The 54,346-nt window shown below is 68.3% G+C and carries 57 protein-coding genes and 1 tRNA gene (2 of these 58 only partly in view); 23 read left to right on the top strand and 35 right to left on the bottom strand.

Translation table 11 applies throughout. The features are described from left to right. Positions 1-848, top strand: partial view of a LysR family transcriptional regulator gene (locus JC881_RS09945; protein ID WP_198785547.1) — the 3' portion only. Its footprint begins 64 nt before the window's first position; only the last 848 of its 912 coding nucleotides appear in the window; its start codon lies beyond the left edge, outside the window; the stop codon is at positions 846-848. Positions 849-952: 104 nt separating this feature from the next. Here the strand turns inward: JC881_RS09945 and JC881_RS09950 are convergent, their stop codons facing one another. The 9 genes from JC881_RS09950 to JC881_RS09990 form a co-directional block, all read right to left on the bottom strand. Further along, positions 953-1,654 carry an ABC transporter ATP-binding protein gene (locus JC881_RS09950; RefSeq protein WP_013538565.1) on the bottom strand — a complete coding sequence of 234 codons (702 nt, stop codon included), beginning with the start codon at positions 1,652-1,654 and terminating at the stop codon, positions 953-955. Position 1,655: 1 nt separating this feature from the next. Further along, positions 1,656-2,423 carry an ABC transporter ATP-binding protein gene (locus JC881_RS09955; protein WP_198785548.1) on the bottom strand — a complete coding sequence of 256 codons (768 nt, stop codon included), beginning with the start codon at positions 2,421-2,423 and terminating at the stop codon, positions 1,656-1,658. After that, positions 2,420-3,379: a branched-chain amino acid ABC transporter permease gene (locus JC881_RS09960; protein WP_198785549.1), complete on the bottom strand. Its 960-nt coding sequence runs from the start codon at positions 3,377-3,379 to the stop codon at positions 2,420-2,422. The genes JC881_RS09955 and JC881_RS09960 overlap by 4 nt, the downstream gene beginning before the upstream one ends. Then, positions 3,376-4,248 carry a branched-chain amino acid ABC transporter permease gene (locus JC881_RS09965; protein WP_198785550.1) on the bottom strand — a complete coding sequence of 291 codons (873 nt, stop codon included), beginning with the start codon at positions 4,246-4,248 and terminating at the stop codon, positions 3,376-3,378. Before JC881_RS09965 ends, JC881_RS09960 begins: the two co-directional genes overlap by 4 nt. Before the next feature lie 182 nt (positions 4,249-4,430). Beyond that, the gene (locus JC881_RS09970) at positions 4,431-5,615 is read right to left on the bottom strand and encodes an ABC transporter substrate-binding protein (RefSeq protein ID WP_198785551.1); all 1,185 of its coding nucleotides are present in this window, start codon (positions 5,613-5,615) and stop codon (positions 4,431-4,433) included. Continuing rightward, positions 5,612-6,421: an alpha/beta fold hydrolase gene (locus JC881_RS09975; RefSeq protein ID WP_198785633.1), complete on the bottom strand. Its 810-nt coding sequence runs from the start codon at positions 6,419-6,421 to the stop codon at positions 5,612-5,614. Before JC881_RS09975 ends, JC881_RS09970 begins: the two co-directional genes overlap by 4 nt. Before the next feature lie 8 nt (positions 6,422-6,429). Next, on the bottom strand, positions 6,430-7,977 hold the full coding sequence (locus tag JC881_RS09980; protein WP_198785552.1) for a benzoate-CoA ligase family protein: 1,548 nt from the start codon (positions 7,975-7,977) through the stop codon (positions 6,430-6,432). A 34-nt stretch (positions 7,978-8,011) separates the two neighbouring features. Continuing rightward, positions 8,012-9,562: a 3,4-dehydroadipyl-CoA semialdehyde dehydrogenase gene (locus JC881_RS09985; RefSeq protein ID WP_198785553.1), complete on the bottom strand. Its 1,551-nt coding sequence runs from the start codon at positions 9,560-9,562 to the stop codon at positions 8,012-8,014. Next, on the bottom strand, positions 9,559-10,053 hold the full coding sequence (locus JC881_RS09990) for a DUF4863 family protein (RefSeq protein ID WP_198785554.1): 495 nt from the start codon (positions 10,051-10,053) through the stop codon (positions 9,559-9,561). The genes JC881_RS09985 and JC881_RS09990 overlap by 4 nt, the downstream gene beginning before the upstream one ends. Positions 10,054-10,216: 163 nt before the next feature. On the opposite strand from JC881_RS09990, the gene JC881_RS09995 reads away from it, so the two are divergent. From JC881_RS09995 to JC881_RS10015, 5 genes are all read left to right on the top strand, one after another. After that, positions 10,217-11,155, top strand: coding sequence for a helix-turn-helix transcriptional regulator (locus JC881_RS09995; RefSeq protein WP_198785555.1), 939 nt, complete (start codon positions 10,217-10,219; stop codon positions 11,153-11,155). Between the two features lie 126 nt (positions 11,156-11,281). Next, positions 11,282-12,967: a 2,3-epoxybenzoyl-CoA dihydrolase gene (gene boxC / locus JC881_RS10000; RefSeq protein WP_198785556.1), complete on the top strand. Its 1,686-nt coding sequence runs from the start codon at positions 11,282-11,284 to the stop codon at positions 12,965-12,967. 32 nt (positions 12,968-12,999) lie between these two features. Beyond that, positions 13,000-14,427 carry a benzoyl-CoA 2,3-epoxidase subunit BoxB gene (gene boxB, locus JC881_RS10005; protein ID WP_198785557.1) on the top strand — a complete coding sequence of 476 codons (1,428 nt, stop codon included), beginning with the start codon at positions 13,000-13,002 and terminating at the stop codon, positions 14,425-14,427. Positions 14,428-14,477: 50 nt separating this feature from the next. Further along, on the top strand, positions 14,478-15,761 hold the full coding sequence (gene boxA, locus JC881_RS10010) for a benzoyl-CoA 2,3-epoxidase subunit BoxA (RefSeq protein WP_198785558.1): 1,284 nt from the start codon (positions 14,478-14,480) through the stop codon (positions 15,759-15,761). Positions 15,762-15,771: 10 nt separating this feature from the next. After that, the gene (locus JC881_RS10015; protein ID WP_198785559.1) at positions 15,772-16,215 is read left to right on the top strand and encodes a MaoC family dehydratase; all 444 of its coding nucleotides are present in this window, start codon (positions 15,772-15,774) and stop codon (positions 16,213-16,215) included. Positions 16,216-16,286: 71 nt separating this feature from the next. Here the strand turns inward: JC881_RS10015 and JC881_RS10020 are convergent, their stop codons facing one another. Next, positions 16,287-16,748, bottom strand: a complete 462-nt coding sequence (locus JC881_RS10020) for an adhesin (protein ID WP_198785560.1) — start codon at positions 16,746-16,748, stop codon at positions 16,287-16,289. A gap of 259 nt (positions 16,749-17,007) precedes the next feature. Here JC881_RS10020 and JC881_RS10025 point away from each other — a divergent pair, with 259 nt between their 5' ends. The 3 genes from JC881_RS10025 (at position 17,008) to JC881_RS10035 (ending at position 18,505) form a co-directional block, all read left to right on the top strand. Next, positions 17,008-17,469 (top strand): Rrf2 family transcriptional regulator, encoded by a 462-nt coding sequence (locus JC881_RS10025; protein WP_198785561.1) that lies wholly within the window; start codon positions 17,008-17,010, stop codon positions 17,467-17,469. Then, on the top strand, positions 17,459-18,364 hold the full coding sequence (locus JC881_RS10030) for an NAD(P)/FAD-dependent oxidoreductase (RefSeq protein WP_198785562.1): 906 nt from the start codon (positions 17,459-17,461) through the stop codon (positions 18,362-18,364). Before JC881_RS10025 ends, JC881_RS10030 begins: the two co-directional genes overlap by 11 nt. 65 nt (positions 18,365-18,429) lie before the next feature. After that, positions 18,430-18,505: transfer RNA gene (locus tag JC881_RS10035), tRNA-Gly, on the top strand. Between the two features lie 54 nt (positions 18,506-18,559). Here JC881_RS10035 and fahA read toward each other — a convergent pair. Genes fahA through JC881_RS10070 form a run of 7 tightly spaced genes read right to left on the bottom strand, consistent with a single transcriptional unit; the run spans position 18,560 to position 24,870 of the window. Continuing rightward, the gene (gene fahA, locus JC881_RS10040) at positions 18,560-19,882 is read right to left on the bottom strand and encodes a fumarylacetoacetase (protein ID WP_198785563.1); all 1,323 of its coding nucleotides are present in this window, start codon (positions 19,880-19,882) and stop codon (positions 18,560-18,562) included. A 19-nt stretch (positions 19,883-19,901) separates the two neighbouring features. After that, on the bottom strand, positions 19,902-20,708 hold the full coding sequence (locus JC881_RS10045) for a cyclase family protein (protein WP_198785564.1): 807 nt from the start codon (positions 20,706-20,708) through the stop codon (positions 19,902-19,904). Positions 20,709-20,756: 48 nt separating this feature from the next. Beyond that, positions 20,757-21,557, bottom strand: a complete 801-nt coding sequence (locus JC881_RS10050; protein ID WP_198785565.1) for an ABC transporter permease — start codon at positions 21,555-21,557, stop codon at positions 20,757-20,759. Further along, positions 21,554-22,324: an ABC transporter permease gene (locus JC881_RS10055; RefSeq protein WP_198785566.1), complete on the bottom strand. Its 771-nt coding sequence runs from the start codon at positions 22,322-22,324 to the stop codon at positions 21,554-21,556. The genes JC881_RS10050 and JC881_RS10055 overlap by 4 nt, the downstream gene beginning before the upstream one ends. Continuing rightward, a complete protein-coding gene (locus JC881_RS10060) occupies positions 22,317-23,174 on the bottom strand; it encodes an ABC transporter ATP-binding protein (RefSeq protein WP_198785567.1) in 858 nt (285 codons plus the stop codon). The genes JC881_RS10055 and JC881_RS10060 overlap by 8 nt, the downstream gene beginning before the upstream one ends. Continuing rightward, the gene (locus JC881_RS10065) at positions 23,171-24,118 is read right to left on the bottom strand and encodes an ABC transporter substrate-binding protein (RefSeq protein ID WP_198785568.1); all 948 of its coding nucleotides are present in this window, start codon (positions 24,116-24,118) and stop codon (positions 23,171-23,173) included. The genes JC881_RS10060 and JC881_RS10065 overlap by 4 nt, the downstream gene beginning before the upstream one ends. Continuing rightward, a complete protein-coding gene (locus tag JC881_RS10070) occupies positions 24,115-24,870 on the bottom strand; it encodes a TetR family transcriptional regulator (RefSeq protein ID WP_198785569.1) in 756 nt (251 codons plus the stop codon). The genes JC881_RS10065 and JC881_RS10070 overlap by 4 nt, the downstream gene beginning before the upstream one ends. Before the next feature lie 100 nt (positions 24,871-24,970). Here JC881_RS10070 and JC881_RS10075 point away from each other — a divergent pair, with 100 nt between their 5' ends. Both JC881_RS10075 and JC881_RS10080 read left to right on the top strand, forming a co-directional pair. After that, the gene (locus JC881_RS10075; RefSeq protein ID WP_198785570.1) at positions 24,971-26,974 is read left to right on the top strand and encodes an acetoacetate--CoA ligase; all 2,004 of its coding nucleotides are present in this window, start codon (positions 24,971-24,973) and stop codon (positions 26,972-26,974) included. Positions 26,975-26,981: 7 nt separating this feature from the next. After that, a complete protein-coding gene (locus tag JC881_RS10080; protein WP_233101673.1) occupies positions 26,982-27,428 on the top strand; it encodes a YbaY family lipoprotein in 447 nt (148 codons plus the stop codon). Between the two features lie 13 nt (positions 27,429-27,441). Here JC881_RS10080 and JC881_RS10085 read toward each other — a convergent pair whose 3' ends face one another. Both JC881_RS10085 and JC881_RS10090 read right to left on the bottom strand, forming a co-directional pair. After that, positions 27,442-29,397 carry an adenylate/guanylate cyclase domain-containing protein gene (locus JC881_RS10085; protein ID WP_198785571.1) on the bottom strand — a complete coding sequence of 652 codons (1,956 nt, stop codon included), beginning with the start codon at positions 29,395-29,397 and terminating at the stop codon, positions 27,442-27,444. A 184-nt stretch (positions 29,398-29,581) separates the two neighbouring features. Then, positions 29,582-30,295 (bottom strand): 2OG-Fe(II) oxygenase, encoded by a 714-nt coding sequence (locus tag JC881_RS10090; protein WP_198785572.1) that lies wholly within the window; start codon positions 30,293-30,295, stop codon positions 29,582-29,584. A gap of 134 nt (positions 30,296-30,429) precedes the next feature. On the opposite strand from JC881_RS10090, the gene JC881_RS10095 reads away from it, so the two are divergent. Genes JC881_RS10095 through JC881_RS10105 form a run of 3 tightly spaced genes read left to right on the top strand, consistent with a single transcriptional unit; the run spans position 30,430 to position 32,115 of the window. After that, positions 30,430-30,777 (top strand): hypothetical protein, encoded by a 348-nt coding sequence (locus JC881_RS10095; RefSeq protein WP_233101674.1) that lies wholly within the window; start codon positions 30,430-30,432, stop codon positions 30,775-30,777. Then, positions 30,774-31,607 carry a zeta toxin family protein gene (locus JC881_RS10100; protein ID WP_198785573.1) on the top strand — a complete coding sequence of 278 codons (834 nt, stop codon included), beginning with the start codon at positions 30,774-30,776 and terminating at the stop codon, positions 31,605-31,607. The genes JC881_RS10095 and JC881_RS10100 overlap by 4 nt, the downstream gene beginning before the upstream one ends. 4 nt (positions 31,608-31,611) lie before the next feature. Beyond that, positions 31,612-32,115 (top strand): GFA family protein, encoded by a 504-nt coding sequence (locus JC881_RS10105; protein WP_233101675.1) that lies wholly within the window; start codon positions 31,612-31,614, stop codon positions 32,113-32,115. Between the two features lie 14 nt (positions 32,116-32,129). Here the strand turns inward: JC881_RS10105 and JC881_RS10110 are convergent, their stop codons facing one another. Beyond that, positions 32,130-33,032, bottom strand: a complete 903-nt coding sequence (locus tag JC881_RS10110) for a LysR substrate-binding domain-containing protein (RefSeq protein ID WP_198785574.1) — start codon at positions 33,030-33,032, stop codon at positions 32,130-32,132. Positions 33,033-33,218: 186 nt separating this feature from the next. On the opposite strand from JC881_RS10110, the gene JC881_RS10115 reads away from it, so the two are divergent. The 5 genes from JC881_RS10115 to JC881_RS10135 all read left to right on the top strand — a co-directional run bounded on the left by JC881_RS10115 (position 33,219) and on the right by JC881_RS10135 (position 37,592). Continuing rightward, entirely contained in the window at positions 33,219-34,418 is a 1,200-nt protein-coding gene (locus JC881_RS10115; RefSeq protein ID WP_198785575.1) for an acyl-CoA dehydrogenase, read from the top strand. Between the two features lie 114 nt (positions 34,419-34,532). Next, on the top strand, positions 34,533-35,777 hold the full coding sequence (locus JC881_RS10120) for a CaiB/BaiF CoA transferase family protein (protein WP_198785576.1): 1,245 nt from the start codon (positions 34,533-34,535) through the stop codon (positions 35,775-35,777). Positions 35,778-35,802: 25 nt separating this feature from the next. Beyond that, on the top strand, positions 35,803-36,237 hold the full coding sequence (locus tag JC881_RS10125; RefSeq protein WP_198785577.1) for a VOC family protein: 435 nt from the start codon (positions 35,803-35,805) through the stop codon (positions 36,235-36,237). Positions 36,238-36,501: 264 nt separating this feature from the next. After that, on the top strand, positions 36,502-36,891 hold the full coding sequence (locus JC881_RS10130) for a helicase SNF2 (RefSeq protein WP_198785578.1): 390 nt from the start codon (positions 36,502-36,504) through the stop codon (positions 36,889-36,891). A gap of 77 nt (positions 36,892-36,968) precedes the next feature. Then, positions 36,969-37,592: a hypothetical protein gene (locus tag JC881_RS10135; RefSeq protein ID WP_198785579.1), complete on the top strand. Its 624-nt coding sequence runs from the start codon at positions 36,969-36,971 to the stop codon at positions 37,590-37,592. 6 nt (positions 37,593-37,598) lie between these two features. Here the strand turns inward: JC881_RS10135 and JC881_RS10140 are convergent, their stop codons facing one another. After that, the gene (locus JC881_RS10140; RefSeq protein ID WP_198785580.1) at positions 37,599-38,057 is read right to left on the bottom strand and encodes a CopD family protein; all 459 of its coding nucleotides are present in this window, start codon (positions 38,055-38,057) and stop codon (positions 37,599-37,601) included. A 97-nt stretch (positions 38,058-38,154) separates the two neighbouring features. On the opposite strand from JC881_RS10140, the gene JC881_RS10145 reads away from it, so the two are divergent. From JC881_RS10145 to JC881_RS10155, 3 genes are all read left to right on the top strand, one after another. Continuing rightward, complete coding sequence (locus JC881_RS10145; RefSeq protein ID WP_198785581.1) at positions 38,155-38,985, top strand: isocitrate lyase/PEP mutase family protein; 831 nt, start codon at positions 38,155-38,157, stop codon at positions 38,983-38,985. Between the two features lie 16 nt (positions 38,986-39,001). Further along, positions 39,002-39,589 (top strand): uracil-DNA glycosylase family protein, encoded by a 588-nt coding sequence (locus JC881_RS10150; protein ID WP_198785582.1) that lies wholly within the window; start codon positions 39,002-39,004, stop codon positions 39,587-39,589. A 62-nt stretch (positions 39,590-39,651) separates the two neighbouring features. Beyond that, the gene (locus JC881_RS10155; protein ID WP_198785583.1) at positions 39,652-40,044 is read left to right on the top strand and encodes a RidA family protein; all 393 of its coding nucleotides are present in this window, start codon (positions 39,652-39,654) and stop codon (positions 40,042-40,044) included. Here JC881_RS10155 and JC881_RS10160 read toward each other — a convergent pair whose 3' ends face one another. Further along, positions 40,045-41,733, bottom strand: a complete 1,689-nt coding sequence (locus JC881_RS10160) for a hypothetical protein (RefSeq protein WP_198785584.1) — start codon at positions 41,731-41,733, stop codon at positions 40,045-40,047. Between the two features lie 64 nt (positions 41,734-41,797). Continuing rightward, a complete protein-coding gene (locus JC881_RS10165; RefSeq protein ID WP_233101676.1) occupies positions 41,798-42,019 on the bottom strand; it encodes a DUF1127 domain-containing protein in 222 nt (73 codons plus the stop codon). A gap of 62 nt (positions 42,020-42,081) precedes the next feature. Between JC881_RS10165 and JC881_RS10170 the strand changes: the two genes are divergently transcribed. Next, positions 42,082-42,972 (top strand): LysR family transcriptional regulator, encoded by an 891-nt coding sequence (locus tag JC881_RS10170; protein WP_198785585.1) that lies wholly within the window; start codon positions 42,082-42,084, stop codon positions 42,970-42,972. Positions 42,973-43,040: 68 nt separating this feature from the next. Here JC881_RS10170 and JC881_RS10175 read toward each other — a convergent pair whose 3' ends face one another. The 12 genes from JC881_RS10175 to JC881_RS10230 form a co-directional block, all read right to left on the bottom strand. After that, a complete protein-coding gene (locus JC881_RS10175; RefSeq protein WP_198785586.1) occupies positions 43,041-43,688 on the bottom strand; it encodes an ANTAR domain-containing response regulator in 648 nt (215 codons plus the stop codon). A 1-nt stretch (position 43,689) separates the two neighbouring features. After that, entirely contained in the window at positions 43,690-44,844 is a 1,155-nt protein-coding gene (locus JC881_RS10180; protein ID WP_198785587.1) for a transporter substrate-binding domain-containing protein, read from the bottom strand. A gap of 36 nt (positions 44,845-44,880) precedes the next feature. Further along, positions 44,881-46,497: a nitric oxide reductase activation protein NorD gene (locus JC881_RS10185; RefSeq protein WP_198785588.1), complete on the bottom strand. Its 1,617-nt coding sequence runs from the start codon at positions 46,495-46,497 to the stop codon at positions 44,881-44,883. Continuing rightward, the gene (locus JC881_RS10190; RefSeq protein WP_198785589.1) at positions 46,494-47,312 is read right to left on the bottom strand and encodes a CbbQ/NirQ/NorQ/GpvN family protein; all 819 of its coding nucleotides are present in this window, start codon (positions 47,310-47,312) and stop codon (positions 46,494-46,496) included. Before JC881_RS10190 ends, JC881_RS10185 begins: the two co-directional genes overlap by 4 nt. Before the next feature lie 20 nt (positions 47,313-47,332). Further along, positions 47,333-48,370, bottom strand: coding sequence for an aliphatic amidase (locus JC881_RS10195; protein WP_198785590.1), 1,038 nt, complete (start codon positions 48,368-48,370; stop codon positions 47,333-47,335). 44 nt (positions 48,371-48,414) lie between these two features. Next, a complete protein-coding gene (gene urtE / locus JC881_RS10200) occupies positions 48,415-49,104 on the bottom strand; it encodes an urea ABC transporter ATP-binding subunit UrtE (protein WP_198785591.1) in 690 nt (229 codons plus the stop codon). A 17-nt stretch (positions 49,105-49,121) separates the two neighbouring features. After that, positions 49,122-49,889, bottom strand: coding sequence for an urea ABC transporter ATP-binding protein UrtD (gene urtD / locus JC881_RS10205; protein ID WP_198785638.1), 768 nt, complete (start codon positions 49,887-49,889; stop codon positions 49,122-49,124). Between the two features lie 29 nt (positions 49,890-49,918). Then, positions 49,919-50,971: an urea ABC transporter permease subunit UrtC gene (gene urtC / locus JC881_RS10210; RefSeq protein ID WP_198785592.1), complete on the bottom strand. Its 1,053-nt coding sequence runs from the start codon at positions 50,969-50,971 to the stop codon at positions 49,919-49,921. 4 nt (positions 50,972-50,975) lie between these two features. Further along, positions 50,976-51,878 (bottom strand): urea ABC transporter permease subunit UrtB, encoded by a 903-nt coding sequence (gene urtB, locus JC881_RS10215; RefSeq protein ID WP_198785593.1) that lies wholly within the window; start codon positions 51,876-51,878, stop codon positions 50,976-50,978. Between the two features lie 4 nt (positions 51,879-51,882). After that, positions 51,883-53,079: an urea ABC transporter substrate-binding protein gene (gene urtA, locus JC881_RS10220; protein WP_198785594.1), complete on the bottom strand. Its 1,197-nt coding sequence runs from the start codon at positions 53,077-53,079 to the stop codon at positions 51,883-51,885. A gap of 411 nt (positions 53,080-53,490) precedes the next feature. Next, positions 53,491-53,982 carry a hypothetical protein gene (locus tag JC881_RS10225; RefSeq protein ID WP_198785595.1) on the bottom strand — a complete coding sequence of 164 codons (492 nt, stop codon included), beginning with the start codon at positions 53,980-53,982 and terminating at the stop codon, positions 53,491-53,493. After that, on the bottom strand, positions 53,979-54,346 hold the final stretch of the coding sequence (locus JC881_RS10230; protein WP_198785596.1) for a LysR family transcriptional regulator. The gene runs 577 nt beyond the window's last position; 368 of the gene's 945 nt are visible here — the last part of the coding sequence; the start codon falls outside the window, past its right edge — the gene reads right to left on this strand; the stop codon is at positions 53,979-53,981. Before JC881_RS10230 ends, JC881_RS10225 begins: the two co-directional genes overlap by 4 nt.

Consider the following 54,346-nt stretch of genomic DNA (forward strand, 5'->3'; position numbering starts at 1 on the left):
CGGGCGGCTTCACCTCGGCGGCGCTTGCGGCAGGCGTGACGCCGGCGGCCGTCAGCCGCTCGATCTCGCGCCTGGAAAAGCGGCTGGGCCTGCGCCTGTTCGTGCGCACCACGCGCAGCGTGCGGCTCACCGACGCGGGGCGCTCGTACTTCGCGCAGTGCCGCCAGGCGCTCGCGCAACTTGCCGAGGCCGAGCGCGAAGTGATGGGCCAGCAGGCCAAGCCCTCGGGCACGCTGCGCATCAGCGTGCCGACCACCTACGGCCATCACCGCATCCTGCCGATGCTGCCGGCGTTCCGCGAACGCTTTCCCGACATCCGGCTGCACGTGCACCTGAGCAACCGCAACATCGACTTCGTGGAAGAGGGCTACGACATGGCCGTGCGCGTGCGCGCCCAGCCCGACTCCACGCTGATCGCGCGGCACCTGGAAGACGCGGCGCTCGTGGTGGTCGCGACGCGCAAGTACCTGAAGAAAGCCGGCACGCCTCGCACGCCGGACGACCTCGCCGCGCACGAGTGCATCCAGTTCGAACTGCCCAGCAGCGGCCGCCGCATCTCGTGGCTCTTCAAGGAAGATGGCAAGGACCGCGAGGTCTTCGCGGACAGCGCCTACAGCTGTTCCGACGACGTGCTCGGCGGCGTCACGCTCGCCAGGAGCGGCGCCGGGTTGTTCCAGACCTACCGCTTCGTGGTGGAGAAGGAGATCGCCGACGGCACGCTCGTGGAAGTGCTCAAACCGTTTGCGGGCCGCTCGCGGCCGTACACGCTGCTGTACCCGGACGGGCGGCATGTGCCGCTGCGCATGCGGGTGTTCATCGATTTCCTGATGGCGCAGCGGACTGCGTGATCGAACAAAACCGTTCGGGCTGAGCTTGTCGAAGCCTCGCGCGGCGCTTCGACAGGCTCAGCGTGAACGGTTTGTTGTCTTCCAGGCGTCGGAAAAAACGGCCGTCAAACGCCCAGCAGTTCCTCCAGCGCCTGCGGCTCCGCCAGCAGATCCGCCGACGCTCCGTGCCGCACGATCTGCCCCTTCTCCATCACCACCGCGAGGTCGGTGTGCGCGAGCACCTTGCGGTAGTCGCGGTCCACGATCAGCGTGGCGATGCCGGTGCTGCGGATCTCGCCGATCACGCGCCAGATCTCGGCCACGATCAGCGGCGCGAGGCCTTCGGTGGCTTCGTCCAGGATCAAGAGGCGCGGGTTTGTCATCAGCGCCCGGCCGATCGAGAGCATCTGCTGCTCGCCGCCCGAGAGCTGCTGCCCGCCGTGCGAGAGGCGTTCGGCCAGCCGCGGAAAGGTGGCCATCACGCGGTCGAAGGTCCAGGCGCGGCGGCCGTCGATGCCCGCGCGCTCGCTCATCACGAGGTTCTCGCGCACCGAGAGGTTCGGGAAGATGCCGCGGCCCTCGGGCACGTAGCCGATGCCAAGGCGCGCCATCTTCTCCGGTGGCCAGCCGGTGACGGTGCGGCCGTCGACCTGCACTTCGCCCGAGGCGGGCCGCACGTAGCCCATCATGCTGCGGATGAGCGTGGTCTTGCCCATGCCGTTGCGCCCGAGCAGGCCCACCGAGGTGGCTGTCGGGATGCCGGCATGCACGCCGCGCAGGATGTGGCTGTTGCCGTAGTAGGTGTTGAGATCGCGGACGATCAGCATGTCAGTGGTCCTCTCCGAGATACGCGGTGCGCACTTCGGGGTTCTCGCGGATCGAGGTCGGGTCGCCGGTCGCGATGACGATGCCGTTCACCATCACCGTGATGCGGTCGGCGATGCGGAAGACCGCGTCCATGTCGTGTTCCACCAGCAGGATCGCGTGCGTCGCTTTCAGGCGCGCGAGCAGCGTGAGCATGCGGTCGGTTTCCTCGGCGCCCATGCCGGCGAGCGGCTCGTCGAGCAGCAGCACGCGAGGGCGGGTCGCCAGGCACATCGCCACTTCGAGCTGGCGTTGCGCGCCGTGGCTCATCGTGCCGGCAATGCGCAGGGCTTCGTTCGCGAGGCCCGCGGCTTCGAGGGCCGCATCGGCCGCCGCGTTGCTGGTGGCGCATTGCTGCGAGGCCTGCCAGATCGCCCACGGCCGCGCGGTCGCGGCCTGCGCGGCGAGCCGGCAGTTCTCGTGCACGCTGAACTCCGGAAAGATCGTCGTGCGCTGGTAGCTGCGGCCCACGCCGTCGCGCGCGCGCCTGGATTGCGCGCGCTGCGTGATGTCGATGCCATCGAGCGCGATGCGGCCTTCGGAGGCCTCGATTTCGCCCGAGAGCATGTTGATGAGCGTGGACTTGCCCGCCCCGTTGGTGCCGATCACCGCATGCACTTCGCCGACGTGCAGGTCGAGCGTGACGGCGTTCACCGCGGTGAGGCCGCCGAAGCGGCGCGTGAGGCCTTCGACCGAAAGAAGGGCGGTGGTGGTGTTCGCGGCCGTGCTCACGACGCGGCTCCTTCGCCCTTGGGCGAGATGCGCCTGACCAGCCCGATCAACCCCTTGGGCAACCACGCCACGAACACGATGATCGCGAGGCCCAGCGTGAGCTGCCAGTGGTCCGCGAGCGGGCCCATCACGGCATGCGTCGAGAAGATCTCCTTCAGCAGCGTGAATGCGATCGCGCCGATCACCGCGCCGCGCAGGTGGCCGAGGCCGCCGAGGATCACCATCAGCAGCACCTCGCCCGAGTTGTGCCAGGCCATGAGCTCGGGGTTGACCACGCCGTCGCGCGAAGCGAGCAGAAAGCCCGCGAGCCCCGCGAGCGCGCCCGCCAGCACGAAGGCCGCGAGCTTGTAGCCGTACACCGGAAAGCCCGCCGCGCGCATGCGCTGCTCGTTCACGCGGATGCCCGCGAGCGCCGCGCCGAAACGCGAGCGGCGGATGAGCGCGAGGAGGCCGTAGGTGAACGCGAGCGAGGCGAGCACCACATAGAACAGCACCATGCGGTTCTCCAGGTCGAGCGCGCCGAGGGCCGGGCGCACGTACATGTAGATGCCGTCGCTGCCGCCGCCGACCTTGGTGTCGTGGAACACGAAGAAGGCCATCTGCGCGAAGGCGAGCGTGACCATGATGAAGTACACGCCGCGCGTGCGCAGGCTCAGTGCGCCGACGAACAGCGCATAGAGCGCCGCCGCCCCCATGGCCATCGGCAGCAGCAGCGCGAAGTTGCCGCCTTCGCTGCCCGATGCGAGCACCGTCACGTACGCGCCGATGCCGTAGAACGCCGCATGGCCCAGGCTCACGAGGCCGGTCATGCCGACCAGGAGCTCCAGGCTCAGCGCGAAGATCGAGAGGATCATCACCTTCACGACGAAGTCCGAGGCGTAGTTGCCCATCAACGGGCCGGCGATGCCGATGAGCAGCGCACAGGCCACGGGCACGAGGAATGCGCCCTTCTTCATGACCGCTTCCCCATCAGCCCTTCGGGCTTCCAGATCAGCACGATCGCCATCAGGAGGTAGATGCCGATGCCGCTCAGGTCGGCGAAGAACACCTTGCCGAAGGTGTCGACGAAGCCCACCAGCAGCGAGGCCAGCAGCGCGCCGGTGATCGAGCCGATGCCGCCGATCACCACCAGCACGAAGCAGATGATGAGCACGCTCGCGCCCATGTTCGGATACACCGAGGACATCGGCGCGGCGATCATCCCGGCCAGCGCCGCGAGCGCCACGCCCGCTGCGAACACGATGCGGTAAAGGCGCTTCACGTCGATGCCCAGCCCGCGCACCATGTCGCGATTGCTCGCGCCGGCGCGGATCATCATGCCCAGTCGCGTGCGGTTCACCACCCAGTACAAGCCGACCGCGAGCACGATGCACGCGGCCGAGGCGAAGAGCCGGTACCACGGGTAGCTCATGACGTTGCCCAGCGCGAAGCTGCCGTCCAGCCATGCGGGCACCTTCACGCCGTGCACGTCGTTGCCCACGAGGATGGAGCGCAGCTCCTCGAACACCAGGATGAGCCCGTAGGTCATGAGCACCTGCTGCAGGTGGTCGCGCTGGTAGAGGTAGCTGAAGAAGGCCCATTCGAGCAGGTAGCCGAAGATGGCCGCGAGCACCACGCCGGCCACCAGCATCAGGAGGAACTGGTCGCCGAACAGCGGCGCGAGCGAGAACGCCAGGTACGCGCCGATCATGTAGAAGCTGCCGTGCGCGAGGTTGATCACGCCCATGATCCCGAAGATCAGCGTGAGGCCCGATGCCACGAGGAAGAGCAGCAGTCCGTACTGAACGGAGTTCAGGCACTGGACGAGGAAGGTTCCGAAATCCACTGGTTGATACCGGTTGGAAGCAAGGACGAAGACCCCTCACCATCCGTTCGACTGTCCCCTCGGCCTGAGCTTGTCGAAGGCTTTCGCGGGTTGTGCCCTGGCTTCGACAGGCTCAGCCCGAACGGCGGTGGTGGGGTGGTGTGGAACGAACGGTTGGGGCGTGGAGCGCGTGCGTGCGCGGTTTACATCCTGCAGCCGCGGGCCGGATCTGCGAGGCTCTTGATCGCGGTGCTGACCAGCTTGTTCTCTTTGCCATCCACCTTGCGCAGGTAGATGTCCTGCACCGGGTTGTGCGACTTGCTCATCGTGAAGGTGCCGCGCGGGCTGTCGATCTTGGCCTTCTCGATGGCGGCGGTGAACTCGGCCTTCTTGCCGATGTCGCCCTTGGCGGCGGCAAGGCCCACGCCCAGCATCTGCGCCGCGTCGTAGCCCTGCACCGCATACACGTCGGGCTGCAGCTTGAACGACTTGGCATATGCCACGCGGAACGCGTTGTCGCGCGCGGTGTTCAGGCCATCCGCATAGTGCAGCGTGGTCAGCATGCCTTGCGCAGATTCGCCTTGCGCATCGAGCGTGCCGTCGGTCAGGAAGCCCGGGCCGTAGAGCGGAATGGTCTTGTTCAGGCCCGCGGCCTGGTAGTCCTTGACGAACTTCACCGCACCGCCGCCCGCGAAGAAGGCGTACACCGCATCGGGCTTGGCCGCGGCGATCTCGGTCAGGAGCGCCTGGAACTCCACGTTGGGGAAGGGCAGCGTGAGCTGCTTGTCGACCTTGCCGCCGTTCTTCTCGAAGCCTTCCTTGAAGCCGTTGACCGACTCGTCGCCGGCCGCGTACTTCCAGGTGATGGTCATCGCCTTCTTCTTGCCCTGCTGCTTGGCCGCGACCTCGCCCATCGCGTAGGCCGGCTGCCAGTTGCTGAACGAGCTGCGGAAGATGTTGGGCGCGCACATCGGGCCGGTCACCGCGTCGGCGCCGGCGTTGGGCACGATCAGCACGGTGCCGCTTTCCTTGGCGGCCTTGGCCATGGCCATCGCGACGCCCGAGTGCACGGTGCCCACGATCACGTCGACGTTGTCGCGCTTGATGAGCTTGTTGACGTTGTCGGTGGCCTTGGCGGGGTCGGACTCGTCATCGACCTTGAAGTATTCGATCTCGCGGCCCGAGAGCTTGCCGCCCTGTTCGTCCACGTAGAGCTTGAAGCCGTTCTCGATGGCCACGCCCAGCGCGGTGTAGGTGCCGCTGTAGGGCAGCATCAGGCCGACCTTGAGCTTGCCGGTGCCCTGGGCGCCGGCCGCCGATGCAAGGGCGGCGAAGGCGATGGCGGTGAGCGCGAGGCGTGCGAGGCGTGCGTTGGGGATGGCGGTCATGGTGTCTGTCTCCTGTTCTTGGTGATGAAAGCGGCGGTCGCGACGATGACACGATCCGGCTGATCCCGATGCGGGGAATGCCCGCATTCAGGGATTTCCACGAGTTCGCAATCGCCGTCGACGCGCGCTGCGATGCCGCGGATCTGCGCGAGCGTGCCGTACTCGTCATCGATGCCCTGGATGGCGAGCACGGGGCAGCGGATCGTGTCGAGTTCCTGTTCGATGTTCCAGTCGCGAAAGGGCGGGTGCAGCCAGATGCGGTTCCAGCCCCAGAAGGCGGAATCGGCGCTGTCGTGATAGCGGCCCAGCTTCTTGGGCAGGTCGGTCGAGAGGTAGGCGGTGCGCGCGAGCTCGATGTTCGCGACGGTCACGTCTTCCACGAAGATGTGAGGCGCGAGCACCACGAGGCCCGCCACGCGGTCGGGAAAGCGCGAGGCGTAGAGCAGCGAGATCGAGCCGCCGTCGCTGTGGCCGAAGAGCCAGGGTTTTTCATCGCCGAGCTCGAGCGCGGCGAAGAGGGCGGGCAGCACCTCGTGCGCCTGGCGGTGCATGAAATCGACGTCCCAGATCTCGTCGTCGCCGCGCGGCGTGGAGCGGCCGTAGCCGGGGCGCGAGAACACGAGGCCGCGGGCGTTGGCGGCTTCGCAGACCTGCGCGGGAAAGTCCTTCCACATCGCGACCGAGCCGAGGCCTTCGTGAAGGAAGACGATCAACGGTGCGTCGGTGCGCTCGGGCGCGGTCCACGCGCACTCGACCTGCACGGCGCGGCCGCGCCAGTCGATGGTGGCGAAGTCGGGCGTGTGCATCGCTGTGGTCACGCCTGCTTCTCGCGCTCGCGCAGGCGAAAACGCTGGATCTTGCCGGTCGCCGTCTTCGGCAGTTCGCTCACGAATTCGAGGAAGCGCGGGTACTTGTAGGGCGCGAGGCGCTCCTTCACGAAGGCCTTGAGTTCATCTTCAGTCGCGGCGGCGCCGTCCTTCAACACGACGAAGGCCTTGGTCTTGGTGAGCCCTTCGGCGTCTTCCTTGCCGATCACCGCGGCCTCGAGCACGGCGGGGTGCTGCATCAGCGTGGCCTCGACCTCGAAGGGCGAGACGTAGATGCCGCTGACCTTCAGCATGTCGTCGCTGCGGCCCGCGTAGGTGAAGTAGCCGTCGGCATCGCGCGTGTACTTGTCGCCGCTCTTGGTCCAGCCGCCCTGGAAGGTGTCGCGCGACTTCTCGCGGTTGGTCCAGTACATGAGCGCCGAGCTCGGGCCGCGGATGTAGAGGTCGCCCACTTCGCCGTCGGGCACGGGGCGGCCGTCTTCGCCGCGCAGCTCGACGTCGTAGCCGTCCACCGGCTTGCCGGTCGTGCCGTAGCGCACGTCGCCGGGGCGGTTGGAGATGAAGATGTGCAGCATCTCGGTCGAGCCGATGCCGTCGATGATCTCGCAGCCGTAGTGCGCCTTGAAGCGCTGCGCGATCTCGCCGGGCAGCGCCTCGCCAGCGGACGAGCACATGCGCAGTGCGACGGTGTCGCGTGCCGGCAGCCTGGGCGAAGCGAGCATGCCCGCGAAGCCGGTGGGCGCGCCGAAGAAGACCGTGGGCTTGTGCTCGGTCCAGCGGCGGAAGGTTGCATCGGGCGTGGGGCGCTCGGCCATCAGCACGACGGTGGCGCCGACCGTAAGCGGAAAGGTCAGCGCGTTGCCCAGCCCGTAGGCGAAGTACATCTTGGCGGCCGAGAAGCACACGTCGTCCTCGGTCAGCGCGAGCACCGGCTTGCCGTAGAGCTCGGCGGTCCACCAGAGGTTGGCGTGCGTGTGGACCGTGCCCTTGGGCTTGCCGGTGGAGCCCGAGGAATAGAGCCAGAAGCCCGGGTCGTCGGAGGCGGTGTTCGCCGGCGCGGCCAGCGGCGCGGCCTTGGCGATGGCGTCGTCGAAGGCCTGTGCGTTGGCGGGCAGCGCGCCGGTGGGCTGCGAGACGATCAGCGCCTGCAGTTCGTGCGCGCCGCGCGCCATCGCGTCCTGCAGCGTCGGCAGCAGAGCGCCCGACACCAGCGCGGCCTGCGCGCGGCTGTGGTCGAGCATGTAGGCGTAGTCCTCGGGCGTGAGCAGCGTGTTGACGGCCACGGGCACGACGCCGGCATAGAGGCAGCCGAGAAAGCTCACGGGCCAGTCGTTGTTGTCGAGCATCAGGAGCAGCACGCGCTCTTCGCGGCGCACGCCGGCGGCCTTCAGCGCGGCGGCCAGGCGGCGCGCGCGGTCTTCGAGCTGGCCATAGCTCAGCGTGCCGCGGTCGTCGATGTAGGCGGTGCGATCGGCGCGGCCGCGGTTGAGGGCGAACAGGTGTTCGGCGAAATTGAATCGTGCGGGCAGGCTCATCGTGTTGTCTCCTTGGGGCCTCACTCGGTTGCTGCTAGAGGCCGAGGGCGGCGAGCACGCCGGGGCTCGCCTGCACCGCGCTCCTGCGGTGATAGAAATCGAGCGCGCGCAGGCCGCCCAGCTCGGCGCCGCCGCCCGCGCGGCCGGGGCCGCCGTGCATCGACATGGGCATCACGTTGCCGTGGCCGGTGTGGGCTTGCGCCACCTCGGGGGTGATCACGTGCACGCGGCCGTGGCTCGGCGCGACGGCGAGCGCCGCCTGCGCGAGCGCGGCGTCGTCGCTGCCATAGAGCGAAGTGACGAGCGAGCCCTGGCCGCGGTGCGCGAGCGCGATGCCGTGCGCCAGGTCGCGGTACGGCAGCAGCGTGGCGACCGGTCCGAACACTTCCACGTCATGCACGCGCTGCGCCGCATCGGCATCGCGCGCGCCCAGCAGCACCGGGCCGATGCAGGCGGCAATGGCAGGGTCCGCGTCGATCAGCGGCTTGCTGCGGCTGTCGTGGAGCACCGTGGTCTGCGCGGCGAGGGCGTCGAGCCCGTCGCGCACCGCATTCAATTGCGCGCGGCTCACGAGCGAACCCATGCGCACGCTCTCGTTGCGCGGGTTGCCGACGGTGACGCCGGCGAGCTTCGCGCCGATGGCTTCGGCGGCAGCGTCGTACACCTCGGCGGGCACCAGGATGCGGCGGATGGCGGTGCACTTCTGGCCCGACTTCACCGTCATCTCGCGCACCACTTCGCGCACGAGCAGGTTGAACGCATCGCTGCCGGGCGCGGCGCCGGGCACGAGCAGGGCGCTGTTGAGGCTGTCGGCCTCGATGTTCGCGCGCACCGAGCGCGCGGCCACGGCGGGGTGCGAGCGGATCACGGTCGCTGTCTCGGCCGAGCCGGTGAACGAGACCACGTCGAAGGGCTGCAGCTGGTCCATCAGGCCGGCCGAGCTGCCGCAGATGACCGAGAGCGCGCCGGCCGGCAGCACGCCCGCATCGACCACATCCTTGACCATGCGTTGCGTGAGCCAGGCGGTGGCCGTCGCGGGCTTCACGATCACGGGCACGCCCGAGAGCAAGGCCGGCGCGGCCTTTTCCCACAGGCCCCACGACGGGAAGTTGAAGGCGTTGATGAACAGCGCCACGCCGTGCGTCGGCACCTGCAGGTGCTGCGACTGGAACACCGGCTCCTTGCCGAGCTTGACCGCTTCGCCATCGCGCAGCGCGCGCACGTCGCCAAGCGCATCGCCCCATTTGGCGTACTGGCCGAGCGTGAAGATCGCGCCGTCGATGTCGACGGCCGAGTCGTTCTTCACCGTGCCGGAGTTCGCGGTGGCGATCTCGTAATAGGCATCGCGGTTGGCTTGCAGCACCTTCACGATCGCGCCGAGCAGGCCGGCGCGCTGGCGGTAGGTGAGGGCGCGCAGCGCGTTGCCGCCTTGTTCGCGCGCAAAGTAAAAGGCTTCGGGCAGATCGAGCCCCGTGGCATCGACGCGTGCGAGTTCGGTGCCCAGCACCGGATCGGCCAGCGGCGTGCCGGCGCCCGAGCCGCTTTGCCAGCGGCCGCCGACGTGGTTGGAGAGGAGTTCGGTCATTGGGTGAACTTGATCTGCCCTTCGGGCAGGAGATAGAGAACGAGCGCGCGGCCTTGCGCGACGGTCGGGCGGTGCGCGGTGCCGGGTCCGTAGACGCACCAGCCGGCGGGGCGGCCGTCGAAGGTGGCACTGGCGCTTTCGTCGAGCGGCATGATCAGGTCGATCTCGCCGTTGGGGTGCGTGTGGTGCGGGCCGGCGATGTCCTGCATGTCCACCACGTCGACCGAGAAGCGGTGCAGCGCGTCTTCGGCCTTGAACACGCGGCCGTACTTGATGCCGCCGCCTTCGCGCTCGCAGAGCCACCCTTCGGCGACGCCGCCGATGCAGGCCTGGCGCAACTGCTCGAAGCGCGTGCTGCCCGCGCCGTGGGTCGCGTTGAGCCACTGGTCGAGCTGGGCGTCGAGCGGCTTGCCTGCGATCTCGGCGGTCAGGCCGGCGATCAACTGGTGAAATGCTTCTTTGCCGGTGGCGGGGTTGCTGCTGTCGGACATCGTGGGGCCTCGAACTTTGGAACTACCTTGCAGGAATACCGTGTGTGCAGTATCTTGCTTGTGGCCGAACAATAAGCATCGAGACAATGGGTGTCAAGCAATATAGTGCATGTATGGTGTTTACCCTGAGCGCGCACAATCCCGGCCAAGAACGAGGAATGGCATGAACGAGCATGTAGACGCGGTGCTGGCCACCGCGCCAGAAAGCGGCAACCACGCCGCACCGGCCGGGGAGGCCAAGAACCCGCTGCTGGCCGCACTGGGCGATCGCGTGCGCAACCTGCGCGCGCAGCGCGGCCTCACGCGCAAGGCGGTGGCCATTTCGGCCGACGTGTCGGAGCGGCACCTGGCCAACCTCGAATACGGCATCGGCAACGCATCGATCCTGGTGCTGCAGCAGGTGGCCGGCGCGCTGCACTGCTCGCTGGCCGAACTGGTCGGCGACGTGACCACCAGCTCGCCCGAGTGGCTGCTGATCCGCGAACTGCTGGAGAACCGCAGCGAAACCGACCTGCGCCGCGTGCGCGTGGCGCTCGGTGAACTGCTCGGCACGGCCTCGGTCGATCCGGCGCGGCACCGCCGCATCGCGCTCGTGGGCTTGCGCGGCGCGGGCAAGTCGACGCTCGGGCAAATGCTCGCCGACGACCTGGACGTGCCCTTCGTCGAATTGAGCCGCGAGATCGAGAAGCTCGCGGGCTGCAGCGTGCGCGAGATCCACGACCTCTACGGCACCAACGCCTACCGCCGCTACGAGCGCCGCGCGCTCGAGGAGGCGGTGCAGATCTACAGCGAAGTGGTGATCGCCACGCCGGGCGGCATCGTCTCCGACCCCGCCACCTTCAACGAGCTGCTCGCGCACTGCACCACCGTGTGGCTGCAGGCCGCGCCCGAGGAGCACATGGGCCGCGTCGCCGCGCAGGGCGACACCCGCCCGATGGCCGCCAGCAAGGAAGCGATGGAGGACCTGCGTCGCATCCTGAATGGCCGCGCCGCCTTCTATTCGAAGGCCGATCTTTCGGTGGACACCAGCGGCAAGAGCCTGGCGCAGAGCTTCCAGGCCCTGCGCGCCGCCACGCGCCAATCCATGGGCCTGGGCGCCTGACCTGAAGTTTGAAAAAAAGCACAACAGGCATTGACTTGCCTGTTTGCATGCAGCATGATGCATGTCATCGGAACCAGAAGATGCATTATTCTTCCGGTTTGCATCTGCCCCACAGGAGACTTCCGTATGACCGACACCGCGACCCCCACTTCGCTCCAGGCGCCCACCCGCGTGGACTACCGCACGGCACCCGATCAGTACCGCCACTGGTCCCTGAGCTTCGACGGCGCCATCGCCCGCCTGGTGCTCGACATCGCGGAAGACGGCGGCATCCGCCCCGGCTACAAGCTGAAGCTCAACAGCTACGACCTGGGCGTGGACATCGAGCTGAACGACGCGCTCAACCGCGTGCGCTTCGAGCACCCCGAAGTGCGCAGCGTGATCGTCACCAGCGGCAAGGACCGCATCTTCTGCTCGGGCGCCAACATCTTCATGCTGGGCGTCTCGGGCCACGCCTGGAAGGTGAACTTCTGCAAGTTCACCAATGAAACCCGCAATGGCATCGAAGACACGTCCAGGTACTCGGGCCTGAAATTCCTCGCGGCCGTGAACGGCGCCTGCGCCGGCGGCGGCTACGAGCTCGCGCTGGCCTGCGACGAGATCCTGCTGGTGGACGACCGCTCCTCGGCCGTCTCGCTGCCCGAAGTGCCGCTGCTCGGCGTGTTGCCCGGCACCGGTGGCTTGACGCGCGTGACCGACAAGCGCCATGTGCGCCATGACCTGGCCGACATCTTCTGCACCAGCGTCGAAGGTGTGCGCGGCCAGCGCGCGGTCGAGTGGCGACTGGTCGATGCCGTGGCCAAGCCCGCGCAGTTCGCCGCCGCCGTGCAGGACCGCGCCTCGCAACTCGCGGCCGGCAGCGACCGCCCCGCGAACGGCAAGGGCGTGGCGCTCACGCGCCTGGAACGCACCGACAGCGCCGATGGCATCAGCTACTCGCATGTGGACATCCAGATCGACCGCAGCAAGCGCACCGCGACGATCACCGTGAAGGCGCCCACCGGCGCGCAGCCGGCCGACATCGCCGCCATCGAAGCCGCGGGCGCCGCGTGGTGGCCGCTCGCGATGTGCCGCGAGCTGGACGACGCGATCCTCAACCTGCGCACCAACGAGCTGGACGTGGGCACCTGGCTGCTCAAGACCGAAGGCGATGCACAGGCCGTGCTCGCATCGGACGCCGTGATGCTCGCCCACAAGGACCACTGGCTCGTGCGCGAAACCATCGGCGCCCTGCGCCGCACGCTGGCGCGGCTGGACGTGTCGTCGCGCAGCCTGTTCGCGCTGGTCGAGGCCGGCTCGTGCTTCGCCGGCACGCTGGCCGAGCTGGCCTTCGCGGCCGACCGCACCTACATGCTCGCACTGCCCGACGACGCTGAGCGCGCGCCGAAGCTCACGCTCGATGAATTCAACTTCGGCTTTTTCCCGATGGTGAACGACCAGAGCCGCCTGCAACGCCGCTTCTACGAAGAAGCCGCGCCGCTCGAAGCCGCGCGCGCAGCCGCCGGCAAGCCGCTGGACGCCGACGAGGCCCTCAAGCTCGGCCTGGTCACCGCCGCGCCCGACGACATCGACTGGGACGACGAGATCCGCATCGCCATCGAGGAGCGCGCTGCCATGTCGCCCGATGCGCTCACGGGCCTGGAAGCCAACCTGCGCTTCGCGAGCAAGGAGAACATGGCCACCCGCATCTTCGGCCGGCTCACCGCCTGGCAGAACTGGATCTTCAACCGCCCCAACGCCGTCGGCGAGAAGGGTGCGCTGAAGGTCTACGGCACCGGCGAGAAAGCCGGCTTCGACATGAACCGCGTTTGAACCGGCAGCCCCGCACAACCCAAGGAACAACGATGAGCACGATCAACTACAGCGAGAAGATCCCCAACAACGTCAACCTCGGCGAAGACCGCACGCTGCAGCGCGCGCTCGAAGGCTGGCAGCCCAACTTCATCAACTGGTGGGACGACGTGGGCCCCGAAGGCTCGACCAACCACGACGTGTACCTGCGCACCGCGGTGAGCGTCGATCCGCAGGGCTGGGCGCAGTTCGGCCACGTGAAGATGCGCGACTACCGCTGGGGCATCTTCCTGAACCCGGGCGATGCGAACCGCGAGATCCACTTCGGCGACCACAAGGGCGAGAAGGCCTGGCAGGACGTGCCCGGCGAGCACCGCGCCAACCTGCGCCGCATCATCGTGACGCAGGGCGACACCGAGCCCGCGTCGGTCGAGCAGCAGCGCCACCTGGGCCTCACGGCCCCGTCGATGTACGACCTGCGCAACCTCTTCCAGATCAACGTGGAAGAAGGCCGCCACCTGTGGGCGATGGTCTACCTGCTGCAGAAGCACTTCGGCCGCGACGGCCGCGAAGAAGCCGACGCGCTCCTGCAACGCACCTCGGGCGACGAGAACAACCCGCGCATCCTGGGCGCCTTCAACGAACGCACGCCCGATTGGCTCGCGTTCTTCATGTTCACCTACTTCACCGACCGCGACGGCAAGTTCCAGCTGTCGGCGCTGGCCGAGAGCGCGTTCGATCCGCTCGCGCGCACCACCAAGTTCATGCTGACCGAAGAGGCGCACCACATGTTCGTGGGCGAGAGCGGCGTCTCGCGCGTCATCGCGCGCACCGCGCAGGTGATGAACGAATTGAAGACCGACGACGCGCAGAAGATCCGCGCCGCGGGCTGCATCGACCTGGGCACGATCCAGCGCTACCTGAACTTCCACTACAGCGTGACCATCGACCTGTTCGGCGCCGACCAGTCGAGCAACGCGGCCATCTTCTACAGCTCGGGCCTGAAGGGCCGCTACGAGGAAGGCAAGCGCACCGACGACCACATCCTGAAGGGCCAGACCTACAAGGTGCTCGAGGTGAAGGACGGCCAGCTGGTGGAGAAGGACGTGCCGATGCTCAACGCGCTCAATGAAGTGCTGCGCGACGACTTCATCAAGGACTCGGTGGCCGGCGTCGGCCGCTGGAACAAGGTGCTCGAGAAGGCCGGCATCGCCACCCGCCTGGTCGTGCCGCACAAGGCCTTCAACCGCCAGATCGGCGCGCTCGCCGGCATCAAGATGTCGCCCGAGGGCCGCGTGGTGAACGAGATCGAATGGGCCGCCAAGCGCGACGAATGGCTGCCCAGTTCCGAAGACTTCGCTTTCGTGGCATCGTTGATGGGCCGCGTGGTGGAGCCGGGCAAGTTCGCAGGCTGGATTTCGCCGCCGGTGATGGGCATCAATCGCCAGCCCGTCGATTTCGAGTACGTGCGCTTCGGCTGAGCGCCTGGATATGAATCCCTCGCCCCCACGGCGAGGGGATGGAGAACAACATGGACATGGCCGTTGAAGCCGGGGTCATCAAGCAGCACCTGATCGACCCCGAGATCTGCATCCGCTGCAACACCTGCGAGGCCACCTGCCCCGTCAACGCGATCACGCACGACGACAACAACTATGTCGTGCGGGCCGACATCTGCAACGGCTGCATGGCCTGCATCTCGCCGTGCCCGACGGGCTCCATCGACAACTGGCGCACGATGCCGCTCGTGCGCGCGTACACGATCGAAGAACAGCTCACCTGGGAAGAACTGCCCGCGGAGCTGACGCCCGAAGAGCTCGAAGCCGCGGGCGTTTCCGCCGATGCGGGCGATGAGGCCGCGACAACACCCGCTGCGCCGACGCAGGTCGCCGCGGTCGAATCCGTCGAGGCCGTCTTCAACTCCGCGCAGTACGGCGCCGCCGTGCCCCCGTGGTCGGCCGCGCATGCGTACACGAACCTGTTCCCGCCGAAAACGCCGACGACCGCCACCGTGGTCGGCAACTTCAACTGCACAGAGGCAGGCTTCGACAGCGAGACCCACCACATCGTGCTCGACTTCGGCGTGGTGCCGTTTCCCGTGCTCGAAGGCCAGTCGATCGGCATCGTGCCGCCGGGCGTCGATGCCATCGGCAAGCGCCACCATGCGCGCCAGTACTCGGTGGCAAGCCCGCGCAATGGCGAGCGACCCGGCTACAACAACGTCTCGCTCACCGTCAAGCGCGTGACGGAGGACCACCAGGGCGACCCGGTGCTGGGCGTGTGCTCCAACTACGTGTGCGACCTGAAGGTGGGCGACACGGTGCAGGTGGTGGGGCCCTTCGGCGCCTCGTTCCTGATGCCGAACCACCCCAAGTCGCACATCGTGATGATCTGCACCGGCACCGGCAGCGCACCGATGCGCGCGATGACCGAATGGCGCCGGCGCCTGCGCAAGAGCGGCAAGTTCGAAGGCGGCAAGCTCATGCTGTTCTTCGGCGCGCGCACGCAGCAGGAGCTGCCGTACTTCGGCCCGCTGCAGTCGCTGCCCAAGGACTTCATCGACATCAACCTCGCGTTCTCGCGCACGCCCGGAAACCCCAAGCGCTATGTGCAGGACCTGATGCGCGAGCGCGCCGCGGACCTGGCCGCGCTGCTGAAAGACGGCAGCAGCCACTTCTACGTGTGCGGCCTCAAGAGCATGGAAGAGGGCGTGGTGCTCGCGCTGCGCGACGTGGCGACGGAGGCGGGGCTCGACTGGGACACGGTCGGCGCGTCGCTCAAGCGCGAAGGCCGCCTGCACCTGGAAACCTACTGAGCTGCGGCGGATGAAGTTCGCCGACTTCCATGCGGGCCAGGTCATCGAGGCCGGGCCCTACGTGCTCACCGAAGCCGAGCTGGTGCAGTTCGCCAGGGCGTACGACCCGCAGTGGTTCCACACCGACGCGCAAGCCGCGGCAGACAGCGCCTTCGGCGGCCTCATCGCGAGCGGTTGGCACACCTGCGCGATCGCGATGCGCCTCGTGGTCGAGGCGGCGCTCGAGGGCTCCGAATCCTTCGCCTCGCCGGGGCTCGAGCATGTGCGCTGGCCCAACCCCGTGCGGCCCGGCGATGCCCTGCGGCTCGTGGCCGATGTGATCGAGGTGCGGCGCTCCGAGAAGCGGCCGACACTGGGCATCCTGCGCTGGCGCTGGCGGCTCTTCAATCAGCGTGAACTGATGGTGCTCGACGTGGACGTCACCAGCCTCTTCAGGCTCGAAGCCGCGGACTGAATCGCAAAGGAAAAAAAGCCCGCGGCGCATGAGCACCGCGGGCTTTGTCGTTTCAGCGGTTGAGCGCAGGCTTACTTGGTTACGTTGACCGCACCCGAGCCCTTGCCGCTCGCCTTCGCGCCTACGCCGGCGCCCGACGGCTTGACCGCGCTGCCGGCCGAGCCGACCGCGCCGGTCGCGCTGTTCAGCGTGCCGCCCACGGTGTTCGTGACGCCGCCCACCGCGCCGGTGGCACCACCCACGGCGCTCGTTGCGCCGCCCACAGCCCCGGTCGCGCCGCCGACCGTGTTGCCCAGGCCGCCGGTTGCGTTGCCCGCATTGCCGTTGGCGGAGGCGTTCGCGCCGGCAGCGGCGCCCGTGCTTGCGCCCGCGCTGCCTTGCGCCGGTGCGGCCTTGACCGTGCCCGATGTATTCACATCGGCATTCACGCCCACGCCGACCCCTGCGCCCTGTGCCTGGGCGAAACCGCTCATGGCAAGAAGGCCTGCGAGCAAGGCGCCGACGAAGATGGATTTGTTTTGTTGTTGCTTCATGGGTGACTGTTCCTTTCGTTTGAATGGTCACTGACTGACAAGAACCGGCTTTGGGCCAGTTCGGTCGCTACCGTGACCACCTCGCACCCTGTCGCCGTGTGCGGGGGCTTCGCTCTCGTTTGTGGGACGTGTCCGTCGTCGGGAACGCGGTGCCGTGCGTTAGAGCGCGCCATTCCTCGAGGGATGCAGACCTTTCACCGGGCAGGGTCAAAGCGAGTCGGCATCGACATGAAAAATCTCATGCAACTAATAATGTTGCATGAAACGAGACAGCAAGCTTTCCGGCATTCTCCACGTGCTGCTGCACATGGCCGAGATGGACGGCCCCATCACCTCCGAGTCGCTCGCCGCGGCGATGCACACCAACCCGGTCGTGGTGCGCCGGCTCATGGCGGGCCTCAGGCAGGCCGGCTTCGTGAGTTCGGCCAAGGGCCACGGCGGCGGCTGGGTGCTGTCGTGTTCGCTGTCGCGCGTGACGCTGGGCGACATCCACAACGCCGTCGGCGCGCCCGCGCTGCTGGCCATGGGCAACCGCACCGAGAGCCCCGGCTGCATCGTCGAGCAGGCGGTGAACGCGGCGCTCGACGACGCCTTCGATGCGGCCGAGGCCCTGCTGCTCAAGCGTTTCAACAGCATCACGCTGGCCGATCTCTCGAAAGACTTTCATCGCCGCATGACAGGCGGCGGCTTCACCAGGAAGGACATTGAGCATGCGCTATGACGCTCTTGTCGTGGGCGGCAGCTTTGCCGGCCTCTCCGCTGCCATGCAGCTCGCGCGCGCTCGCAAGAACGTGTGCGTGGTCGACGCGGGCGCGCCGCGCAACCGCTTCGCCGCCGCCGCGCACGGCTTCTTCGGCCAGGACGGCGTGCCGCCGCTGAAGATGATTGCCGATGCGCGCACCAAGCTGCTGGCCTATCCGAACGTCACCTTCATCGAAGGCCGCGTGGCGAGCGCCGAGGCCGATGGTGCGGGCGGGTTCGTCGCATCGCTCGATGGCGACCGGCAACTCTCTGCCGGCAAGCTCCTGCTGGCGTTCGGCGTGCAGGACGGTTTTCCGGACGGCATCGCCGGCGTGCGCGAGCGCTGGGGCACGAGCGTGCTGCACTGTCCCTATTGCCACGGCTATGAATTCAGCGGCCGCAGGCTCGGCGTCCTGGTCGAAGCGCCGCACCCGCCGGAGCACGCGATGCTGATCGCCGAATGGGGCCCGACCACGCTCTTCCTGAACGGGAACAACACGGTGGACGACGAAGTGCGGGGCAAGCTGCAGGCGCGCGGCGTCGCGATCGAGCCGGGCCGCATCGCGGCACTGGAGGGGCCGGCGAAGGACCTGTCGGGCGTTCGCCTCGAGGACGGGCGCATCGTGCCGCTGGAGGCGCTGTTCATGGTTCCGCGCACGCGTCCCGGCAGCGCCCTGGCGGAGCAACTGGGGTGCGCGTTCGATGAGGGCCACGCCGGCCCCGTGATCCGCATCGATGCAATGAAGATGACCACTGTGCCCGGCGTGTTCGCCGCAGGCGATGCGGCCATGCAGATGCACAACGCCACGCTGGCCTCTGCCGAGGGTGTGATGGCCGGCGTATCGCTGCACCGCGCCATGCTGTTGGACGCTTGACCCCACTTTTTTCTCGGGCTCGGGAAAAACGGGCTCCGAGCCCTCTATAATTCGACCCTCGAAATGCGGGAATAGCTCAGTTGGTAGAGCGCAACCTTGCCAAGGTTGAGGTCGAGAGTTCGAGACTCTTTTCCCGCTCCACATTTCATGCAAAAGGCCACCTCACCGGTGGCCTTTTCTTTGGGCGGCGCGTATTCAGCGCTTCGCCGGCAGCACCGTTCCGCGGCTCTCGCCGAACCCGATGCGCGCATGCCCCGGCTTCTCGCACCAGCCGCGCAGCAGCACCGCGTCGCCGTCTTCCAGGAACCCACGCTGCTCGCCGTTGGCCAGCGCCACGGGGCTCTGCCCCGCGCGCGTGAGTTCGATGATCGCGCCGGCCTCGCCCGGCCCGGGGCCCGAGATCGTGCCGCTGCCGAACAGGTCGCCCGCATTCAGCTGGCAGCCGCCCATCGTGTGGTGCGCCACCATCTGCGCCACGCTCCAGTACTGGTGTTTGAAGCTCGTGCGCGAGAGGCGTGACGGGCCGCTCTGGTCCGCGCGCGCCTTATCGCTTTCGAGCCACACCTCCAGGCTGATGTCGATCGCGCCGCTGTCGCGGTTCGCACGGCTCTCCAGGTAGTCGAGCGGCTGCGGGTCGTCGGCAGGCCGCGTCCAGGCCTGGCGGTAGGGCGCGAGCGCCTCCATCGTCACGATCCAGGGCGAGATGGTGGTCGCGAAGTTCTTCGCGAGGAAGGGGCCGAGCGGCGCCATCTCCCAGAACTGGATGTCGCGCGCCGACCAGTCGTTGAGCAGGCAGATGCCGAAGATGTGCTCTTCCGCGCGCTCGAGCGGAATCGGCTCGCCGGCCGCGTTGCCTTCGCCGATCCACACACCGAGTTCGAGCTCGTAGTCCAGCCGCGCGCACGCGTGGTATGTGGGCGCCTTCGCGCCGGGCGCCAGCGTCTGCCCCATCGGCCGGTGGAAGCGCTGCCCGCTCACGCCGATGGTCGAGACGCGCCCGTGGTACGCCGTCGGAATCCAGCGGAAGTTCGGCGTCACGTCGCCCTCGGGATTGAACAGGCGCGTGATGTTCAGCGCATGGTCGATCGATGTGTAGAAGTCGGTGTAGTCGCCGATGCGCGCGGGCACCGTGTACTCGATCTCGGACTGCGGCACGAGGCACTTGCGCACATCGTCCACGGTCGAGGCCGGCGCATCGCTTCGCAGCAGCGCGAAGACCAGATGGCGCAGCGCCCGCCAGGCGGTGGGACCCATCGCGAAGAAATCATTCAGCGCGGGCAGCGCGGCCACCCGCGCCGCATCGAGCGCGAGCCCGTCGGCATGCTGGCCGGCTGCCAGCGCCGCGAGGTCGAGCACCTGGTCGCCGATGGCCACGCCGCCGCGAAACGGCTCGGGGCTGCCGATGCGGCGGAACTCCGCAAACGGCAGGTTCTGTATCGGGAAGTCTGTGCCCGCAGCGTTCGCGCTTTCGACCCAGCTGCGGGCATCGACGTCGTGCGTGTGGTTGAGTTCGATCATGGCCGTGGTATTCTTTCGTTCAGACCGACGCCATCAATGCATCGTCGAAGATCGCGACCGCGCGCGTCCAGCCCGCCGAGGCGCCACGGATCTTGTGCGGAAAGCAGCTGATGAAGAAGCCCGTCGGCGGCAGCACCTCCAGGTTGTGCAGCTTCTCGATGTGGCAGTAGCCGATGTCGCGGCCGGCCTTGTGGCCTTCCCAGATCAGCGAGGCGTCCTGCGTCTCGCCGTACTTCTTGGCGGTGTGCACGAACGGCGCGTCCCAGCTCCATGCGTCGGTGCCCGTGAGGCGCACGCCGCGCTCCAGCAGATACATCGTCGCTTCGTAGCCCATGCCCGCGCCGGCCGAGACGTAGTCGTTGTTGCCGTAGCGCTTGCCCGCGCGCGTGTTGATCACCACGATCTCCAGCGGACTCAGCGTGTGGCCGATGCGCTTGAGCTCGGCCTCCACGTCGGCGGCCGTGACCACGTAGCCATCGGCGAAGTGGCGAAAGTCCAGCTTCACGCCCGGCTGAAAGCACCACTCCAACGGCACGTCGTGGATCGCGATGGCGGGCTTCTTCTCGCCGAGCGCCTTGTCCATGGTCGAGTGGAAGTGGTAGGGCGCATCCAGGTGCGTGCCGTTGTGCGTGGACAGCTGCACCAGCTCCACGGCCCAGCCCTCGCCGTCGGGCAGGTCCTCTTTCTTCAAGCCGGGAAAGAAGGGCTCGATCTGCTCGTAGGTCTGCTCGTGCGTGAAGTACTGGATCTTCGGCGCGAAGGCGGGCGGATCGGAGAGCACATCGTTCTCCAGAAAGATCGAGAGGTCGACGAATTTGCGTGGCATGGGCGGGGCTCCTTGTGGGGATATTGGTGTTGGCTTGGAATCGATCGGTCAGGGTTGCTGCCAGCGCAGCAGGCGCTTCTCGGCAAAGGCCAGCAGCGCATTGCTGGCGAACCCGATGAGTCCGAGCAGCACGATGCCGGCGAAGAGGTCGCTCGCGCGGAAGGCACGCGCGGCCAGCAGAATGGCCTGGCCCAGGCCGCTTTGCGAGGCGATCATTTCGCCCACCACCGCGACGATGAGCGCGATGGTCAGCGCGAGCCGCATGCCGGCCAGGATGTCGGGCATCGCATTGGGCAGGCCCATCTTCCAGATGTACGCCGCGCGCGACATCTGCAGGCAGCGCGCCACTTCCGCCAGACGCGGCTCCACGGCCGCGAAGCCATGCACCGTGGCCAGCAGCACCGGCCACATCGCGCCGAACGCGACCACGAAGAGCACCATGCCGGGGTTGAGCCCGAAGATCGCAATCGCGAGCGGCAGCAACGCCGATGCGGGCAGCGGGCGGATGAATTCGAGCGTCGGCTGCACCCACGCGCGCACCGCGGGCGACACGCCGATGGCCGCGCCCAGCACCACGCCGAAGAGCGAGGCCAGCAGCCAGCCTTGGACCATGCGGCCGACCGTCGCCTGCGTGAAGGCGAGCAGTTCGCCGTTGCCGGTGTTTGCAGCACCACCGGAGAGATTGAGCCCTTCGAGCAGGCTCGCGAAGGTGGCCTGCGGCGTCGGCAGGAACACGCGGCTCACCCAGCCCGCGTTGCTCGCGACCCACCAGAGTGCGACCAGCGCACACAGCACGGCGAATGAGCCGAGCCAGTTCAGGCCCGAGGGCGCACGGTCGTTGCCTTTCATGGCGCGACCCCCATGCGCCGCGCGACCGTGCGCTGCAGCAGCACCATGCCCGCATTGACCGCGAAGCCCACCACGCCGATCCAGCCGAGCCACGCGAGCATCAGCGCGGGGTCCAGGCTCTGTTGCGCGATCATCATCGCGTAGCCCATGCCGTTGGGGTTGGCGGCGATCTCCACCGTCACGGCCACCACCAGCGCCACCGCCACGCCCAGACGCAGCGCGACGAACAGGCGCGGCACGATGGCCGGCAGCACGATCTTGAACGCACGCTCGCGCGCCGAGAGGCCGAGCACGCGGCTCACTTCGAGCAGGCGCGGCTCGATCTGCTGCACCGCCGATTGCACCAGCACCAGCAGCGGCCAGAAGGTGGCGAAGGCGACGATGGCCAGCTCCATGCGCACACCGAAACCGAAGGCCAGCATCGCGAGCGGAATCAGCGCGACCGAAGGCACAGGCCGCAGTATTTCGATGGAGAGCGAGCCCAGCTGCGCGGCACGGCGCGAAAGGCCGAGCACCAGGCCCAGCGCGATGCCGAGCACTGCGCCGATCAGCAAGCCGAGTGCCGCCGTGCCGAGCGTGAAGCCCGTGGCCTGCCAGAGCGAGCCGTCGAGCGCCGCGCCGACGAAGGCCTTGGCCGCCGCGCTGGGCGGCGCGAGCGCATCGCTGCCCAGTGCAGCCGCGCGCCGCGCGTACCACTCGAAGGCGCCGACCAGCACCGCGGGAAACACCCACGGCCGCAGCCAGCGGAAGACGCGGCCTTCAGTCATGGCCTTGCTCGATGAAGGCGAACAGCTCACGCCGCAACTGCAGGTAGTCCGGATGCTCCTTGGTCGTGAGCTGGTCGCGCGGGCGCGGGATCTTCACGTCGATCATCCGCGCGAGGCTCGGCCGTCCGGGGCCGGGGTTGGCCTGCAGCGCGATCACGCGGTCACCCAGGTAGATGGCTTCTTCGAGGTCGTGCGTGACGAACAGCACCGTGAGGCCGTCGTCGCGCACCAGCCGCGCGAGCTCGTCCTGCAGGCTTTGGCGCGTGAGCGCATCGAGCGCGCCGAAGGGCTCGTCCATCATCATCAGCTCGGGCTTCTGGGCGAGACAGCGCGCGATCTGCGCGCGCTGCTGCATGCCGCCCGAGAGCTGCACCGGAAACTTCTGCGCGTGCTTCCCGAGGCCGACCTTGCCGAGCACATCGGCGATGCGCGGCGCGCGCTCGGCGGCGGGCACGCCGGCCGCCTCGAGCGCAAGGCTCACGTTGCCTTCCACGGTGCGCCAAGGCAAGAGCGCACGGCCGTAGTCCTGGAATACGAAAGCCACTTCGCGCGAAGGCGCTGTCATCTTCACGCCGTTGCGGCGCACCTCGCCGGCGCTCGCGGTGACGAGGCCGCTGGCCGCGCGCAGCAGCGTCGTCTTGCCGCAGCCGCTCGGGCCGACGATGCAGACGAACTCGCCGCGCGCCACGTCGAACGAGGTGGGCGAAAGAATCTCGCGGCCGCCCAGGCAGATGGTGACGCCGTCGAAGCGCAGGAAAGGCGTGGCAGGCACCGTGGAACTGGCCGGCGAACGCGCGGCGCTCACGGAAAGCGCAGCGCGCGCGGTGATCGGGGCAGGGGAGGAAATCACTTGGCGATCAGCTTCGCAACGTCGATGTTCGTCTTGAGCATGTCCTGCTCCTTCATGAGCCCGGTCCAGTAACCGAGCTGCTTGTCGGTGACCACCGGCCCGGGCGGCGAGACCTGCACCTTGGCCAGCACCTCGGGTGGCAGCTTGATGTACTTGCCGATGGCCGCGCGCACCTTCGCGTCGTTCCTGGCCTGCTGCATGAAGCCGCCGGACTCGACCAGCGCCTCGCGGAACGCGCGCGCCGTCGCGGGGTTCTTCGCCACCCACTCGCGCTTGGCCGCATGCACGATGGTCTGGTTGTTCTCGGGCAGGAAGGTCGAGTAGTAGGAGGCCACGTAGCCCGCGCCGCTCTCGGTGATGCGGCTCATGAACGGATCGGCCGAGACCACCGCATCGACCGAGCCGCCGCGCAGCAGGTCGGCATGCTGCGGGAATGAGGCCTCCACGAAGTTGACCTTGCGGTAGTCCACGCCGCTGTCTTTCAGCCACGCACGGAAGGTCACGTGCAGGAACGCGCCAAGGCCCGGCACGCCGATCTTCTTGCCCACGCAGTCCTGCGCGCTCTTGATGCCCGAGCCCGCGCGCGCCACCAGGCCGAAGCCGGTGATGGTCTTGGAGGTGAGGCCGCCGCCGGCCACCAGCACGAGATCGAGCCCGCCGTCCACCGCCTGCAGGAACACCGAGGGCGTGGGGCCGCCGATCTGCAGCGAATCGGACTGCAGCGCCGCGGGAATCGTGGAGTTGAGCGGAATGAACTTGAGCTCGACATCGAGCCCGCGCTTCTTGAAATAGCCCTCTTCGGCCGCCACGAAGACGGAGGCGAAATCGGTCACGGCGGTGTAGCCGAACACGATCTTCGGATGGGACTGCTGCGCGCGCGAAGGCAGCGCGGCGGCGGCCGATGCGGCCGCGAGCGCCGACAGCAGGGTGCGTCGTTTCATCATGTCTTCGGTCTCCGGGTGGGGGTTTTTTGTTGTGCGCGCGGGAGCTTGGATTTGGGTTTGGGCTTGGGCAGCGCGGCGCGCAGGCCGCCGACGATGAAGTTCACCAGCATCGGCGCCACGGCCGGGTCTGCGCGCTTGTTCTCGCCGCGCGAGAGCCGTTCGATGCGGCTGTCGTTCAGGTGGTGCAAGAGCGCGCCGAGCGCGAACTGGTAGCCCCATGCGACCTGGGCGCGCGTGGCATGCGGCAGTGCGAGGTGCAGCGCGTCGATGTAGGCGGTGGCCAGCGGATCGAAGTAGCCGCGCAGCACGCGGTCGGCCTCTTCGGTCGCGTGGTAGAGCTCGCGCGCCACCAGCAGCGCGTAGTACTCGCCCTCGGCGCTCGCGCGCAAGGCAAGCACGGGCGCGGTGAAGGCGTCGATGATGCGCGGCAGCGTGTGCGCGTCGTCGGGGTCGTTGTTCACTTGCGCCAAGCCCGCGAGCCGCTCCTCGATGGTGTGGCTCCAGTGCTCGAAGATGGCGTGGAAGAGCTCGTGCTTCGGCCCGAAGTAGTAGCCCACCAGCGCGAGCGGCACGCCGGCCTCCTCGGCGATCTGCCGGATCGTCACCGCGTGGTAGCCGTGCTGCGCGAAGAGCTTCTCGGCGGCCAGCAGGATGGCCTGGCGGCGGTCGGGCCGGGCGGCTTCGGCGGTGGCGGTAGTGGTGGCCGCGGCCCGGGAAGTGCTGCGCCGGGCGGTCGGGGTGCGGGTGCTCATGGGGGCGTATTGAACGCCTGTACAAAAATGTTGAACACACGTACAAACCCTGAGGTCAACCCCGATTGAGCACGGTCGTTCGCAGCGCTACGCTCGGGTCATGCCTGTTTCCAATGTTCCCAACATCCCCCAGATCCGCCTCTATCAAGACTGGCTGCGCGCGCAGCGCGGCCTCTCGTTCGACACCTACGACGCGCTGTGGCGCTGGTCCGTCACCGACCTCGATGCGTTCTGGCAGAGCATCTGGGACTACGCCGGCCTCGCGTCGCCCACGCCGCATACCGCGGTGCTCGCGGAGGCGACCATGCCGGGTGCGCGCTGGTTCCCGGGCGCACAGGTCAACTACACGCGCGAGGTGCTGCGCCACGCCGATGCGGCGCATGCGGCGGGCATGCCCGCCATCGTGAGCGACAACGAACTGGGCCAAGTCCGCGAGCTGTCGTGGCCCGAGATGCGCCGCCAGGTCGCCGCGGTCGCGCTCACGCTCAAGTCGCTCGGCGTGCAGCGCGGCGACCGCGTGGCGGCCTACATGCCCAATGTGCCCGAGACCATGGTCGCGTTTCTCGCGTGCTCCAGCATCGGCGCGATCTGGAGCGTGTGCGCGCCCGACATGGGCACGGCCGCCGTGGCCGACCGCTTCCGCCAGATCGAGCCCAAGGTGCTCGTCGCCGTCGACGGCGTGCACTACGGCGGCAAGCCGCTCGACCGCAGCGCCGTGCTGCAGGAACTGCGCGGCCAGTTGCCGAGCGTGAAGAAGCTGCTGCTCGTGAAGACACCTTTCGCCGCGAGCCCCGTCGAACACGACATCGACTGGACCGAGGCCACCGTGCGCAACGATGCCGAGGTCGCCGCGTTCGAGCCCGAATGGCTGCCCTTCGACCACCCGATCTGGATCGTCTACTCGAGCGGCACCACGGGCCTGCCCAAGCCCATCGTGCACGGGCAGGGCGGCATTCTCTTGACCATGCACGCCTGCGGCCTGCACAGCGACGTGGGCGCAAGCTACGGCGCCAACAACTTCGGCGAGCGCTACCACTGGTACAGTTCCACCGGCTGGGTGATGTGGAACTCGCAGCTCTCGGGCATGGCCTTCGGCGCGACCATCTGCATCTACGACGGCAACCCGGCGGGCAGCAAGGAGGCGCCGGACTGGGGCGTGCTGTGGCGCTTCGTCGCGCGGCACAAGGTCACCTTCTTCGGCGCCGGCGCGGCCTACTTCACCAACTGCATGAAGGCCGGCGTCGTCGCGAAGGAATGCGGCGATCTTTCGCGCGTGCGCGCGCTCGGCAGCACCGGCTCGCCGCTGCCCGACGAGGTGCAGCGCTGGGGCTCGCAGCAGATCCTCGATGCGGGCTCCAGGGAAGTCTGGTGGTGCAACATCTCCGGCGGCACCGACTTCTGCGGCGCCTTCGTCGGCGGCAACCGCGAACTGCCCGAGGTGCCGGGCCAGATGCAGTGCCGCGAACTCGGTCACGCGGTCGAGGCGTGGAACGAGCAGGGCCAGCCGGTCATCGGCGAGGTGGGCGAGCTGGTCTGCACGAAGGCCATTCCCTCGATGCCGCTCTACTTCTGGGGCGACGAGGGCAACGCGCGCTACGTGTCGAGCTATTTCGACACCTACCCGGGCGTATGGCGCCACGGCGACTGGATCAGGATCGGCGAAGACGGCGGCTGCATCATCTACGGCCGCAGCGACGCCACCATCAACCGCCAGGGCCTGCGCATGGGCACCAGCGAGATCTACAGCGCGGTCGAAGGGCTGCCCGAGGTGCTCGACTCGATGGTGGTCGATCTCGAGTACCTGGGCCGCGACAGCTACATGCCGCTCTTCGTGGTGCTGCGCCCGGGAGTGGCGCTCGACGAGGCGATGTGCGCGCGCCTGAACAACGCGATCAAGACCTCGCTCTCGCCGCGCTTCGTGCCCAACGACATCTTCCAGGTGGCCGAGATCCCGCGCACGCTCTCGGGCAAGAAGCAGGAGCTGCCGATCAAGAAGCTGCTGCTGGGCCAACCGATCGAGAAGGTGGTGAACCGCGAGGCAATGGCCAATCCCGGCAGTCTCGACTGGTACGTGGCCTTCGCCGCCGAGCGTGCCTCTGCATGATGTCCCGATGAAAAGACGTACCAGCCTCCTGATGCTTTCCGCCGCGGCCGGCGCCTCCGTGCTGGGCGCCTGCGCCTCTTCCGCGCCGGCATCGAAACCCGCTGCCAGCGCATCGCTGCGCGTGAGCGGCACGGTCGCCTACCGCGAACGCATCGCGCTCGACCCCGCGGCCGAAGTGGTGGTGCAGCTGCTCGATGTGTCGCGCATGGACGCGCCTTCGGTCACGCTCGCCGAGCAGCGCATCAAGGCCAACGGCAGGCAGCCGCCGTTCGCCTACGAGCTGCAGGTCGAGGCGGGTCGCATCGATCCACGCATGCGCTACGCGGTGTCGGCGCGCATCCTGCGCGGCGAGCAGCTGCTGTTCATCAACGACACGCAGTACCCGGTGCTCACGCAGGGCAGCGGCGCCACCGCCGACCTCGTGCTGGTGCGCGTCACGCCGTCGCCGCACTGAACGGCGCCGGCGCTCAAGGCGTCATCAGCTCGTAGAGCACCATCCGCGTCTGCCGGCCGCGCAGCTCCACCAGTTCCTCGATGCGACGGGTGCGCAGGCGCCCCTTCAGGCCCGCGAAGGTGTCCTCCGACACCAGTGTCTGCGTGCCCAGCTGCTTGTTGATGCCCTCGATGCGGCTGGCCACATTGATGACGTCGCCGAACGCGGTGTACGAGAGCCGGTCGTTCGAGCCCAGCACGCCCGCGATCACCACGCCGGTGTGGATGCCGATGCGGGTGCGGAATTCGGGCAGGCCCTTGGCGCGCCACTGCCGGTTGAGCTCGTTCATCTGCGCATGCAGCTGCAGCGCGGCCAGGCAGGCGCGGTACTCCGCGTCCTTCATGTCCGCGGGCGCGCCCCACAGCACCATGATGCCGTCGCCGATGAACTTGTCGACCACCCCGCCGTAGCGCGCGAACACGCCGGTGGCGAGGTTGAAGTACTCGGTCAGCATGCCCACCAGCACGTCGATGGGCAGCGACTCCGAGATCGAGGTGAAGCCCTCCACGTCGGTGAACATCACCGTCACGCGCCGCGCCGCGCCGTTGGGCGCGAGCGAATGCCCTTCGGCCACGAGCTGGTTGATCACGTCCACCGGCACGAACTTGCTGAAGGCCTTCAGGCTGCGCGCCGAGTCGTCCAGCGCCTGGTCCAGGTGCTGGATCTCCAGCACGCGGCTGGGTTCGCGCGGCAGGTTGTCCAGCTCCAGCAGGCCGATGCGCCGCGCGATGCGCGAGAGGTTCTCCACCGGCGCCGTCACCAGCTTGGACAGCTTGAGCGACATGAACAGCGCCAGCGCCAGGAACACCAGCGCCAGCAAGAGGCCCCAGAGCACCGCGCGGCGCAGGTCGCCCAGCACCATGTCCTCGGGCACCCAGCTCACCAGCTCCCAGCCGGTGGAGGGGATGAGCGAGGTCTGCACCAGGTAGCGCTGGCCGTCGAAGTCGAACGAGAAGGTCGAATCGTCGCCGCCGCCCGCGGTGCCGTCGGCGACCATGTGCGCGTGCAGCGCACCGAGCACGCCGGTGGGCGGCGCGAGCTGGTGCAGCACGCCCGGCTGGTCGCTGCGCGCGAGCACCTTGCTGTCGGCGCTCAGCAGCGCGCTGTTGCCGTAGCCGTTGCTGCTGAAAAGGCGCACGAACTCCGACAGCCGCCCGAGCGACACGTCGCCCGCCGCCACCAGCGCCTTGGTGCCGCCCTCGGCGTAGCGGCGCTCGCCCGGCAGCGCGTAGGTCACGCCCAGTTCCTGCGCCGCGGCGAACACGTAGGGCTGGGTCCAGATCGGCCCGCCCCGCTTGCTGGCCTGCTCGAACCAGCCGCGCCGCGTCGGGTCGTAGCTGCTGCGAAACGATTCGATGCGCTGCGTGGCAAAGCGCTGCTGCACGTCCAGCTCCGCGCCGAAGGGCCGCTTGTACTGCCAGGTCTCGGTGGTGAATTCCTTGGCCGCAGCGATGTGCCGGATCGCGGGCACCGGGTAGCGCAGCGCCATCAGCATCTGGCCGCTCTCGTTGGCGACATACACGCTGTCCAGCTCGGGCGATTGCTGCAGCAGGGTCCAGAGCAATTCGGCGGTGCGCTCGGAATGCTCGCCCGCGGGGCTCAGGCTCGGGGCGCTCCCGATGGCGCCGACCGCCGACTCGGCCTTCGCGAGGAAGGCGAGCACCTTGTCCTCGATGCGGTCGTGGTTGGCCCGATGCGCGGAGGTGCCGATGTTGGACACCAGCCGCTGCGAGCCCCAGTAGCCGAGCGAGACCAGCAGCAGCGACTGGGCCAGCGCAACGGCGCTGACGATGGTGCCCACGTCGACCCTGAAGCGCCGCGAGCGCCGGGGTGGGGCCTCGGCCGCGGTTGCCGGCGGCGGGCGCGGACTGGCGGATTCAAACGGCGGCTTTCCCGCCACATCCGGAGACCCGGACGAGTTCATGTTCATACAGCTCCCTGTCGACGACTCGAACGCATCCGCTGCGGATCGGCCGCGGATCGGCATCGGTCGGGCTCGCCGTCCCGATCATGGTTGTCGGAAATTCTGGCGAGCGCGCCGGACGCGGGAGGGATTTTGCGCGAGTTCGGCTTTTGCGTGCGTTAGTGCCCGCTCGTGCGGGAGCCCGCGGCGGCTAGTGCGCGTCGTGGAAGATGAGGCCCACCGTGTGCCGCCGCCCCGAGCGCAGGCGGCTCACGCCGTGGCGCATGGTCACGCGGTAGGTGCCGCGCGTGCCCGCCACGGGGCGCTGGTTGACCGCGAAGATCACGGCCTCGCCCTGCGCGAGCGACACCACCTCGGCGCGCGACTGCATGCGCGGGCGCTGCTCGGTCAGCACGAACTCGCCGCCCGTGAAGTCCTCGCCCGGCCGGCTCAGGAGCACGGTGAGCTGCAGCGGAAACTGCAGGTCGCCGTACAGGTCCTGGTGCAGGCAGTTGTAGTCGCCCTCGCCGTAGCGCAGCAGCAGCGGGGTGGGGCGCAGCTGGCCCGCCGCATGGCAGCGCGCGAGGTAGGCGGCGTGATCGGGCGGGTAGTCGGCCGGCTGGCCCATCGCGCTCGCCCAGGCATTGGCCAGGGGCGCGAGGCGCTCGTACAGCGCGCTGCGCCATGCGGTGACGAGCGGCGGCAGCGGGTTCGCGAAGTACTGGTACTCGCCCTGGCCGAAGCCGTGGCGCTGCATGACCACGCGGCTGCGGAAGTGGCCGCCCTCGTCGTACATCGCCGCGAGCCGGGCGCATTCCTCGGGGGTGAACAGCTGGCCGGTGGCGGCGCAGCCGCGGGTGGCCAGATCGGTCTCGATGCGGGGCCAGTCGAGCGCGTCGATGCGGGAAACGTGGGTTGTTGTCATGCTCGCAGTGTCTCGCCGGCGCGCGCGCGGGGCTCGCCGTTTTCGGACACCGGTATGCCATCGCGGCCCTTCGACCCTTCGACCCTTCGCGCGCGGGCTGGTGGGCGCCGGGGGTTTTGAGCGATCATCCGGCGATGGCAAGAGAAAAATCCGTCGCACGCGAAAGCACCGCCGCGCAGCTGGTCCAGGGCCGGCCGGTGGCAACGCTGGGGCGCGGCATGACCTTGATCAAGACCGGCAAGACACCGCGTCCCGTGGTGCGCCCCGAGGACAACACGACGGCGCTGCTGAAGAAGGCGGCCCGCGCGCTCAACAAGCCCGGCATCGACCGCTCGGTCGTCTTCCACGGCCCCAACGCGGCGCGGATCTTCGCCTACTACGCCGACCCGCAGGACCCGACCCGTGTCGTTCGCGAAGCGGCCGACGGCACCAAGGTCACCGGCAGCCTGGTCGACGGAAAGTTTCGCGCGAGCAAGGCGTGAGCCGCCGCCCCCCGACGCTGGAAAAGCTCATCGACCAGACGCGGGGCCCGCGTCCGGTGGCCTTCGTCCTGGCCGGCCACAACGGCGCCGGCAAATCCACCCTCTGGTATTCGCGCCTGGCCGCCTCGCTGCGCATGCCGCTGGTCAACGCCGACCGGATGATGATGTCCATCCTGCCCGACGCCGACCCCAGGACCGGCCACATCCCCGCCTGGGCCCAGCAGCTGCGCGACGACGACCAGAAATGGCAAGTGCTGTCGCAAGAGGGCGTGCGCGCCTTCAAGAGCCTGGTGATGGACCAGCGCATGCCCTTCGCGTTCGAGACGGTCTTCTCGCACTGGCAGCCGCTGCCCGGCGGCGGCCATGCGTCAAAGGCCGACGACATCCGCGCGATGCAGCAGGCAGGCTACTTCGTGGTGCTGCTGTTCGTAGGGCTCGTGTCGGTGGACATGTCGGTCTTTCGCGTGAGCACGCGCAAGCAGCAGGGCGGCCACGACGTCGATCGCAAAAAGCTCGTCGAGCGCTTTCCCCGCACGCAGGCCGCGGTCGGGCACGCGACGCAGATCGCGAACATGACGCTCATGTTCGACAACAGCCGCTCCGAGAAGAATGCGTTCGCGCTGGTGCGCGCGCAGGCCCGCAAGAAGATCCTGTTCGATGCGCGGGACCCGCAGTTCGACGTCGATCCGGCACTGCGCGCCGTCTGCGATCCATGGCTCGGGAAAGTCGCCGGGCCGTTCAAGGCACGCCGGAAACCATCGGCCAAACCGCCGGCCAAACCACCAGCGAAGAAGACTGCGCCGCCGGCACCATCAAGCACCAGGAAGTAATCCCATGAGCACTCCCACATCCCCCGCCGATCAAGGCACCGACGACTGGCAACTCCCCTGGGACGGCGGCTGCCGCTGCGGCCAGGTGCGCCTGCGCATCACGGCGCCGCCGCTGCTGTCGATGGCCTGCCACTGCACCGGCTGCCAGCGCATGAGCGCAAGCGCCTTCTCGCTCTCGCTCGCCATCCCGACGCCGGGCTTCGAGGTTGTCGCGGGCGAGCCCGTTGTCGGCGGCCTGCACGGCGATTCGCACCACTACTGCTGCCCGCACTGCAAGAGCTGGATGTTCACGCGCACCGAGGGCATGGACGAGTTCGTCAACATCCGGCCCACGATGCTCGACCGCCACGAATGGTTCGTGCCCTTCATGGAAACCTGGACCGACGAGAAGCTGCCCTGGGCCACGACGCCCGCGGTGCACAGCTTCGGCAAGCTGCCCGATTTCGCGGCGTTCCCGGCGCTGATCCAGGCCTACGCGCAAGAGGGCGCGCGGCCCGCGAAGGGCTGAGCGATTCGTGTCGCTCAACCTTGGCGCGCCTGTTCGAGCAGCCAGTCGCTGAAGAACTTGAGCAGCGGCCGCTGGTCGGCCCGCTCCGGCGTCACGAGGTAGTAGTTGCGCTCGCCCGAGAGCGGCCGCGCGCAGGCCACCACCAGTTCGCCGCGCGCGAGCTCGTCGGCCACCAGCATCGTGGGCATCAGCGCGACGCCCAGGCCGTGCGAGGCGGCCGCGGCGAGGATGGAGAACAGCTCGTAGCGCGGACCGCCGCGCGCGTTGGGCGCGTCGATCTGCTGCGCATCGAACCACTGGCGCCAGCCGTCGGGCCGCGTGCTCTGTTGCAGCAGCGGCATCTTGGCGATGACCGCGGGCGCCACGGCTTTTCCGCGCGGCAGCAGCGACGGGCTGCACACCGGCACCACGTCTTCGTGCATCAGCAGCAGCGCGCGCGTGCCGGCCCAGTTCTCCACCTGCGCAGGCGTGCCGGCATAAAGCGCCGCATCGAACTCCGCATCGGCGAAGAGAAAGGGGCGGGTGCGCGTCTCGATATGCACCACCACGTCGGGCTGCAGCGCGGCGAAGCCCTTCAGGCGTGGCATCAGCCAGCGCGTGGCGAAGGTGGGCACGGCCGCCAGCGAGAGCGAGCCGCCTTCGCCCTGGTGCGCCATGGCGTCGAGCGTGTCGCGCTCCATCGCCTCGAGCCGCTTGGTGATCTGCCGCGCATAGGCCGCGCCGCTCGCGGTGAGCGCCACGCCGTGCCGCGTTCGGCGAAAGAGCGCGACGCCCAGGAACGCCTCGAGCGTGCCGATCTGCCGCGACACCGCGCTCTGGGTGAGCGCGAGTTCCTGCGCGGCGCGGGTGTAGCTCTCGTGGCGCGCGGCGGCGTCGAAGCACACGAGGGTTTGCAGGGGTGGGATCTTGCGGCGCATGTATGCCTCGGGTGTATGTATGGAGACGGGGCCTCGCCAATGGCGGAGCCGCTCGAACATCTTGCAAGACATTCTACGAACGCATATCTGGGTGAGGATTCATCGTTTGCGCCCGGCCCCCCGCGTGGCTAGGATCGCTCCCATCCCCCTCTTTTTCTCTTTTTCCCCTCTTTCCGGAGACAGCACATGGCCGCCAAAGCGCAATTCCACTGGGACGATCCCCTTCTTCTCGACCAGCAACTGACCGACGAAGAACGCATGATCCGCGACGCGGCCAATGCGTACTGCCAGGAGCGCCTGGCGCCCCGCGTCATCGAGGGCTTCCGCAGCGGCGAGACCGACCCCGCCATCTTTCGCGAAATGGGCGCGCTCGGCCTCCTGGGCCCCACGATCCCCGAGCAGTACGGCGGCCCGGGCCTCAACTACGTGGCCTACGGCCTGATCGCCCGCGAAGTCGAGCGCGTCGATTCGGGCTACCGCTCGATGGCCAGCGTGCAGAGCTCGCTGGTGATGGTGCCGATCTTCGAATTCGGCACCGAAGCGCAGAAGCAGAAATTCCTGCCCAAGCTGGCCACCGGCGAATGGATCGGCTGCTTCGGCCTGACCGAACCCGACCACGGCTCCGACCCCGGCAGCATGGTCACCCGCGCCAAGAAGGTGCCGGGCGGCTACTCGATCAGCGGCGCCAAGATGTGGATCAGCAATTCGCCCATCGCCGACGTGTTCGTCGTGTGGGCCAAGGAAGTGAGCGAAAGCGGCACGGTCGGCCCGATCCGCGGCTTCGTGCTCGAGAAGGGCATGAAGGGCCTCTCGGCCCCCGCGATCCACGGCAAGGTGGGCCTGCGCGCCAGCATTACCGGCGAAATCGTGATGGACGGCGTGTTCTGCCCTGAAGAGAACGCCTTCCCCGAAGTGCAGGGCTTGAAGGGCCCGTTCACTTGCCTGAACAGCGCCCGCTACGGCATTTCGTGGGGCGCGCTCGGCGCCGCCGAAGACTGCTGGCACCGCGCCCGCCAGTACACGCTGGATCGCAAGCAGTTCGGCCGCCCGCTCGCCGCCAACCAGCTCATCCAGAAGAAGCTGGCCGACATGCAGACCGAGATCACGCTGGGCCTGCAAGGCAGCCTGCGTTTGGGCCGCATGAAGGACGAGGGCACCGCCTCGGTCGAGATCACCTCGATCATGAAGCGCAACAACTGCGGCAAGGCCCTGGACATCGCACGCCTGGCGCGCGACATGATGGGCGGCAACGGCATCAGCGACGAGTTCGGCGTGGCCCGCCACCTGGTGAACCTGGAAGTGGTCAACACCTACGAAGGCACGCACGACATCCACGCGCTCATTCTTGGCCGCGCCATCACCGGCATCGCCGCGTTTTCGAACTAACCCCCAGTCTTACTCACTTCGTGTAGACGCCAACCCCCTTCCAAGGGGCGACGCCAGCGGCCCGGCAAAGCCGGTTCCGCGGCATCCTCGAATTGCAGGACAACACCAACGTAGATGACGATGAACAAACCGGCCGCAGCTCTCGACGGCATCAAGGTCCTGGATCTGTCCCGCGTGCTCGCGGGCCCGTGGTGCACGCAGATCCTCGCGGACCTGGGTGCCGATGTCATCAAGATCGAGCGCCCGGGCGTGGGCGACGACACGCGCACCTGGGGCCCGCCCTTCATCAAGGACGCGGACGGCAACGACACCGACCAGGCCAGCTACTTCACTGCCTGCAACCGCAACAAGCGCTCGGTCACGGTGGACATGGCCACGGCCGACGGGCAGGCGCTGCTGCAGCAGATGGCCGCGCAGGCCGACATCGTGGTGGAGAACTTCAAGACCGGCGGGCTGAAGCAATACGGCCTCGACCAGGAGAGCCTGCGCGCAGCCAACCCGCGCCTCATCTATTGCAGCGTGACCGGCTTCGGCCACGACGGCCCGTACGCCGAGCGCGCGGGCTACGACCTGATGATCCAGGCCATGACCGGCATGATGAGCATCACCGGCCGTCCCGACGACGTGCCCGGCGGCGGCCCGTTGCGCGTCGGCGTGGCGCTCACCGATCTTTTCACCGGCGTCTACGCGAGCACCGCGATCCTCGCGGCGCTGCAGGTGCGCGACCGCACCGGCGAAGGCCAGCACATCGACATGGCGCTGCTCGATGTGGGCATGGCCATCCTCGCGAACCAGGCCAGCGCGTTTCTCAACACCGGCAAGGCGCCGCAGCGGCAGGGCAACACGCACCCGAGCCTGGCGCCCTACCAGGACTTTCCGACACTCGACGGCTCGATGCTGCTGGCCATCGGCAACAACGGCCAGTTCGCGCGTTTCTGCGAAGCGGCCGGCCACGCGGAATGGGCAGCCGATGCGCGCTTTGCGACCAACACGCTGCGCGTGAAACACCGCGGCGTGCTGATCCCGATGATGGAAGAACTCACCCGCACCCGCACCACCGCCGACTGGGTCACGCTGCTCGAAGACAAGGCCGTGCCGTGCGGTCCGATCAACGACATCGCGCAGGCCTTCGACGATGCGCAGGTCAAGGCGCGGGGCCTGGCGGTCACGCTGCCGCGCGATGCGGGCGACGGCATCGCGAGCATCACCGGCGTGGCGAGCCCGCTGCGCCTGTCGGCCACGCCGCCCGTGCTGCGCCATGCGCCGCCGGCGCTCGGGCAGCACACGCGCGAGGTGCTCGCCGAGTTCGGCATCGACGCCGCGCGCTTCGACGCGCTGCGCTCGGCGGGCGTGGTCTGAACGCCATGTAGAAAGGACCCACGCGATGACCGACAGCACGACGCACAGCCTCCCGTTCACGGTCCTGCGGATCGACCATGTCGTGCTGCGCGTGAAAGATGCCGAACGCGCGATCGCGTTCTACCGCGACGTGCTCGGCTGCGCGATCGAGAAGCGCCGCGACGACCTGGGGCTCATCCACCTGCGTGCCGGCACGAGCCTCATCGACCTCGTCACGCACGACGGTCCGCTCGGACGGCAGGGCGGCGCGCTCGCCGGCAAGGAGGGGCGCAATGTCGACCACCTGTGCCTGCGCATCGAGCCCTTCGATGAAGCGGCCATTCGCGCGCTGATGGCGCGCCACGGCGTGCCGGTGAACGGCGAGGTGCAGAACAACTTCGGTGCCGAGGGCAACGGGCCTTCGATCTATCTCACCGACCCCGACGGCAACGGCGTCGAGCTCAAGGGCGCGGCCGGCTGAGCGCCGGCGCTTCGCCCACCCCGTCACCCACCCCTTCATCCTCTCTTTTCGAAGTGCAGTGCGGCCCGCGCGGGCCGATTTGTACGCCAGTGTGTCCAGCCGGCGAAGCGCACACACGCGCATGCAAAACGCCCCGGATCTCGACACATCGCGGATACAGCCTGCCGATGTAATTCATTCATCGCCACACGGCATCCCGACGTAGCGATGAATGTCCCGACAGATCACCAACCGACTCACTCACTTCTTTTGAAAGACACTGCCATGAAGACCACCAAGCTCCTCCTCGCCGCCGCCGCTGCTGCCGCCCTCTCCGCTTTCGCCGTTGGCGCCAGCGCCGAGGAATACCAGGGCGTGCTGCAGTTTCAGTCGACCGCCAGCCGCGCCGCCGTGCGAGCCGATGCGGTCGTTGCAGCCCACAGCGCGGACCAGTACGCCGAAGGCGCATCGAGCGGCGTGCCCGTCGCCATCGCGAGCGCCACCGACCGCGCCACGGTGCGCACGCAAGCCGTGGCCGCCGCCCGCGCCGGCGACCTGTACGCCGAAGCCGCTTCGGCCGGTACCGCGCCGCGCCTGTCCAGCACGCTCGACCGCGCCACGGTGCGCGCCCAGGCCGTGGCAGTTGCGCACGGCATCGACACGCTCGGGCTGTAAGTTGGCGTTGCGGCATCTCCATGCAGAATCGGGCGCGCGTCGACGAACGCGCGTCCGATTCTTCAGGGAGATCTCCAATGACAAACCATCCGCTTGCCGCGCGCATTGCCGCGCGGCTTTCTTTTGCGTCCCGTGTGTCCCTTGTGTCCGTTGCAGTGGGCACCGCCGCACTGCTCGCCGCCTGCGGCACGCGCCAGCCGGCACCCCCCGAGCCCCCGCCGCCTGAAGCCACCGCGCGCAACAGCGTGGTCGTGCCCGCGGTCACCTATGGCACCACCGCCAAGGGCGTCCAGTTGAAGAAGGCCGACGATGCGTGCGACGTTCCCGCCTCGCTCAAGCAGGCCGTGCAGGACCAACTGCTCACCCCCTACGAATACCTTCTCGCGCCGCCGGCACCTCTCAACGCCGAGGGCGCACCCGTCCTTCAGATCGAGATCACCGACCTGCTCGCGAACGCGGGCGGTCTCTACGGCGGCCCGAAGATCGTGCAGCTGCGCGGCACGCTCCAGCGCAAGGGCGAGGCACCCGCGCGCTTCACCGCACAGCGCCAGATGTTCATCTACTTCGGCATGCCGCGCAGCACCTGCAGCATGGTCGGCGTGGTGACCTATGCGCTGGGCGAAGACATCGCCAAGTGGCTGCAGAAGCCGGTCGACGGCGCCGTGCTCGGCGAACTGGCCAGCGCTTCCAGCAAGCGCTGAGAGCCGCTAGCCCGCGCGCCCGATGGTCGCGACGGCGAACACCACCACGCCGAGCGCGAGGTTCAGGCTCACCAGCTTGCGCACCGTGTTCAGCCGCGCGGCCGCCACCGGCCACGCGCTCTCTTCGACCGCGCGGCGCAGCGCCTTGAACACCGAGGCGCGGATGTAGACATAGATGCCGGTCATCACGATGGCGATGCTCATCATCGCCTCGATGCGCCAGTGCAGGCCGCGGAAACCGCCGGTCAAGAGAATCATCGACACCCCGCTCACGAACAGCAGCGTGATGGCCGCGTCCACGCCGACGAAGAAGCGCCGCAGCGCCGCGGTCATGGTGCGCAGGCGCAGCGGCGGCTCCAGCGTGGCGACGGCAGCGGGGCGCACCGCGAAATGCATCGTGGCCATGCCGCCGACCCAGAAGGCGGCGGCGACGAGATGAATGAAAAGCAGGATGGCGTAGGGCATGGGTGCCGATCAGAACACCGAACGGTGCGCTCGCGCAATGTCCGCGCGGTTGCGTTAAAACCCATCCTCCGCACAAAGCAAGAAAGATGAGGCCTTCATGACCCGCACCGTCGCCCAGAAACGCGCCGACTTCCGCGCGCTCCACGAACAGGGCTGCTTCGTCATCCCCAACCCCTGGGACACGGGCAGCGCGCGCTACCTGCAGGGCCTGGGCTTCAAGGCGCTGGCCACCACGAGTTCGGGTCACGCATGGTCGCAGGGCCTGGCCGACGGGGCGCAATCGCGCGACACCGTGCTCGCGCACCTGCGCGACATCGTGGCCGCCACCGACCTGCCGGTGAACGCGGACTTCGAGAACGGCTTCGCCGCCGATGCGCAAGGCGTGGCCGAGAGCGTGCGGCTCGCGGTCGAGACCGGCGTGGCGGGCCTGTCGATCGAGGACTCGACGGGCAACGCGGCCGATCCGCTCTTTCCCATCGACGTCGCGGTCGAGCGCCTGCGCGCCGCGCGCAAGGCCATCGATGCGGCGGGCGGCGACACCCTGCTCGTCGGCCGCGCCGAGAACTTCTTCGCGGGCCGGCCGGACCTGGACGACACCATCGCGCGGCTCAAGGCCTACGCGGCGGCCGGTGCCGACTGCCTCTACGCGCCGGGCATCAAGACGCGTGAACAGATCGCCGCGGTGGTCGCGGCCGTGGCGCCCAAGCCCGTCAACCTGCTGGTCGGCGGCGCGAGCGAACTCACGATCAAGGACATCGCCGCGCTGGGCGTGCGGCGCGTCAGCGTGGGCGGCGGACTCGCGCGCGCGGCATGGGGCGGGTTCATCCACGCGGCGCGCGCACTGGCGGAGCAAGGGCGCTTCGACGGGTTCGCCAACGCCGCGGCGGGCAATGAACTCAACGCGTTCTTCCGTCCGTTTGCCGAGTAGCGCGCGAGACGGATCGATGGACGCGCTCCTCGCGGAAATCCGCAGCTGCCACGCCTGCGCCGCGCACCTGCCGCTCGGGCCGCGACCCGTCGTGCAGGCCAGCGCCACGGCCCGCCTGCTGCTTGTCGGCCAGGCGCCGAGCATGACGGTGCACACCACCGGCGTGCCATGGAACGACAAGAGCGGCGAGCAGCTGCGCCGCTGGCTCGGCATCGACCGCGAGACCTTCTATGACGCGACGCGCGTCGCGCTCATGCCGATGGGTTTCTGCTACCCCGGCCGCGGTACCAGCGGCGACCTGCCGCCACGCAGGGAGTGCGCCGAACTCTGGCAGGCGCGCCTGCTCGCGCAGATGAAAGAGGTCGAGCTCACGCTGCTGATCGGCCAGTACGCGCAGCGCCACTTTCTCGGTGCGGCGCGCAAGGCCGGCGTCACCGAAACCGTCGAGGCCTTCGCGGAGTACGCGCCGCGCTTCATTCCGTTGCCGCATCCGTCGCCGCGCAACACGGGCTGGTTCAAGCACCACCCGTGGTTCGAAAGCGATGTGCTCCCCGTGCTGCGCGAGCGCGTGCGGCAGGCGCTCGCGCCATCCTTCGTTCCATAGCGAAGCGAGGCGGTGCCGCGGCCGGCATCATCGAACGCATCCCTTTGCAGAAAGCCGCGTTCATGAAGAAAGAAGTCATCCGTGTCGAGCCGCTGTCGACCTACCTGGAGCAACTGAAGGCGCCGACCTCGGTCGTCACGCGGCATGGCGACACGGTCTATGTGTCGGGCCTGCCGCCGTTCGACCCCGCCACCGGCCGGGTGGTCGAGGCGCCGATCGAGCGGCAGGCGGAAATCGTGCTCGACCAGCTGAAGCTCTGTTTGGAAACCGCCGGCTCGTCGCTCGACAACGTGCTCAAGTGCAACGTGTACTGCACGTCGATCGAGCAGTTCGCGGCCGTCAATGCGATCTATGCGCGGTACTTTCCGAAAGACCCGCCCGCGCGCATCTTCGTCTGCGTGCCCGCGTGGTTCGGACCGTTCGACATCGAGATCGACTGCATCGCCGCCTGCTGATCAGCGGGCAGGGCGCGCGGTCTTCTTGCGTGTGCTGGGCCGCCGTGGCGGCTTGGCTTCCAGCACCAGTTCGGCGGGCAGCGTGTCGTTCCACGATTCGGTGAAGTACGCGCGGTCGCTCGGCACCAGCTGCGGCAGCGCCTCGCGCAGCACGCCCAGCGACTGCTCGGCCGCCTGCAGATCGCCCGCATGCGCGGCATACCAGGCGTGCTCGAACAGCAGGCTGCAGTGCTGAAGGCCGGGGTAGCGGCGGCGCCCGGCCTGGTGATCGGCCAGTCGCGCCTGCGCCACGTCCACCCAGCGCGCCGGCCAGTGCGTGGCGTCGAAGGCATCCGCCAACGGCCCTGCGAGCGTCGAGATCGCGGCCGGGTCCAGCGGCTTCTGCGCGCGGAACTGCGCGAGCGTGGGTTGTGTCTCGGGGCGGCAGTGGCCGCGCGCGATGCGCATCAGGTAGATCGCGTTCCAGGCCGAGCGCCCTTGTCCGTCGGTGTGGCCGCAGAGCCATTCACTGAAGGCGATCCATTGCACCGCGCGGCGCGTGGTGTCGGCGTGGCCGTCGTGCGCGAGCGCCGGAAGGTCCGAGAGGCCGACGCGATCGAACAGCCACGCGGCCATGCCCATGTTCGCGGCCACGTGCTGCGCCGCGTCGAACGAATGCGATTCGAAGGCCGCGGCCAGCGCCTCGCCGAAGCGCTGCAGCGACTCTTCGGCGAGCGCGGCGGCGGCCGGCTTGTCGTCCGCCGAAAGGCCGAGCGCGCGCGAGCGGCACACCAGCGCCCACAGGTTGCACCACTCGAAGCGCACGTCGGGGTGATGCCGCAGCACCAGCCCGCGCGCCGCGTCCTCGGCCATGCCGCCGAGGAGCGACTGCGCAAGTGGCAGGTCGCGCGCGGTGTAGGCGCACCACGCCGAAACGATGCATTCCATCGCGCCCAGGTAGTCGTTGCCCGCCACGTGGTGGGCCAGGCGCTGCTTCTTGAGCGCCTGCAAACGACGGCGCGCCTGCTCGTTGTCGCCGAGCCGGCGCCACAGCATCGCCTCGTTGAGCGTGACCAGCGCGCGCTGGAAGTCGGTGGCGGCCAGCGTGCCGGCCAGGCGGATCGACTCCAGCGCGCTGGTCGGCACGCCGGTCGCGTTGCCTCCAACCACGGACGCCACGGGCGTCATGAGCCGGCCCTGCCGCGCCGCCTGTTGCGACGCAACCAGTTGCTTCCAGAAAGCAGCGTCCTGCAGGTGCACCGCATCGGGCGGCGGCGCGCCGGGTTCCGCCGCGCGGCGCTTGCGCGCGCGCAGGCCGAGAAAAGAGGCCACTTCGGCGGCGGTGGCTACGCGCCCGCCCACCAGCATGCGCACGCGCTTCGCCTCGGCGGCCGGCAGCCAGAACGGCCCCTGGCTGCGCCGCTCGGCGTTCAGGAAGCGGGGCTCGCGCTGCGTGTCTTCGCCCCAGCCGACCTCGATGTTCCAGGCCTTGAAATCGCGGAACGCGCGGCTCACGACCATGCGCAGCGTGCTCGCATCGGAGACCTCGCCGCGCAGGTCGGCCAGCCGCACCAGGCCGCTTTCGGCATCGTGCGCATGCTGCATGCGCACCAGCAGCCAGAGCGACTGGAAGGCCGCGCGCTTGCCGTTGACCGACTGCGGCGAGGTGAGTTCGATGGAGAGCGGGGCGGGCGTCTTGGGTTGGGGCACGCCCCGGATTGAACCTCAAATTCCGGGGCGAAGGCTGAAGGCCAATGCCGCTTCTTCGATTCTTTCAGTACCTGTCGCGGTCGATCAGTTGCGGCACTTCGCTGCGCCCGATGCCCAGGTCGCGCAGATCGTGGTCGCTCATGCCGGCCAGGTGCTGCGAGTCGGCGCGGCCGCGGCGGCGCTGTGCGGCGCGGCGGCGCCAGTCGTGCAGGGCATGCATCAGGCGTTGATGAAAGGTCGAGGGCTTGGGCGCTGTCACGGTGGGCTCCTTGGTGGGAGCGCTCATCTTCCGGCGCTGCATGCTATTGTGGAAGTTGAGATTCCTGAACCCTTCAATCAGCATTCCTGATGCGACAACTGAACCTCGACCAGCTGCGAACCCTCGTCGCCATCGCCGACCTGGGCACCTTCTCGGCGGCCGCCAAGGCGCTGCACCTGGCGCAACCCACGGTGAGCCTGCACATCAGCGAACTCGAATCGCGCCTGGGCGCGCAGCTGGTGGTGCGCGGCAGCCGCACCGTCACGCCGACGGCCGCGGGCGCGGCGCTGGTGGAGCGTGGGCGCCGGCTGCTGCGCGACACCGACGAGGCCATCGATGCCGTCAAGCGCCAGACCGAAGGCCGCACGGGCCGCGTGCGGCTGGGCACGTCGACCGGCGTGGTGGTCGACCTGCTGCCGCAGGTGCTCGAAGCGCTGGGCACGGTGCACGCGGGCATCGACGTGGAGGTGAGCATCCTCGGCTCGTCCGAAGCGATGGCGCGGCTGGCCGCGGGCACGCTGGACATCGGCCTGGTCGCGATGCCGCAGCCGCCGCTGCGCGAGCTGGTCGTCACGCCGTGGCGCGACCAGGCCATGATGGCTTTCGTGCCCCAGCGCACAAAGGCGCCCCGGCGCGTGACGCCCGCGTGGCTCGCGGCGCAGCCGCTGATCTTCAACGACGCCACCACCCACATGTACCGCCTCACGATGGCGTGGTTCGCCGAGGCCGGCTTCGCGCCGCGCGCGCGCATCGAACTCAACTACGACGCCGCGATCCAGAGCCTCGTGGCCGCCGGCTATGGCGCCGCGCTGCTGCCGCTGCAGCACACGGCCGACGATGCACTCGACAAGCGCATGCAGGTGCTGCCGATCACCCCGAAGCTCACGCGCCGCCTTGGCATTGCGCACCGCCTGCCCGGCGTGATCGATGGCGCGACGCGGAGCGTGCTGAAGGTGCTGACGACGTTCCGTCAGCTCTGATGCGTCAGCCCTGGCCGGGCTTGCCAGCTCGGAGCTTCAGCCCTGGCCGGGCTTTCCAGCGCCGAGCGTCAGCCCGGGCCGGGCTTTCGCGTGCCCAGCGAGAGGATCTCGTTGGCGTTGACGATGGCCGCGGCGATCTCTTCCATGGTCGTGCGCTTGCTCATCGCCTGCTCGCGGATGAGGTCGTGCGCCTGTCCTTCGGACACGCAGTGCGTCTTCATGAGGATGGTCTTGGCCTCGGCCAGTTGCCGCACGCCGAGCAGCTTGGCCTCGACCTTGCGCAGGCGCCGCGCGAGCGAGCGGCTTTCCTTGTGCGCCTCGCGCGCCACCACCAGCGCCGAGAGCAGCCCGAAGGAGCGCACGGGCGAAGGCAGCACGGCCTTGGCGCCGATCTCCAGCACCGCCTCCACGATGGTCGGGTTCTCGTAGGTCACCACCGCGATGATGGCGGGCGCGTCTTCGCCCTGCGTCCATTCGAAGCGCAGGTGGATGAGGTCGGGCTGCACCGCCATGAACGCCACGTCGATGCCCTCGGGCAGCACCTGCACCGGCGGCCAGAAGGCCTGCACCTGGCAGCCGATGCGCTGCAGCTGCTGCGTGAGCTGGCGGCCGTCCGCGTCGTCGGGGTGGATCACCGCGATCTTCAAGAGGCGCAGCTCTTTCAGTTGCGGCGGCGTCACCCGCAGGGTGTGTCGCTTGGGGGCGGCGCCGTCCATGCTAGAGCTCCAGCGTGTCGAGCCTGGCCGTCCAGTCGCCCAGCGAGTGGGTGACCAGGTAGGGGTCCGGAACCACCGCCCGCGTGGCCTGCCGCACGATGGTGAATTGCCCCTGCGCATCGACCCGGCCGATGCGCGGGTAGAGGCAGGTGTGGTGGTTCGCCGGGTCGATCTTCACCCGGCCCTGCGGCGCATCGAACTCGCTGCCCAGGATGTGCGGCAGGATCTCCGCGATGCCGTCGCTGCCCGACTGCCGGAACGCGTTGGCGAAGATGTGCATCTGGAAGTACGAAGCCTCCCAGCACAGGTTGGGCACGCAGCCGTCGCCGAAGCGCTCGCGCAGGCGCGCCAGGCACCGGCGGTTGGCGGCCGAGTCGATCGACTGGAAGTACGGCGCCGCGGTGAAGTGCCCCGTGGCCACGCCGCGGCCCATCTGCGAGATCTCGGCCTCCGACGTCGTGAGGCTGGAAATCGGCATGCGCTTCGGGTCGAACCCCGCCTCGGCATACGCGCGGTACAGGCTCGCGGTGGAATCGCCGACGACGGTCGAGAAGATGAAGTCGGGCTGCTTGTCGCGGATGTCGTCCATGATCGCGCGATAGTCTTTTTCGGTGGCATCGAGCGCCACGTAGCGCTCTCCCAATTTCTCGCTGCCCGGGCGCTGCATCACCAGCTCGCCCATGATGCGGTTCGACTCGTAGGGGTAGATGTAGTCCGAGCCGATCAGGTACACGCGCGCGCCGAAATTCGTGGTCATGAACTCGGCCAGCTGCACGCTGTTCTGGTTGGGCGCAGCGCCCGTGTAGATCACGTTGCCCGAGTACTCGAAGCCCTCGTAGAGCGTGGGGTAGAAGAGCAGCTTGTTCCACTTCTCGATCACCGGGATCACGGCCTTGCGGCTGCTGGACATGTAGCAGCCGAAGATCACGTTGACGCGGTCCTGCACGATCAGCTTCTCGGCCAGCTGGGCGTAGCGCGTGGGGTTGGATTGGGGGTCGTAGCGCACCGCCACGATCTCGCGGCCGTCCACGCCGCCGGCCTCGTTGATCTCCGCGATGGCCAGCAGCGCGCCCTGCAGCTGCGACAGCCCGATCGTCGAGGTGACGCCGGTTTCCGAGTAGAGGATGCCGACGCGAATGGGGTCCTTGTCAGCCACGGGGATGTCTCCTGGGTGTGTGAACCATCATTCTCCTCAGTTTGCGGCGGCCAGTCGCGCGCTCATGCGCGCAAGCCGCGCGGGCAGGCTGCGTGCGTCGTCGGCGATGCAATAGTTGCGCCAGCCGAAGATGCGGCGCACGTAGGTGTCGGCAGCGCCATCGACCGCGATGCATGCGGTGCGCACGCCGGCCTCGCGCGCTTCGGCGACGGCCCTGCGGGCGTCTTCGATGAGGTACTGGGGGTCGTGCACGTCGATGTCGGCGGGTGCGCCGTCGGTCACGAGCAATATCGCGCGCTGGCCCGAGGGCTCGGCGCGCAGGTGAGATGCGGCGTGGCGCAATGCGGCGCCCATGCGCGTGGAGTAGCGCCCGCGCACCGCGCCGATCATGGCGCGTGACGGTGCCTGGAGCAGCGTGCCGAATTCAAGCAGGCGGTAGTAATACACCTCGGCGCGCGTGTTCGACGAAAAGCCGTGGATCGCGAGCCGGTCGATGCCGCGCGCGTTCGCGTCGGCCAGCATCAGGGCCGCTTGCTTCTCGATGTCGAGCAGGGAGCGCGCACCCCCATGGCCAGGGTCGTTCGCCGATTCCGACAGGTCCAGCAACACCAGCACGCTGCTCGGGCGCGGCGCCTTGCCGGAGCGCATGAACAGGCGCGGGTCGGGGCGCAGCCGCAGGCGCCGGTCGACCAGCACCTCGATGGCGGCATTCAGGTCGACGTCGTCGCCCTCCCATTGGCGGCGCAGGCGGTGCGTGCGGTCCAGGTGGCGCGCGCGGGGCAGGGCGAGCGGCGCGAGGCGCTCGCTGCTCGCCGATGCCTGCTCGCGCATCGCAGCGAGGCCTTGCCATGTGGGCAGCTTCTCGATCACGGTGCACCAGTCGGGCCGCAGGCGCTCGAGCTTGCGGTCCCATTCGGGGTAGCTGTAGCGGCCCAGTTCCAGTTCGATGCCGGCATCGAGCGATGCGGCGCCGCCGTCGGCTGGCGGTGGCCGCGCGCCGGACTGCTGGAGGGCAATCGCTTCGTCGGGCGGCGTCTCGGTCTCGCCGAAATCCCAGAGGTAGCTGTTGTCGTCGCGATAGGGCGCGGGCACCACGTAGTGCTGCGGATCGAAGCGCACGCGCATCTGGCCGAGGTCGTTGGCGAGGATCGATGCGATCGCGCGGAAGGCGTCGTAGTCCGCGAGTCCCGCGCGAGTCACCGTCTCCTCGAACAGGCGGCGCGCCTTGTTGACCCAGTGGTTGTCGTCCTGCCAGGCGGGCAGCATCAGCATGCGGTCCATGCGCGAGAGGAGGGCTGCAAAGCCCAGGTCCAGCGGATCGGGCGGCGGTGCGAGTGAATCCGCGAACCAGCCGTGCAGGCCCGGAAAGTCGCGGCACAGCAGCCGCTCCACGCGCGCATCCTCGATGGCCGAGACGACCGCGATGCCCATCGGCTTGAGCGTGCGCGCGGGCCGGGCGGGCACCGAGTGGCGCAGGTGCGCGACCGCGTGCGCCACCATGGCGCGGTGCATCCGTTCGCTCGCGCTCGCGGGCAGCAGCAGCCGTTTGCCCACGAGCACCGCGCGTGCACCGACCTCGAGCGGCTGCACCTCCACATCCACGCCCGCCAGCCCACGGGCAAGGAGGGCCAGCGACGCGTGGCGGTCCTTCATCCGAACTGCGCCTGGACGAACCCCTGCAGCGCGCTCGCCATGTCGGGATCGTCGGTGAGTGCGCGCGTCATCGTCATGTCGCAGCTGTCGCGCGGCGACACGCCGTCGCGGATCAGCACGCCCGCGTAGATCAGCATGCGCGTCGAAATCCCTTCGTCGAGCCCGCGGTGCTTCAGTTCCCGCGAGCAATGCGCAATCGCCACCAGCTTGGCCGCCAGCTCGATGGCGACCCCGGCCTCGTGCGCGACGATCTCGGCTTCGAGCGCGCTGTCGGGGTAGTCGAACTCCAGCGCCGCGAAGCGCTGGCGCGTCGAGGGCTTCATGTCCTTCGCGCTGCTCTGGTAGCCGGGGTTGTACGACACCACGAGCTGGAAGTCGGGGTGCGCGCGCACCAGCTCGCCCTTCTTGTCGAGCGGCAGGATGCGGCGCGCGTCCGTCAGCGGGTGGATGACCACGGTGGTGTCCTGCCGCGCCTCCACCACCTCGTCCAGGTAGCAGATGCCGCCGTGGCGCACCGCGAGCGTGAGCGGCCCGTCGTGCCACGCGGTGCCGTTCGCATCGAGGAGGTAGCGCCCCACGAGGTCGGAGGCCGTCATGTCCTCGTTGCATGCGAGCGTGACCAGCGGCCGCCCGAGCGACCACGCCATGTGCTCCACGAAGCGCGTCTTGCCGCAGCCGGTGGGCCCTTTCAGGATCAGCGGCATGCGGTGGCGGTAGGCCTGCCGGTACAGCGCCACCTCGTTGCCCGCGGGCCGGTAGAAGGGCTCGGTCTCGATGCGGTAGCTCGCAAGAGGATCGGGAACGGAGGCATTCATGGCGCGTCGTTGCCCTTTCCTCAGCGGTGCTTCGCGGGCTCGTTCGGAATGCCTTCGATCGGGCATTCGGGCGTGCCGACGGTGCTGCGCGTGAACGACTCCACCATCTCGCGCGTGCCCTCGGGGTCGGTGATCCACTTCGTGTAGAAGTTGTAGGGGCAGGCCGCCACGCCCTTGTCGCCGTCGCCCGAGTTGATGGTGCCGGTGTAGCCGCGGTGCACGAGCTTGAAGAGGTGGTTCTGCGACTGGCCGTTCTTGCGCGCGTCGCGGATGAGGCTCATCGAGAGCTCGGCGTAGTTGATGCCCATCTCCTCCTCGCCGCATTCGCCGAGCGTGCGGCCGTCGAAGCCGATGAGCGCGGAGTGGCCGAAGTACGAGTACACGCCGTCGAAGCCCGCCGCGTTGGCCACCGCCACGTAGGTGTTGTTCATGAAAGCCATGGCCTTGGAGACCATGATCTGCTGCTCCTTGGCCGGGTACATGTAGCCCTGGCAGCGGATGATGAGCTCGGCGCCGCGCATCGCGCAGTCGCGCCAGATCTCGGGGTAGTTGCCGTCGTCGCAGATGATCAGGCTCATCTTCATGCCCTTGGGGCCGTCGCTCACGTAGGTGCAGTCGCCCGGGTACCAGCCCTCGATGGGCACCCACGGCATGATCTTGCGGTACTTCTGGACGATCTCGCCCTCGTTGTTCATGAGGATCAGCGTGTTGTAGGGCGCCTTGTTCGGGTGCTCCTCGTGGCGCTCGCCCGTGAGCGAGAACACGCCCCACACGTTGGCGCGGCGGCAGGCGTCCGCGAAGATCGCGGTCTCCTCGCCGGGCACCGTGGCGGCGGTGTCGTACATCTCTTTCGAGTCGTACATGATCCCGTGCGTGGAGTACTCGGGAAAGATCACAAGGTCCATGCCCGGCAGTCCCTTTTTCATGCCGACCAGCATCTCGCCGATCTTGCGGGCGTTGTCCAGCACTTCGGCCTTGGTGTGAAGGCGGGGCATCTTGTAGTTGACGACCGCGACGCCGACGCAATCGTTGCTGCTCGAAATATCACCATGTCTCATGACGCTGCTCCTGAAGGGTTGAGGGAAGAAAAAACGGAAGGGGCTCACACGGTCAGGAAGGACCTGACCTTGTCCTGGTCGAGCGTGGCGCGCGCTTCGTCGTGCACGATGCGGCCGCGGTCGATGACGAGAAAGCGGTCGGCCAGCTCGAGCGCGAAGCTCAGCACCTGCTCCGACACCACGACGGCGAAGCCGCGCTCGGCGCGCAGCACGTTCAGCGTCTGCGCGATCTCCTTGATGATCGAAGGCTGAATGCCCTCGGTGGGCTCGTCCAGGATCAGCACCCGGGGCTCGGAGATGAGCGCGCGCGCGATCGCCAGCATCTGCTGCTGGCCGCCCGAGAGGTTGCCGGCGCGCCGCTGTCTCATGTCCTTGAGCACGGGGAAGAACGTGTAGAGGTACTCGGGCACCGTGCGGTGGCCCGACTTCGCGGCGCCCGAGAGGATGTTCTGCTCCACCGTGAGGAACGGAAACACCATGCGCCCCTGCGGCACGAAGGCCAGGCCCTGCGCGACGCGCTGGTAGCTGGGCAGCTTCGTGAGGTCGGCGCCGCCCAGGCGGATGCTCCCGCCGCGCGCGGGCAGGAGCCCGATCAGCGATTTCAGCAGCGTGGTCTTGCCCATGCCGTTGCGCCCCATGATGGCAACCGCTTCATCGGGCGCGACGCGCAGCGACACCTGGTGGATGACATGCGACTCGCCATAGGCGACATCGAGTGCGGAGACTTCGAGCATCTGTATTTCTCCTTCTCTCAGTGGCCGAGGTACACGTCGATCACGCGCGGGTCGGCCTGCACCTGCGCGGCCGTGCCTTCGCTGAGCAACTTGCCCTGGTGCAGCACCGTGACGCGGTGCGCGATGCGCTTGACGAAATCCATGTCGTGCTCGATCACGACCACCGACTTGCCCGCCGAGATGCGCCGCAAGAGGTCGCCCGTCTGCTCTCGCTCGCGCGGGCTCATGCCGGCCACGGGTTCGTCCAGCAGCAGCAGTTCGGGCTCCTGCATCAGCAGCATCCCGATTTCCAGCCATTGCTTTTGCCCGTGGCTCAGCTGCCCGGCGCGGTGCCCGAGCCGCTCGATGAGAAAGACCTGCTCGGCCATCGCATCGATGCGCTCGCGCAGCGCGGGCGTGCGGCGAAAGGTGAGCGACTGCAGCAGGCCGTGCATGCGCGGCAGCGAGATCTCGAAGTTCTCCAGCACCGTGAGGTCCTCGTAGACCGAGGGCGTCTGGAACTTGCGGCCCACGCCGGCGCGCACGATCTCGTACTCGTTCAGCCGGCCGAGGTCCTGGCCGTTGAAGAGCACGCGGCCGGCGCTGGGCCTGGTCTTGCCGCAGATCATGTCCAGCAGCGTGGTCTTGCCCGCGCCGTTCGGTCCGATGATCACGCGCAGTTCGTTGCGCTCCACCGAGAGGCTCAGGCCGTCCACCGCCTTGAAGCCGTCGAAGGACACGGTGAGGTCCTCCACGCGCAGGATCTGCTCGTTCGAGTGCGAGAACGCTGCGGCTGCTTGCGGCATGCCGCCGTTGGGCATCGTCATCGTGGCGTTCATGGCGCCGCCTCCGCGCCGCTGCGGCGCAGCAACTTCTCGCCCAGGCCCGCGAGGCCGTTGGGCATGGCCCACACCACGAGGATGAACACCGCACCCAGGAAGTAGAGCCAGCCTTCGGGGAAAGTCTCCGACAGGTACGACTTGAGAAAGCCGATCAGGAGCGCGCCGATCACCGCGCCCGGAATCGACAGCCGTCCGCCGACTGCCGCATAGATCACCATCTCCACGGAGGCCACGACGCCGATCACGCCCGGCGCGATCAGCCCGACCTGCAGGCTGTAGAACGCCCCGCCGATGGCCGACAGCATCGCGGCCACCGCGAAGACGAAGGCCTTCATGTGCGCCGTGTTGTAGCCGCTGAAGCGCACGCGGTCCTCGCGGTCGCGGATGGCGATGAGGATCTTGCCGAAGCGGCTGCGCACGATCACGAGCGACACCGCCATCACGAGCGCGATGGCCAGCACCTCGACGAAGTACATGACGCGCTTGGCCTCGTCGCCCGCGATGTCCCAGCCCAGCAGCGTGCGGAAATCGGTGATGCCGTTGGCACCGCCCGTGTCGCCCTGCTGGCCGACCACCACCACGGTGAGCGTGAGCGCCAGCGAGAGCGTGACGATCGCGAAGTACACGCCGCTCACGCGTCGCTTGAAGATCGCGTACGAGAACACGTACGCGAGCACGGCGGGAATCACGAGGATGCCCGCGACCGTCCAGCCCAGCGAGTGGAACGGCTGCCACCACGTGGGCAGCTGCTCCACGCTGCTCCACACCATGAAGTCGGGCAGCTCGGGCGCCGAGGCTTCGAGCTTCAGGAACATCGCCATCATGTAGCCGCCCAGGCCGAAGAACATGCCCTGGCCCAGGCTCAGCACGCCGCCGTAGCCCCAGGTGAGCACCACGCCCACCGCGACGAACGCGAAGGCCAGGTACTTGCTGATGAGGTTCAGGCGAAACGGATCGAGCGTGAGCGGCAGCACCACGGCCAGGAGCAGCAGCACGGCCGCCATGCCCGCGAGGTCGCCCTTGCGTTGGGAAGAAAGCTTGACCATGCCTTCAGCTCCTCGAACGCGTGGCGAACAGCCCGTTGGGCCGGAAGTACAGCACCGCGATCACCAGCAGGAGGATCGTGGCCTTGGCCATCGAGCCGCTCATGAGGTACTCCAGCCAGGTCTGCGACTGCGCGATGGCGAAGCCCGAGAGCGCCGTGCCTACGAGGCTCTGCACGCCGCCGAACACCACCACGATGAACGAATCGACGATGTAGAGCTGGCCGGTGCCCGGGTTGGTCGAGCCGATCATCGTGAACACCGCGCCCGCGATGCCCGCGAGGCCCGAGCCGAGCGCGAAGGTCATCGCGTCGACGCGGTGCGTGTCGATGCCCACCGCGCCGGCGATGGCGCGGTTCTGCGTCACCGCGCGCACCTTCAGGCCCCAGGGCGTGCGGTAGAGCAGCAGGTACACGCCCACAGCGACGATGGCCGTCAACCCCACGATGAAGATGCGCGTGAGCGGCAGCTGGATGCCCGCCGTCGGCTCCCACGCCCCCGCGAGCCAGGAGGCCAGCGGCACGCTCACCTCCTGCGCGCCGAAGATCGAGCGGTAGGCCTGCTGCAGGATGAGGCTCAGGCCCCAGGTTGCCAGCAGCGTGTCCAGCGGCCGGTCGTAGAAGAAGCGGATGAAGCCCCGCTCCAGCAGGTAGCCGAACGCGAAGGTCACGGCGAACGCGAACGGAATCGCGGCGAACAGGTACAGGTCCATCCAGCCCGGCGCGAAGTGTTCGAAGAAGCGCGCCGCCAGGTAGGTCATGTAGGCGCCCAGCGCCATCAGCTCGCCGTGCGCCATGTTGATGACGCCCATCAGGCCGAACACGATGGCCAGCCCGATGGCCATGAGAAGCAGGATGGTGAACAGGCTCACGCCGTTGAACACCTGCATCACCGCGATGTCGAGGTTCATCGCGTCAGACCTTCGGGAAGGGGTTGGGCTCGACGGGCTGCGGCGACTCCCACACGATGTCGAACTGGCCGTCGGGGCGCGCCCGGCCCACGCGCACCTTCTTCCACACGTGGTGGTTGGTGGCGTGCACGCGCACCGTGCCCTCGGGCGCCTCGAGCTCCACGCCCGCGGCGGCGGCCGTGACCTTGTCCACGTCGAAGGACTTGGCCTTCTCGACCGCCAGCTTCCAGAGGTAGACGCAGTTGTAGGCCACCTCCATCGGGTCGCCGATCACGCGCTCCTGCCCGTACTTGGCCTTGAAGGCCTTCACGAACTTCTCGTTGGCCGGCGACTTGATGCTCTGGAAGTAGCCCATGCAGGCGTAGTAGCCCGCGGCGTTGTCCTTGCCGATGCCCTCGATCTCGTTCTCCGACACCACGGTGGAGAGCAGCACCTGCTTGGCGCCGTCCAGGCCCGCCGCGCGCAATTGCTTGTAGAGCGCCACGTTGGAGCCGCCCACCACGGTGCTGTAGATGCAGTCGGGCTTGGCGGCCTTGATCTTGTTGATGATCGAGGAGAACTCGGTGTGGCCGAGCGGCGCGTATTCCTCGCCCACCACCTTGCCGCCGGCCTTGGCGATGGCCGGCTTGGCGATCTTGTTGCAGGTGCGCGGGTAGATGTAGTCCGAGCCCACGAGGAAGAAGCTCTTGCCCTTCTCGCGCGCCATCCACTCCACCGCCGCGATGACCGACTGCGTGGCTTCCTGCGAGGGGTAGAAGACGCGCTTGTCCTGCTCCTGGCCCTCGTAATAGGTCGGGTAGAACAGGAGGCCCTTGGCTTGGTTGAGCACCGGCAGCAGCGCCTTGCGCGAGGCCGAGGTGTAGCAGCCGATGATGGCGGCGACCTTGTCGCGTTCGAGCAGCTTGCGCGCTTTCTCGGCGAAGACCGGGTTCTCGCTCGCGCCGTCTTCCACCACGGCCTCGATCTTCTTGCCGAGCACGCCGCCGGCGGCGTTGATCTCCTCGATGGCAAGCTTCTCGGCATCGACCAGCGAGGCCTCGGCGATGGCGATGGTGCCCGAGAGCGAGTGCAGGAGGCCCAGCTTCACCGTCGTGCCTTCCTGCGCGGCGGCAAGGCCGGCCACGCCGCCCGCGGCGCCCAGCACGATCATCGAGCCGCCGGTCTTCACGAGCTGGCGGCGGTTGAGGGAAACGTTCGTCATGTCAAATTCCTTTGCCTTGGTTTTGTGCGAGTCATCAGAGGAACATCCGACCTTCGAGGCCGTGCGTTGGGTGTCTCCTCCCGCGGCGCGGCCCCTGCAAACGAGCGCTCGTTCACCAGTGCTTTTTCTCGGGGCAAAGCTGCGCCACCGGATGACGCGCATCCGTTTTGAAAAGGCTTCGTTGCGACCGAGAAAACAAAAAAGCCCGAACCGGTGGTGAAACCGATTCGGGCTTTGTTGCCCGACCCCTCGCTGGCAGCACTGGCAGCGGGCGTCGTATGAATGAAGGACTGGTAACGATTGCTCGTTGGGGCGGATTCTTCTCAACTCACCCCGGCGTGAACATACGTTCTTTCGCTGATTGGCGGATGCGCATCGCCTGTGGTATTCGCGCGCACACCGGTGCGGCGGCTAACGGGGGCGGGCGAAGTCCGCTTCGATCCAGCTGGTGGCGCTGCCCGACGTGAGCTTGAAGGCCGGCGAGACATTCACGCTCGCCAGCTCGCTGTCGTCTTCGTCGTCGTGCGCGCTCAGCGTGGCCGAGGGGTTGTCCTCGTCGGGCACGATCGCCAGGGACACGCGAATGCGCCGTCCGTCGCGCGCCGTCACAGTCACGCTCTTGTTGAGCGTGGCGTGCAGCTGCTGCTCGTGGCGGCGGATGACTTCGGCGGCCGTCTTCACCAGCGTGGAGAAGGCGGGGCCGTCGAGCGGCTTGGGGTTCTTCTTGTCGCGGCCCATGGTCCAGGGGCCGACGAGAGCGGGCTCGGGGTCGCCGTGGCGGGTCATCTCGACGGCCCAGCCGTCGTCTTCCTCGTTCTTGATCACGCGGGCGGTCCAGAGGTCGTCGCGCCAGAGGCGGGGTTCCTGGAGGGGGAGGTTGTCGGTGTCGGTCGGTTCGGTCATTCGGAGGCTTGTGTTCGTGCGCGGGCTATTTTCCCCCGAGTCCCTTGCGTGGGTGCCCCGATGTATTGCTGCAGTCCGGCGACCAGTGCGTCGAACGTGGCGCGGCAGCGCGGGCTTGCGCGCAGGTCCTCGTGCATCGTGATCCAGGTCTCCAGCTTCATCGAGAAGGCGCGCGGCATCAGGCGCACCAGCGCGGGGTCGCGCCGCGCCAGGCCGGCCTGGCAGATGCCGATGCCCGCGCCGGCGCGGATCAGCGCGAGTTGCGCGAGGTCGCTGTCGGTGCGCAGCGAGAAGGCATCGCGCCCGTAGCCCGGTAGCGCCTTGCCCGCGTTTCGCACGAACGCCGAGGGCTGGTCGTAGCCGA

The organism is Variovorax sp. IB41 (assembly GCF_016405905.1).
In the GTDB taxonomy this organism is placed as follows: domain Bacteria; phylum Pseudomonadota; class Gammaproteobacteria; order Burkholderiales; family Burkholderiaceae_C; genus Variovorax.

What these genes read in the sequence shown, in the direction of transcription:
- JC881_RS09950 (WP_013538565.1), bottom strand. Translation starts at nt 1,654, where the DNA reads ATGCTGATCGTCCGCGATCTCAACACCTACTACGGCAACAGCCACATC.
- JC881_RS09960 (WP_198785549.1), bottom strand. Translation starts at nt 3,379, where the DNA reads ATGAAGAAGGGCGCATTCCTCGTGCCCGTGGCCTGTGCGCTGCTCATC.
- JC881_RS09970 (WP_198785551.1), bottom strand. Translation starts at nt 5,615, where the DNA reads ATGACCGCCATCCCCAACGCACGCCTCGCACGCCTCGCGCTCACCGCC.
- JC881_RS09975 (WP_198785633.1), bottom strand. Translation starts at nt 6,421, where the DNA reads ATGCACACGCCCGACTTCGCCACCATCGACTGGCGCGGCCGCGCCGTG.
- JC881_RS09980 (WP_198785552.1), bottom strand. Translation starts at nt 7,977, where the DNA reads ATGAGCCTGCCCGCACGATTCAATTTCGCCGAACACCTGTTCGCCCTC.
- JC881_RS09985 (WP_198785553.1), bottom strand. Translation starts at nt 9,562, where the DNA reads ATGACCGAACTCCTCTCCAACCACGTCGGCGGCCGCTGGCAAAGCGGC.
- JC881_RS09990 (WP_198785554.1), bottom strand. Translation starts at nt 10,053, where the DNA reads ATGTCCGACAGCAGCAACCCCGCCACCGGCAAAGAAGCATTTCACCAG.
- JC881_RS09995 (WP_198785555.1), top strand. Translation starts at nt 10,217, where the DNA reads ATGAACGAGCATGTAGACGCGGTGCTGGCCACCGCGCCAGAAAGCGGC.
- boxC (WP_198785556.1), top strand. Translation starts at nt 11,282, where the DNA reads ATGACCGACACCGCGACCCCCACTTCGCTCCAGGCGCCCACCCGCGTG.
- boxB (WP_198785557.1), top strand. Translation starts at nt 13,000, where the DNA reads ATGAGCACGATCAACTACAGCGAGAAGATCCCCAACAACGTCAACCTC.
- boxA (WP_198785558.1), top strand. Translation starts at nt 14,478, where the DNA reads ATGGACATGGCCGTTGAAGCCGGGGTCATCAAGCAGCACCTGATCGAC.
- JC881_RS10015 (WP_198785559.1), top strand. Translation starts at nt 15,772, where the DNA reads ATGAAGTTCGCCGACTTCCATGCGGGCCAGGTCATCGAGGCCGGGCCC.
- JC881_RS10020 (WP_198785560.1), bottom strand. Translation starts at nt 16,748, where the DNA reads ATGAAGCAACAACAAAACAAATCCATCTTCGTCGGCGCCTTGCTCGCA.
- JC881_RS10025 (WP_198785561.1), top strand. Translation starts at nt 17,008, where the DNA reads ATGAAACGAGACAGCAAGCTTTCCGGCATTCTCCACGTGCTGCTGCAC.
- JC881_RS10030 (WP_198785562.1), top strand. Translation starts at nt 17,459, where the DNA reads ATGCGCTATGACGCTCTTGTCGTGGGCGGCAGCTTTGCCGGCCTCTCC.
- fahA (WP_198785563.1), bottom strand. Translation starts at nt 19,882, where the DNA reads ATGATCGAACTCAACCACACGCACGACGTCGATGCCCGCAGCTGGGTC.
- JC881_RS10045 (WP_198785564.1), bottom strand. Translation starts at nt 20,708, where the DNA reads ATGCCACGCAAATTCGTCGACCTCTCGATCTTTCTGGAGAACGATGTG.
- JC881_RS10050 (WP_198785565.1), bottom strand. Translation starts at nt 21,557, where the DNA reads ATGAAAGGCAACGACCGTGCGCCCTCGGGCCTGAACTGGCTCGGCTCA.
- JC881_RS10055 (WP_198785566.1), bottom strand. Translation starts at nt 22,324, where the DNA reads ATGACTGAAGGCCGCGTCTTCCGCTGGCTGCGGCCGTGGGTGTTTCCC.
- JC881_RS10065 (WP_198785568.1), bottom strand. Translation starts at nt 24,118, where the DNA reads ATGATGAAACGACGCACCCTGCTGTCGGCGCTCGCGGCCGCATCGGCC.
- JC881_RS10070 (WP_198785569.1), bottom strand. Translation starts at nt 24,870, where the DNA reads ATGAGCACCCGCACCCCGACCGCCCGGCGCAGCACTTCCCGGGCCGCG.
- JC881_RS10075 (WP_198785570.1), top strand. Translation starts at nt 24,971, where the DNA reads ATGCCTGTTTCCAATGTTCCCAACATCCCCCAGATCCGCCTCTATCAA.
- JC881_RS10080 (WP_233101673.1), top strand. Translation starts at nt 26,982, where the DNA reads ATGAAAAGACGTACCAGCCTCCTGATGCTTTCCGCCGCGGCCGGCGCC.
- JC881_RS10085 (WP_198785571.1), bottom strand. Translation starts at nt 29,397, where the DNA reads ATGAACATGAACTCGTCCGGGTCTCCGGATGTGGCGGGAAAGCCGCCG.
- JC881_RS10090 (WP_198785572.1), bottom strand. Translation starts at nt 30,295, where the DNA reads ATGACAACAACCCACGTTTCCCGCATCGACGCGCTCGACTGGCCCCGC.
- JC881_RS10095 (WP_233101674.1), top strand. Translation starts at nt 30,430, where the DNA reads ATGGCAAGAGAAAAATCCGTCGCACGCGAAAGCACCGCCGCGCAGCTG.
- JC881_RS10105 (WP_233101675.1), top strand. Translation starts at nt 31,612, where the DNA reads ATGAGCACTCCCACATCCCCCGCCGATCAAGGCACCGACGACTGGCAA.
- JC881_RS10110 (WP_198785574.1), bottom strand. Translation starts at nt 33,032, where the DNA reads ATGCGCCGCAAGATCCCACCCCTGCAAACCCTCGTGTGCTTCGACGCC.
- JC881_RS10115 (WP_198785575.1), top strand. Translation starts at nt 33,219, where the DNA reads ATGGCCGCCAAAGCGCAATTCCACTGGGACGATCCCCTTCTTCTCGAC.
- JC881_RS10120 (WP_198785576.1), top strand. Translation starts at nt 34,533, where the DNA reads ATGACGATGAACAAACCGGCCGCAGCTCTCGACGGCATCAAGGTCCTG.
- JC881_RS10125 (WP_198785577.1), top strand. Translation starts at nt 35,803, where the DNA reads ATGACCGACAGCACGACGCACAGCCTCCCGTTCACGGTCCTGCGGATC.
- JC881_RS10130 (WP_198785578.1), top strand. Translation starts at nt 36,502, where the DNA reads ATGAAGACCACCAAGCTCCTCCTCGCCGCCGCCGCTGCTGCCGCCCTC.
- JC881_RS10135 (WP_198785579.1), top strand. Translation starts at nt 36,969, where the DNA reads ATGACAAACCATCCGCTTGCCGCGCGCATTGCCGCGCGGCTTTCTTTT.
- JC881_RS10140 (WP_198785580.1), bottom strand. Translation starts at nt 38,057, where the DNA reads ATGCCCTACGCCATCCTGCTTTTCATTCATCTCGTCGCCGCCGCCTTC.
- JC881_RS10145 (WP_198785581.1), top strand. Translation starts at nt 38,155, where the DNA reads ATGACCCGCACCGTCGCCCAGAAACGCGCCGACTTCCGCGCGCTCCAC.
- JC881_RS10150 (WP_198785582.1), top strand. Translation starts at nt 39,002, where the DNA reads ATGGACGCGCTCCTCGCGGAAATCCGCAGCTGCCACGCCTGCGCCGCG.
- JC881_RS10155 (WP_198785583.1), top strand. Translation starts at nt 39,652, where the DNA reads ATGAAGAAAGAAGTCATCCGTGTCGAGCCGCTGTCGACCTACCTGGAG.
- JC881_RS10165 (WP_233101676.1), bottom strand. Translation starts at nt 42,019, where the DNA reads ATGAGCGCTCCCACCAAGGAGCCCACCGTGACAGCGCCCAAGCCCTCG.
- JC881_RS10170 (WP_198785585.1), top strand. Translation starts at nt 42,082, where the DNA reads ATGCGACAACTGAACCTCGACCAGCTGCGAACCCTCGTCGCCATCGCC.
- JC881_RS10175 (WP_198785586.1), bottom strand. Translation starts at nt 43,688, where the DNA reads ATGGACGGCGCCGCCCCCAAGCGACACACCCTGCGGGTGACGCCGCCG.
- JC881_RS10185 (WP_198785588.1), bottom strand. Translation starts at nt 46,497, where the DNA reads ATGAAGGACCGCCACGCGTCGCTGGCCCTCCTTGCCCGTGGGCTGGCG.
- JC881_RS10190 (WP_198785589.1), bottom strand. Translation starts at nt 47,312, where the DNA reads ATGAATGCCTCCGTTCCCGATCCTCTTGCGAGCTACCGCATCGAGACC.
- JC881_RS10195 (WP_198785590.1), bottom strand. Translation starts at nt 48,370, where the DNA reads ATGAGACATGGTGATATTTCGAGCAGCAACGATTGCGTCGGCGTCGCG.
- urtE (WP_198785591.1), bottom strand. Translation starts at nt 49,104, where the DNA reads ATGCTCGAAGTCTCCGCACTCGATGTCGCCTATGGCGAGTCGCATGTC.
- urtD (WP_198785638.1), bottom strand. Translation starts at nt 49,889, where the DNA reads ATGCCGCAAGCAGCCGCAGCGTTCTCGCACTCGAACGAGCAGATCCTG.
- urtC (WP_198785592.1), bottom strand. Translation starts at nt 50,971, where the DNA reads ATGGTCAAGCTTTCTTCCCAACGCAAGGGCGACCTCGCGGGCATGGCG.
- urtB (WP_198785593.1), bottom strand. Translation starts at nt 51,878, where the DNA reads ATGAACCTCGACATCGCGGTGATGCAGGTGTTCAACGGCGTGAGCCTG.
- urtA (WP_198785594.1), bottom strand. Translation starts at nt 53,079, where the DNA reads ATGACGAACGTTTCCCTCAACCGCCGCCAGCTCGTGAAGACCGGCGGC.
- JC881_RS10225 (WP_198785595.1), bottom strand. Translation starts at nt 53,982, where the DNA reads ATGACCGAACCGACCGACACCGACAACCTCCCCCTCCAGGAACCCCGC.